At 60.8% G+C, this 57,671-nt stretch carries 49 protein-coding genes (1 of these 49 running past the window's edge); 30 read left to right on the top strand and 19 right to left on the bottom strand.

Going from position 1 to position 57,671, the window contains the following annotated elements; all coding sequences use genetic code 11:
* From Q1V60_RS06220 to Q1V60_RS06195, 6 genes are all read left to right on the top strand, one after another.
* Nucleotides 1-570: the 3' portion of an acetyltransferase gene (locus Q1V60_RS06220; protein WP_300628436.1), read on the top strand. It extends 48 nt beyond the left edge of the window; 570 of the gene's 618 nt are visible here — the last part of the coding sequence; the start codon falls outside the window, past its left edge; its stop codon occupies nt 568-570.
* Between the two features lie 107 nt (nt 571-677).
* The gene (locus Q1V60_RS06215) at nt 678-1,856 is read left to right on the top strand and encodes a DegT/DnrJ/EryC1/StrS aminotransferase family protein (RefSeq protein ID WP_300628434.1); all 1,179 of its coding nucleotides are present in this window, start codon (nt 678-680) and stop codon (nt 1,854-1,856) included.
* Between the two features lie 172 nt (nt 1,857-2,028).
* A complete protein-coding gene (locus tag Q1V60_RS06210) occupies nt 2,029-4,023 on the top strand; it encodes a nucleoside-diphosphate sugar epimerase/dehydratase (protein WP_300628452.1) in 1,995 nt (664 codons plus the stop codon).
* A gap of 111 nt (nt 4,024-4,134) precedes the next feature.
* Nucleotides 4,135-4,467 (top strand): ComEA family DNA-binding protein, encoded by a 333-nt coding sequence (locus Q1V60_RS06205; RefSeq protein WP_300628433.1) that lies wholly within the window; start codon nt 4,135-4,137, stop codon nt 4,465-4,467.
* A gap of 143 nt (nt 4,468-4,610) precedes the next feature.
* Nucleotides 4,611-5,255, top strand: a complete 645-nt coding sequence (locus Q1V60_RS06200) for a GntR family transcriptional regulator (RefSeq protein WP_300628451.1) — start codon at nt 4,611-4,613, stop codon at nt 5,253-5,255.
* A gap of 14 nt (nt 5,256-5,269) precedes the next feature.
* On the top strand, nt 5,270-6,118 hold the full coding sequence (locus tag Q1V60_RS06195; protein ID WP_300628431.1) for a DUF1989 domain-containing protein: 849 nt from the start codon (nt 5,270-5,272) through the stop codon (nt 6,116-6,118).
* 56 nt (nt 6,119-6,174) lie between these two features.
* Here the strand turns inward: Q1V60_RS06195 and Q1V60_RS06190 are convergent, their stop codons facing one another.
* The 3 genes from Q1V60_RS06190 to Q1V60_RS06180 all read right to left on the bottom strand — a co-directional run bounded on the left by Q1V60_RS06190 (nt 6,175) and on the right by Q1V60_RS06180 (nt 8,565).
* Complete coding sequence (locus Q1V60_RS06190) at nt 6,175-6,342, bottom strand: DUF2897 family protein (protein ID WP_003172675.1); 168 nt, start codon at nt 6,340-6,342, stop codon at nt 6,175-6,177.
* Nucleotides 6,343-6,453: 111 nt separating this feature from the next.
* A complete protein-coding gene (gene eat / locus Q1V60_RS06185) occupies nt 6,454-7,818 on the bottom strand; it encodes an ethanolamine permease (RefSeq protein ID WP_300628429.1) in 1,365 nt (454 codons plus the stop codon).
* 393 nt (nt 7,819-8,211) lie between these two features.
* On the bottom strand, nt 8,212-8,565 hold the full coding sequence (locus Q1V60_RS06180; protein WP_300628427.1) for a hypothetical protein: 354 nt from the start codon (nt 8,563-8,565) through the stop codon (nt 8,212-8,214).
* Nucleotides 8,566-9,047: 482 nt separating this feature from the next.
* Between Q1V60_RS06180 and Q1V60_RS06175 the strand changes: the two genes are divergently transcribed.
* Nucleotides 9,048-13,916 carry an NAD-glutamate dehydrogenase gene (locus tag Q1V60_RS06175; protein WP_300628424.1) on the top strand — a complete coding sequence of 1,623 codons (4,869 nt, stop codon included), beginning with the start codon at nt 9,048-9,050 and terminating at the stop codon, nt 13,914-13,916.
* Nucleotides 13,917-14,123: 207 nt separating this feature from the next.
* Here the strand turns inward: Q1V60_RS06175 and Q1V60_RS06170 are convergent, their stop codons facing one another.
* The 5 genes from Q1V60_RS06170 to Q1V60_RS06150 form a co-directional block, all read right to left on the bottom strand.
* Nucleotides 14,124-14,810 carry a GntR family transcriptional regulator gene (locus Q1V60_RS06170; protein WP_300628422.1) on the bottom strand — a complete coding sequence of 229 codons (687 nt, stop codon included), beginning with the start codon at nt 14,808-14,810 and terminating at the stop codon, nt 14,124-14,126.
* A gap of 17 nt (nt 14,811-14,827) precedes the next feature.
* Nucleotides 14,828-15,529 carry a FadR/GntR family transcriptional regulator gene (locus tag Q1V60_RS06165; RefSeq protein ID WP_300628419.1) on the bottom strand — a complete coding sequence of 234 codons (702 nt, stop codon included), beginning with the start codon at nt 15,527-15,529 and terminating at the stop codon, nt 14,828-14,830.
* A 278-nt stretch (nt 15,530-15,807) separates the two neighbouring features.
* Nucleotides 15,808-17,142, bottom strand: coding sequence for a DEAD/DEAH box helicase (locus tag Q1V60_RS06160; RefSeq protein ID WP_300628417.1), 1,335 nt, complete (start codon nt 17,140-17,142; stop codon nt 15,808-15,810).
* A 49-nt stretch (nt 17,143-17,191) separates the two neighbouring features.
* Complete coding sequence (gene yedA, locus Q1V60_RS06155) at nt 17,192-18,088, bottom strand: drug/metabolite exporter YedA (RefSeq protein ID WP_300628414.1); 897 nt, start codon at nt 18,086-18,088, stop codon at nt 17,192-17,194.
* A 150-nt stretch (nt 18,089-18,238) separates the two neighbouring features.
* Entirely contained in the window at nt 18,239-18,796 is a 558-nt protein-coding gene (locus Q1V60_RS06150; protein ID WP_300628412.1) for a hypothetical protein, read from the bottom strand.
* Nucleotides 18,797-19,285: 489 nt separating this feature from the next.
* Between Q1V60_RS06150 and Q1V60_RS06145 the strand changes: the two genes are divergently transcribed.
* A complete protein-coding gene (locus Q1V60_RS06145) occupies nt 19,286-19,594 on the top strand; it encodes a DUF3077 domain-containing protein (RefSeq protein WP_300628410.1) in 309 nt (102 codons plus the stop codon).
* A 327-nt stretch (nt 19,595-19,921) separates the two neighbouring features.
* On the opposite strand, the gene Q1V60_RS06140 is transcribed toward Q1V60_RS06145, so the two are convergent.
* The 3 genes from Q1V60_RS06140 to Q1V60_RS06130 all read right to left on the bottom strand — a co-directional run bounded on the left by Q1V60_RS06140 (nt 19,922) and on the right by Q1V60_RS06130 (nt 21,902).
* Nucleotides 19,922-20,533 (bottom strand): 3'-5' exonuclease, encoded by a 612-nt coding sequence (locus Q1V60_RS06140; protein WP_300628407.1) that lies wholly within the window; start codon nt 20,531-20,533, stop codon nt 19,922-19,924.
* 39 nt (nt 20,534-20,572) lie between these two features.
* On the bottom strand, nt 20,573-21,049 hold the full coding sequence (locus Q1V60_RS06135) for an NYN domain-containing protein (protein WP_300628406.1): 477 nt from the start codon (nt 21,047-21,049) through the stop codon (nt 20,573-20,575).
* A gap of 118 nt (nt 21,050-21,167) precedes the next feature.
* Nucleotides 21,168-21,902, bottom strand: a complete 735-nt coding sequence (locus tag Q1V60_RS06130) for a DUF2076 domain-containing protein (protein ID WP_300628403.1) — start codon at nt 21,900-21,902, stop codon at nt 21,168-21,170.
* A 179-nt stretch (nt 21,903-22,081) separates the two neighbouring features.
* On the opposite strand from Q1V60_RS06130, the gene Q1V60_RS06125 reads away from it, so the two are divergent.
* The 9 genes from Q1V60_RS06125 (at nt 22,082) to Q1V60_RS06085 (ending at nt 34,028) form a co-directional block, all read left to right on the top strand.
* Nucleotides 22,082-22,741 carry a YciC family protein gene (locus Q1V60_RS06125; RefSeq protein WP_300628401.1) on the top strand — a complete coding sequence of 220 codons (660 nt, stop codon included), beginning with the start codon at nt 22,082-22,084 and terminating at the stop codon, nt 22,739-22,741.
* A 41-nt stretch (nt 22,742-22,782) separates the two neighbouring features.
* Nucleotides 22,783-23,871, top strand: a complete 1,089-nt coding sequence (locus Q1V60_RS06120) for an endonuclease/exonuclease/phosphatase family protein (protein ID WP_300628398.1) — start codon at nt 22,783-22,785, stop codon at nt 23,869-23,871.
* Nucleotides 23,872-24,002: 131 nt separating this feature from the next.
* On the top strand, nt 24,003-24,767 hold the full coding sequence (locus tag Q1V60_RS06115; protein WP_300628396.1) for an aldolase/citrate lyase family protein: 765 nt from the start codon (nt 24,003-24,005) through the stop codon (nt 24,765-24,767).
* Between the two features lie 22 nt (nt 24,768-24,789).
* Entirely contained in the window at nt 24,790-26,895 is a 2,106-nt protein-coding gene (locus tag Q1V60_RS06110; RefSeq protein WP_300628394.1) for a TonB-dependent siderophore receptor, read from the top strand.
* A 75-nt stretch (nt 26,896-26,970) separates the two neighbouring features.
* A complete protein-coding gene (locus Q1V60_RS06105) occupies nt 26,971-28,170 on the top strand; it encodes a siderophore biosynthesis protein PvsA (protein ID WP_300628393.1) in 1,200 nt (399 codons plus the stop codon).
* Nucleotides 28,167-29,948: an IucA/IucC family protein gene (locus Q1V60_RS06100; protein WP_300628391.1), complete on the top strand. Its 1,782-nt coding sequence runs from the start codon at nt 28,167-28,169 to the stop codon at nt 29,946-29,948. The genes Q1V60_RS06105 and Q1V60_RS06100 overlap by 4 nt, the downstream gene beginning before the upstream one ends.
* Complete coding sequence (locus Q1V60_RS06095) at nt 29,933-31,075, top strand: MFS transporter (RefSeq protein ID WP_300628389.1); 1,143 nt, start codon at nt 29,933-29,935, stop codon at nt 31,073-31,075. The genes Q1V60_RS06100 and Q1V60_RS06095 overlap by 16 nt, the downstream gene beginning before the upstream one ends.
* Nucleotides 31,072-32,847 carry an IucA/IucC family protein gene (locus tag Q1V60_RS06090; protein WP_300628388.1) on the top strand — a complete coding sequence of 592 codons (1,776 nt, stop codon included), beginning with the start codon at nt 31,072-31,074 and terminating at the stop codon, nt 32,845-32,847. The genes Q1V60_RS06095 and Q1V60_RS06090 overlap by 4 nt, the downstream gene beginning before the upstream one ends.
* Entirely contained in the window at nt 32,844-34,028 is a 1,185-nt protein-coding gene (locus Q1V60_RS06085) for a type III PLP-dependent enzyme (RefSeq protein WP_300628385.1), read from the top strand. The genes Q1V60_RS06090 and Q1V60_RS06085 overlap by 4 nt, the downstream gene beginning before the upstream one ends.
* Nucleotides 34,029-34,076: 48 nt before the next feature.
* On the opposite strand, the gene hrpB is transcribed toward Q1V60_RS06085, so the two are convergent.
* On the bottom strand, nt 34,077-36,584 hold the full coding sequence (gene hrpB / locus Q1V60_RS06080; RefSeq protein ID WP_300628383.1) for an ATP-dependent helicase HrpB: 2,508 nt from the start codon (nt 36,582-36,584) through the stop codon (nt 34,077-34,079).
* A 53-nt stretch (nt 36,585-36,637) separates the two neighbouring features.
* On the bottom strand, nt 36,638-37,288 hold the full coding sequence (locus tag Q1V60_RS06075) for a hypothetical protein (protein ID WP_300628381.1): 651 nt from the start codon (nt 37,286-37,288) through the stop codon (nt 36,638-36,640).
* A 287-nt stretch (nt 37,289-37,575) separates the two neighbouring features.
* On the opposite strand from Q1V60_RS06075, the gene Q1V60_RS06070 reads away from it, so the two are divergent.
* Nucleotides 37,576-37,995, top strand: coding sequence for a polyribonucleotide nucleotidyltransferase (locus Q1V60_RS06070; RefSeq protein ID WP_300628379.1), 420 nt, complete (start codon nt 37,576-37,578; stop codon nt 37,993-37,995).
* A gap of 9 nt (nt 37,996-38,004) precedes the next feature.
* A complete protein-coding gene (locus tag Q1V60_RS06065; protein ID WP_300628378.1) occupies nt 38,005-38,898 on the top strand; it encodes a cation diffusion facilitator family transporter in 894 nt (297 codons plus the stop codon).
* Here the strand turns inward: Q1V60_RS06065 and Q1V60_RS06060 are convergent.
* Nucleotides 38,895-39,905: a DUF6515 family protein gene (locus Q1V60_RS06060; protein ID WP_300628376.1), complete on the bottom strand. Its 1,011-nt coding sequence runs from the start codon at nt 39,903-39,905 to the stop codon at nt 38,895-38,897. The two genes, Q1V60_RS06065 and Q1V60_RS06060, sit on opposite strands and share 4 nt — an antisense overlap.
* Before the next feature lie 418 nt (nt 39,906-40,323).
* Between Q1V60_RS06060 and Q1V60_RS06055 the strand changes: the two genes are divergently transcribed.
* Together Q1V60_RS06055 and Q1V60_RS06050 are read left to right on the top strand one after the other, a co-directional pair.
* A complete protein-coding gene (locus Q1V60_RS06055) occupies nt 40,324-40,803 on the top strand; it encodes an Lrp/AsnC family transcriptional regulator (protein WP_003194418.1) in 480 nt (159 codons plus the stop codon).
* Between the two features lie 207 nt (nt 40,804-41,010).
* On the top strand, nt 41,011-41,220 hold the full coding sequence (locus Q1V60_RS06050; protein ID WP_025858220.1) for a DUF2788 domain-containing protein: 210 nt from the start codon (nt 41,011-41,013) through the stop codon (nt 41,218-41,220).
* Here Q1V60_RS06050 and Q1V60_RS06045 read toward each other — a convergent pair.
* The 4 genes from Q1V60_RS06045 to Q1V60_RS06030 all read right to left on the bottom strand — a co-directional run bounded on the left by Q1V60_RS06045 (nt 41,215) and on the right by Q1V60_RS06030 (nt 47,735).
* A complete protein-coding gene (locus Q1V60_RS06045; RefSeq protein WP_300628373.1) occupies nt 41,215-41,850 on the bottom strand; it encodes a pseudouridine synthase in 636 nt (211 codons plus the stop codon). The genes Q1V60_RS06050 and Q1V60_RS06045 overlap by 6 nt on opposite strands.
* 71 nt (nt 41,851-41,921) lie before the next feature.
* A complete protein-coding gene (gene amn / locus Q1V60_RS06040) occupies nt 41,922-43,394 on the bottom strand; it encodes an AMP nucleosidase (protein WP_300628370.1) in 1,473 nt (490 codons plus the stop codon).
* 98 nt (nt 43,395-43,492) lie between these two features.
* Nucleotides 43,493-45,148: an acyl-CoA dehydrogenase family protein gene (locus tag Q1V60_RS06035; RefSeq protein WP_300628368.1), complete on the bottom strand. Its 1,656-nt coding sequence runs from the start codon at nt 45,146-45,148 to the stop codon at nt 43,493-43,495.
* Nucleotides 45,149-45,341: 193 nt separating this feature from the next.
* Nucleotides 45,342-47,735, bottom strand: coding sequence for a 7TM diverse intracellular signaling domain-containing protein (locus Q1V60_RS06030; protein WP_300628366.1), 2,394 nt, complete (start codon nt 47,733-47,735; stop codon nt 45,342-45,344).
* Nucleotides 47,736-48,012: 277 nt separating this feature from the next.
* Between Q1V60_RS06030 and Q1V60_RS06025 the strand changes: the two genes are divergently transcribed.
* The 4 genes from Q1V60_RS06025 (at nt 48,013) to Q1V60_RS06010 (ending at nt 51,535) form a co-directional block, all read left to right on the top strand.
* Complete coding sequence (locus Q1V60_RS06025; RefSeq protein WP_300628364.1) at nt 48,013-48,810, top strand: hydroxymethylpyrimidine/phosphomethylpyrimidine kinase; 798 nt, start codon at nt 48,013-48,015, stop codon at nt 48,808-48,810.
* 19 nt (nt 48,811-48,829) lie between these two features.
* Nucleotides 48,830-49,459, top strand: coding sequence for a thiamine phosphate synthase (gene thiE, locus Q1V60_RS06020; protein WP_300628363.1), 630 nt, complete (start codon nt 48,830-48,832; stop codon nt 49,457-49,459).
* Between the two features lie 11 nt (nt 49,460-49,470).
* A complete protein-coding gene (gene hemL / locus Q1V60_RS06015) occupies nt 49,471-50,754 on the top strand; it encodes a glutamate-1-semialdehyde 2,1-aminomutase (protein WP_300628362.1) in 1,284 nt (427 codons plus the stop codon).
* 226 nt (nt 50,755-50,980) lie between these two features.
* Complete coding sequence (locus Q1V60_RS06010; RefSeq protein WP_057724919.1) at nt 50,981-51,535, top strand: tetratricopeptide repeat protein; 555 nt, start codon at nt 50,981-50,983, stop codon at nt 51,533-51,535.
* Nucleotides 51,536-51,681: 146 nt separating this feature from the next.
* On the opposite strand, the gene Q1V60_RS06005 is transcribed toward Q1V60_RS06010, so the two are convergent.
* Nucleotides 51,682-52,008 (bottom strand): DUF1820 family protein, encoded by a 327-nt coding sequence (locus Q1V60_RS06005; RefSeq protein WP_300628359.1) that lies wholly within the window; start codon nt 52,006-52,008, stop codon nt 51,682-51,684.
* A 130-nt stretch (nt 52,009-52,138) separates the two neighbouring features.
* On the opposite strand from Q1V60_RS06005, the gene miaB reads away from it, so the two are divergent.
* From miaB to lnt, 5 genes are all read left to right on the top strand, one after another.
* A complete protein-coding gene (miaB, locus tag Q1V60_RS06000; protein WP_300628357.1) occupies nt 52,139-53,467 on the top strand; it encodes a tRNA (N6-isopentenyl adenosine(37)-C2)-methylthiotransferase MiaB in 1,329 nt (442 codons plus the stop codon).
* Between the two features lie 226 nt (nt 53,468-53,693).
* Nucleotides 53,694-54,698: a PhoH family protein gene (locus tag Q1V60_RS05995; RefSeq protein ID WP_300628355.1), complete on the top strand. Its 1,005-nt coding sequence runs from the start codon at nt 53,694-53,696 to the stop codon at nt 54,696-54,698.
* A complete protein-coding gene (gene ybeY / locus Q1V60_RS05990) occupies nt 54,691-55,149 on the top strand; it encodes an rRNA maturation RNase YbeY (protein WP_300628353.1) in 459 nt (152 codons plus the stop codon). Before Q1V60_RS05995 ends, ybeY begins: the two co-directional genes overlap by 8 nt.
* A 41-nt stretch (nt 55,150-55,190) precedes the next feature.
* Nucleotides 55,191-56,030 carry an HlyC/CorC family transporter gene (locus tag Q1V60_RS05985; protein WP_300628350.1) on the top strand — a complete coding sequence of 280 codons (840 nt, stop codon included), beginning with the start codon at nt 55,191-55,193 and terminating at the stop codon, nt 56,028-56,030.
* Nucleotides 56,031-56,038: 8 nt separating this feature from the next.
* Nucleotides 56,039-57,562, top strand: coding sequence for an apolipoprotein N-acyltransferase (gene lnt, locus Q1V60_RS05980; protein WP_300628349.1), 1,524 nt, complete (start codon nt 56,039-56,041; stop codon nt 57,560-57,562).
* Nucleotides 57,563-57,671 lie beyond the last annotated feature (109 nt).

Raw genomic sequence — 57,671 nt, 5'->3', positions numbered from 1 at the left:
GCTGATACGGCAGAGTGTTGTGGCTGGGACGTCGTAGAGTTTTTTGAAGACAACTGGTCAGGACGTGAGACGAACGGTGATTGGCGTATCGTAGGCGATGCCTCAATTTTGCTGAGACATGCTGGGGATTATGAAGGTGTCGTAGTTGCCGTCGGCAACAATACGGTGCGTCATGCAAAGCTGATGGAGCTTGCGAGGGAAGGGGCCCGGTTGGTTTCGCTGATCCACCCACAGGCAACTATCAGTCGTCATGCTGCGATAGGGGTGGGATCGGTGGCTTTTGCAGGTGTAGTGGTGAATGCCGGTGCGCAAATCGGTTTAGGTGCGATTCTTAATACTGGGTGTAGTATTGATCACGACTGCGTGCTTGGGGAAGCCGTCCATATCAGCCCGGGGGCAAGACTGGCAGGCACTGTACAGGTCGGTAACATGAGCTGGATCGGCATAGGCGCCTGCGTCAGGCAGTCCATACGGATTGGCACTCATGTGACGGTGGGTGCTGGTGCGGCGGTAGTCAGCGATGTTGCGGACTCGCAGACTGTCATTGGCGTACCCGCTAGGCCACGATAGGCAAGCATTTTCAGTGTGTTGAACTCAGTTGTTATAGCTATTGCGGCAGACGAACGGACGCTTACTGCGCTCCTTACTTTCTCATCGAAATTAACGGGTACTGTGTTGTGCTGAATTCACCCTTTTCTCCCTGGCCCTCTTTTACTATTGAAGAAGCCGACGCGGTACGCGATGCCATCCTTTCCAATAAGGTGAACTATTGGACTGGCAAAGAATGCCGCGAATTTGAAAAAGAGTTTGCCGCTTGGTCAGGTACTGAATATGCCGTTGCGTTGGCAAACGGCACTGTGGCGCTTGATCTGGCATTGCTGGCATTGGGCATTGGTACGGGCGACGAGGTTATCGTCACGTCGCGCACGTTCCTCGCTTCGGTATCCAGTATTGTTAACGCTGGTGCCGTCCCGGTATTCGCTGATGTTGATCGCGACTCGCAAAACTTCACCGCCGACACCATTTCCGCTGTCGTCACCCCACGTACCCGGGCAATTATCTGCGTTCACTTGGCCGGTTGGTCGTGTGACATGGATCCGATCATGGCTTTGGCTGAAGCGCATGACCTGAAAGTGATCGAGGATTGTGCCCAGGCGCACGGCGCCGTTTACAAAGGTCGCCCAGTAGGGTCTATCGGCCACATCGGCGCATGGTCGTTCTGTCAGGATAAGATCATGACCACCGGCGGTGAGGGTGGCATGGTCACAACCAATGATCGGTCCCTATGGCTGAAAATGTGGGCTTTCAAGGATCATGGTAAAAGCTGGGAGGCGGTGTACGAGCGCGAGCATCCGCCAGGATTCCGCTGGGTACACGAGGGGTTTGGTACCAACTGGCGTATGCTTGAGGTGCAGGGTGCTATTGGTCGCATTCAATTGCGCCGGATGCCTGCATGGCAAGCCAGCCGTTTGGCTAACGCGCACCGCATTTGGGACTGTGCCAAGGGTTTGAAAGGAATTCGAGTTCCGGCCATTCCTGAAGATACAGTGCATGCAGCGTACAAATGCTACGTATTCGTCGAACCTGCGCAGTTAAAGCCAGAGTGGAGCCGTGATCGTCTTCTGTCCGAGATCAACGCGCGTGGTGTGCCGTGCTACTCGGGTTCATGTTCCGAGGTGTACTTGGAAAAGGCATTCGACAACACAGGATGGCGTCCTGCAAATAGACTCCCTATCGCTAAAGAACTGGGCGAAAACAGCCTCATGTTTCTCGTGCATCCGACGCTTGAAGCTTCCGAGATTGATAAAACCTGTGCTGTGCTCAAGGAAGTTATGGGTTTGGCAGCTGTGGACTGAGTCTGTATGCGGTATTGAGCGGGCCGGTACTGGCCCGCTTTTACAGTTTGAGAAGCGGCGACGCTCATGGAGCGTCCAGATCAAGTGGCGACATCATCAACGGGTGCGTTGGTTCAGGTCGTGACACTGATAACGTAAGTTGCAGGAGCAGTACAAGGTGGTTGAAGGGGTTATGGAGAAATTGAGAGCTTTATTACTGGGTTTACCGCGTCGTCAGAAGCGCCTGATACAAGTGTCTACAGACGTAGTGCTGGTGTGGCTTGCGCTGTGGATGGCTTTTGTGGTGCGCTTGGGCATTGACGAGATGGTCAACCCCGTTATCCAACACCCATGGTTGTTTTTGACTGCTCCAGTGGTCGCTATCCCTCTTTTCATTCGTTTCGGAATGTACCGTGCCGTCATGCGTTATTTCGGGAACGATGCGCTTGTAGCCATTATCAAAGCGGTGAGCCTTTCGTCGCTGATTCTCGGCGTTGTCGTTTATTGGTATAGCAACCATCAAAACGTGGTTCCACGATCTATTATCTTCAACTACTGGTGGCTCAGCCTCATCATGGTGGGCGGCCTGCGACTGGCTATGCGCCAGTACTTTCTGGGTGACTGGTTCGCTGCATCGCAGCACGTGCCTTTCACGAGTCGTGATGACGGCCTGCCACGAGTAGCCATCTACGGCGCAGGTGCTGCGGGCAACCAGTTGGTTGCAGCCTTGCGCATGGGCAGAGTGATGCGTCCTGTCGCTTTTATTGATGATGACATCAGCATCACTGATCGTGTTATCTCGGGCTTGCAAGTCTACAAACCCAAACACATCCAGCGCATGATCGACGCCACCGGCGCTCAAGAAATTCTGCTTGCAATACCATCCTCTAATCGCGGTCGTCGCCGTGAAATCCTTGGTTTCCTCGAGGGTTTTCCGCTCCACGTACGCAGCGTTCCGGGTTTCATGGACCTGGCCAGTGGCCGCGTCAAGGTCGACGATATTCAGGAGGTCGATATCGCCGACTTGCTGGGCCGGGACACTGTACCTGCTCAGGCCGAACTTCTGGAGCACTGCATCAAGGGGCAAAATGTTCTGGTGACTGGCGCGGGTGGTTCCATCGGCTCTGAGCTGTGCCGTCAGATTCTCGCGTTACGTCCGACGACGCTGCTGTTGTTCGAGCACAGTGAATTCAATCTGTACAGCATCCTTTCGGAGCTTGAGCAACGCATTGTTCGTGAGTCGCTGCCAGTTAAGTTATTGCCGATCCTCGGATCGGTGCGTAACCAGTCAAAACTAGTAGATGTCATGAAAACGTGGCGCGTAGACACTGTCTACCATGCCGCAGCTTATAAGCATGTGCCAATGGTTGAGCACAACATCGCCGAAGGCGTACTGAACAATGTGATCGGTACGCTCAATACCGCCCAAGCCGCGCTTCAGGTCGGGGTGTCCAACTTTGTTTTGATCTCCACCGACAAAGCGGTACGCCCGACTAATGTCATGGGCAGTACCAAGCGTTTGGCCGAATTGACCTTACAGGCGCTCAGCCGTGAACCGGCTCCCGTACTATTCGGTGATAAGTCGAATGTCTCACGAGTCAACAAAACCCGTTTTACGATGGTTCGATTTGGCAATGTGCTGGGTTCCTCCGGCTCAGTAATTCCGTTATTCCACAAGCAGATTAAGTCGGGTGGCCCGCTAACGGTCACCCACCCCAGGATCACACGTTACTTCATGACGATTCCTGAAGCGGCCCAGTTGGTAATCCAGGCAGGTTCTATGGGGCTTGGGGGGGATGTGTTCGTGCTGGATATGGGAGAGCCGGTGAAGATTGTCGAGCTGGCCGAAAAAATGATCCACCTGTCCGGTCTGAGTGTGCGCTCTGAGAAGAATCCCCATGGCGATATTGCTATTGAGTTCTCCGGCCTGCGTCCTGGGGAAAAGTTATATGAAGAATTGCTGATTGGTGACAACGTCGTTGCGACCCAACACCCGATGATCATGAGTGCCAACGAAGATCACCTGTCATGGGAAACACTCAAAGAAAAGCTGACTGAGTTGCTTGCTGCCGTGGACGAGGACGATTACACACGTGTCCGTCAACTGCTTCGCGACACAGTCAGTGGCTATTCCCCCGACGGTGAAATTGTCGACTGGATCTACCAGCAACGTCGCCTGGAACCGTGAGTTAACACCCTGTTACTCATCCATTTTTGACACCCTCCACCCATCGTCTAACGTAGAAAAGCAGCTTCGGAAAAGCTGCTTTTCTCTTACCGATGTCATGGAGCGTCACTAATGCAAAACCTCTACATTTCATCCCTAATATTCGCTTTCCTCACCAGCCTCTCTGTCGCCACCACCGCAGCGCCTACCATCAAGCCGGAGGCCCAGCCCTCCATCTCGGCCCAAATGACCAGCACCGAGCAATCCACCAAGGTCAACCTCAACGCCGCCGACGCCGAAACCCTGCGCCGCGATCTGTTCGGTATTGGTGCTTCCAAGGCGAAAGCAATCGTCGCGTATCGAGAAAGTAACGGTCCGTTCACGGCGGTGGATGAGTTACTGGAAGTGAAAGGCATCGGCAAGGCACTGTTGGAGAAGAACCGCGACAGGTTGGTTATTAATTGAGGATGTAAAAATAGCCCAGAAGGCCGGTCATTGACCGGCCTTTCCTTTATCGCAGGCTTGTTCCTTTTACACGCTCAGGCGCCATTGGCATGAAACGTGATTACATCCAAGCTCAATGATTGTTCAACAATCCTGCGGTAGTGATGACGCTCAGCATGTCTTTAGCCGATCAAATCGCCCTTGAACTACGCGCCGATATCATCGGCGGGCGACTCTTGCCTGGTATGCCGCTGATTGAGGTGGATCTGGTCAAGGGCTACAACGCCTCGCGCAACACAATTCGTGAAGCGTTGCATCGCTTGGGCCAGGAGGGGCTTACTCGCCATATACGCAATAAGGGCGTGATCGTTCGGCGATTGGAGCGCGAAGAAGTTCGCGATTTGTTTGTAGTGCGTCGCACCTTGGAGGTGCAGGCGATTGCCCAGAGCGGCCCGCTGTCGGACGCTCAATCCGGGCGCATGCAAAGCGCCATTGAGGCCACCACCCTGGCTCGGGAACGTGAAGACTGGCGTGCGGTTGCCACTCACAGCCTGGTGTTCCACCAGCATATTGTCGCGTTGATGAGCAGCCCGTTGTTCGATGAGTTTTTCGCCCAGGTCATTGCCCAGTTACGCCTGGTGTTCTGCGCCGCGCCGGATGAGCAGCGGTTCCAATCGCCCTGGCTGGAGCGCGATCATGAGATTTATGCGCTGCTGGACAGCAACCAAACCCAGGCAGCCGGCGAGGCGATGAGCCTGTACCTGGATGATTCGGAACGTCTTTCCCTTGCTTTGTTTGATCACCCTTGATGGAGGATTGCCCCATGTATAAAGACTATCCGGCCGCTTACCAAGTCAGCAAAGGTTCGGCGTTGCAGGTGGATACGGCGTTCTATGAGCGTATCCGCGATCGCCAGGATCAGCGCACATTGATCGAACAGTTCGAGGTACCGATTCGTACGGGGAGGGCGTGGAAAGTACGGGCCGGGCATGTGTTCCGTGTGACCACGCCGGTGGGACCACAGGTGGGGGACTTCAACGTGTGGAACGCCAATGATCCTCGCGAGCGTTTGTGGGCTGCGCGCACGAGACAACTGCAAGGTGCACATGTCAGCACCCATGACCGGTTGTGGTCGAACCTGCCCTTTCTAAGACCCTTGGTGACCATCACCGACGACAGCCTCGCCAGCTACGGCATCGATGAACACGGCGGACGCCTGCACGATTTGCTCGGCACACGCTGCGATCCCTATGTGAATCGGATGCTGACTGGAGAGGATTTCCATCATCACTGCCACTCGAACCTGACCCGTGCGGTATTGCCCCATGGGCTGACGGAATTCGACGTGCATGACGTGTTGAATATTTTCCAGTGCACGGGCCTCAATCACGATGACATGTACTTTATGAAAGCTTGTCCGGCGCAGGAGGGCGATTACCTGGAGTTCTTTGCCGAGATTGATTTGCTGTGTGCGCTGTCGACGTGCCCGGGTGGGGATTTGTCGCTGCCTATGTGGGGGCCGGATGCGCAGGACCCGTTGACGGTGTGTCGTCCGTTGGGGGTTGAGATCTACAGGCTGGAGGATGAGTTGCTGGGTGGCTGGAGCCAGCCGGAGCGTGCAGCCTATAAGGGGCAACATGGGTTGCATATTGCCAAGGCGGAATGGGAGTAGGGGGCTGCTTCGCAGCCCAGCGGGAGCGAGCTCCCTCGCCACGGATTACAAGGGACTTACCTGTCTTGCGCATCCTTGGCATCCGCCTGCGCATTGCGTTCGGCCACGCGTTTGCGTTGTTCGTCGGTGAGTTCCACTTTGTTGGCGCTGTCGCGCAGCATCATCAACCCACCGACGATCGACCCGATCGCGACTACCATAATCAACCACGCATACCACGGCATAAGGCTCTCCTTGAGGCAGATCGCCGGGGGAGAATTTTCCCACGGTAATAACTGCTTTGAGTTACGGGCGTTCTGAGTAGTTCATTGTAGGCCCGTTCTGCCTCGCAAACCCTATAGCCCGGTCAACATCGCATCCGCCGGGGCATCGGCGCGGTCCTGGGCGGTCAGTTGGAAGTAGATGAAACCCACGGCCATGAAGCCCAAAAAGATCAGTCCGATCAGCGTGTTGAACCAGGCCATCGCCACCAGGCACACCACTGCCAATACCAGCGCGATGCCCGGCACGACAGGGTAGCCCGGCGCGCGGAAGGTGCGTTCCAGCAACGGCTCGGTTTTGCGCAGTTTGAACAGGCTGAGCATGCTCATGATGTACATCACAATAGCGCCGAACACGGCCATGGTGATCATCGCCGCGGTCAGGGTCATGCCGCCCAGGTTGATCAGGCCGTCGCTGTAGATCGAGGCGATGCCGACTACGCCACCGGCGAGGATTGCGCGGTGGGGTGTCCGAAAACGCGACAGCTTGGCGAGGAAAGTGGGCAAGTAGCCGGCGCGTGCCAGGGCGAAGAATTGGCGCGAGTAGCCGAGGATGATGCCGTGGAAACTCGCCACCAGGCCGAACAGGCCGATCCAGACGAGCATGTGCAACCAGCCGGAGCTTTCGCCCACCACGGTTTTCATCGCCTGGGGCAGCGGGTCGTTGATGTTTGACAGGGTGCGCCAGTCGCCCACACCACCCGCGAAGAACATCACTCCCATGGCCAGTATCACCAGGGTAAGGATGCCGCTGATGTAGGCTTTTGGAATGGTGCGCTTCGGATCTTTCGCTTCTTCGGCCGCCATGGCCGCGCCTTCGATGGCGAGGAAGAACCAGATGGCGAAAGGGATCGCTGCGAACATCCCGGCAATCGCCGGGGCGCCGAAGGTGTTGGAGCCGGCCCAGCCGTTCAGGGCGAAGTTACTGAAGCTGAATGCCGGAGCAACGACGCCCATGAACACCAGCAGTTCAGCGACGGCGAGTACGCACACCACCAGTTCGAAGGTGGCGGCGAGTTTCACGCCGAGGATGTTGAGGCCCATGAACACGATGTAGGCACCGACGGCGGCGTGTTTTGGGTCCAGCGCGGGGAACTGCACATTGAGGTAGGCACCGATGGCCAAAGCGATGGCGGGCGGCGCGAAGACGAATTCGATCAGGGTCGCCAGGCCGGCAATCAAGCCGCCTTTTTCGCCGAAGGCGCGGCGGCTGTAGGCAAATGGGCCGCCGGCGTGGGGAATTGCGGTGGTCAGCTCTGTGAAGCTGAAAATAAAGCAGGTGTACATCGCGGCGACCATCAAGGAGGTCACCAGGAAACCCAGCGTGCCGGCCACGCCCCAGCCATAGCTCCACCCGAAGTACTCGCCGGATATCACCAGCCCGACAGCAATACCCCATAGATGGAGGGTGCCCAAGGTGGGTTTGAGTTGTGTGTTCATTGTGCGGAGTTCCCTGAACGGTTGGAATGACTCAGGGTGTTGCAGTGGCTATGCCAGGCTACGCAAACCTGTCGCAAAGCGGCGCCTATGTCGCGTGCGAGACGGTTTAGCGTTTGAATGCGGCCAGGCGCGCACCAGATAAGGGCGGTATTGCCTGGACTGACGCCATCGGGGGCAAGCCCTAATGCCGGTCAGTTAAGCGCTAAAGCAGAAAACCTGCGACCTGTGGCGAGGGAGCTTGCTCCCGTTGGGGCGCGAAGCGGCCCCAAAAATGGGACTGCTACGCAGTCCAGCGGGAGCAAGCTCCCTCGCCACAGGGACCGGTTCTGTCTTAACTGACTGGCTTTAGGGCATGCCCGCGCTCACATTTGATGAGGCATCGGGCATTCGGGTTCAGGCCGTAACGAAAGTGCCGGTGCCTTTGAGGATGTTCTGCAAAGTCTCTTGCAGTTCGGCCCAGTCCGCGGCAGCAGTGGCGTGGGTGATCTCCAACTGATCGTTGCCCCCCAGCGCATCGGCGTCACCGGCAGCCAGTTCAATCAGCAGGGTTGTAGCACTCAGGGTGACTTTCAAACCATCCAGGGTCGACGGCTCATAATCCCAAGTCAACTCCACCTCGTCTTCATCCGGGTAACGGCTCAGCATGAACATTTCGCCGTTTTTGCCGTGACAGCAGAGCATGGCCATGTTGTCTTCTTCGTCGTCGCACGGGGTGGCCATCAGGGCGTCGGTTTTCAGCTGCAGCATGGGAAATCCTGTGTGGAGGAGGGCGTTGCGCCGGGGAATTGTGCCATTGCGGCGAATTTTATGCTGCATGGTGTGTCAGACCCAGGGCATGACCTGGCGAGCGGTATCAGTCATTTCCGGTACTCGCGGGGGTGAAAATAGCGAATTTTTTACCCGGAAAAACTCGGTTGCCCAAGTTGCAACCCAGCGCCTGCTTACCGATGACCGAATATGTCGCAGCACCGCAAGCACCCGGCTTCGTACACTCGTTAAGCTGCGCAACGGATGTGCCCCGCGCCAGGCGCCTGACCTGCCCGTCGTACCGTCACCCGGCAAGGTGTGCATCTTGTGGAAGTTGTATGTGACCTGACTGTCTTGTCCAGCTTCACCCACCTGTCGCCCTGATTCGTTTATCGTGACCCACGAACAGAGCCGACGGTCTCCCCGCAAGGGGACAACACGCGACGCTTCCATCAATAACAAGCCCAAGCGGAGTACCACAGATGGCGTTCTTCACCGCAGCCAGCAAGGCCGACTTCCAGCACCAACTGCAAGCGGCACTGGCGCAGCACATCAGTGAACAGGCACTGCCACAAGTGGCGCTGTTCGCTGAGCAATTCTTCGGCATTATTTCCCTGGATGAACTGACCCAGCGTCGCCTTTCCGACCTGGCTGGTTGCACCCTGTCTGCCTGGCGCCTGCTTGAGCGCTTCGATCACACCCAACCGCAAGTGCGGGTCTACAACCCCGATTATGAACGCCATGGCTGGCAGTCGACGCACACCGCGGTCGAAGTGCTGCACCATGACCTGCCATTTCTGGTGGACTCGGTACGTACCGAGCTCAACCGCCGTGGCTACAGCATTCACACCCTGCAAACCACCGTGCTCAGTGTGCGCCGTGGCGGCAAGGGCGAATTGCTGGAAGTGCTGCCCAAGGGCACCCAGGGCGAAGGCATTCTGCAAGAATCGCTGATGTACCTGGAAATCGACCGCTGCGCCAACGCCGCCGAATTGAATGTGCTGAGCAAAGAGCTTGAGCAGGTGCTGGGCGAAGTGCGCGTGGCCGTGGCTGATTTCGAACCGATGAAAGCCAAGGTCCAGGACCTGCTGGCCGGTATCGACGCCAGCGCTTTCGTGATCGATGGCGAAGAAAAAGCCGAGATCAAGAACTTCCTCGAATGGCTGGTGGGCAACCATTTCACCTTCCTGGGCTACGAAGAGTTTGTGGTACGTGACGAGGCGGACGGCGGTCATATCGAATATGACGCCGGCTCCTTCCTCGGTCTGACCAAGCTGCTGCGCCCCGGCCTCACCGCTGAAGACCTGCGCATTGAAGACTACGCCGTCGCCTACCTGCGCGAACCGACCATGCTGTCGTTCGCCAAGGCTGCGCACCCAAGCCGTGTACACCGCCCGGCTTATCCGGACTATGTGTCGATCCGTGAGATCAGCGCCGACGGCAAGGTCATCAAGGAACACCGCTTCATGGGCCTGTACACCTCCTCGGTGTACGGCGAGAGCGTGCGGGTGATTCCTTACATTCGCCGCAAGGTCGCGGAAATCGAGCGCCGCTCGGGCTTCCAGGCCAAGGCGCACCTGGGCAAGGAACTTGCCCAGGTGGTTGAAGTATTGCCGCGTGACGACCTGTTCCAAACCCCGGTCGATGAGCTGTTCAGCACGGTGATGTCGATCGTGCAGATTCAGGAACGCAACAAGATCCGCGTATTCCTGCGCAAAGACCCGTATGGCCGTTTCTGCTACTGCCTGGCCTACGTACCGCGTGACATCTATTCCACCGAAGTGCGCCAGAAGATCCAGCAAGTGCTGATGGATCGCCTGAAAGCCTCGGACTGCGAGTTCTGGACGTTCTTCTCCGAATCCGTGCTGGCCCGTGTGCAACTGATTCTGCGGGTCGACCCGAAGAACCGCCTGGACATCGACCCGCTGCAACTGGAAAAAGAAGTGGTTCAGGCCTGCCGCAGCTGGCAGGACGACTACGCCAGCCTGGTGGTGGAAAGCTTCGGCGAAGCCCACGGCACCAACGTGCTGGCGGATTTCCCGAAAGGTTTCCCGGCCGGCTACCGCGAGCGTTTCGCCGCGCATTCGGCCGTGGTCGACATGCAGCACCTCAACAGCCTCACCGAAGCCAACCCGCTGGTGATGAGTTTCTACCAGCCCCTCGGCCAGGTTTCCGGCCAGCGTGAGCTGCACTGCAAGCTCTATCACGCCGACACCCCGCTGGCGCTGTCCGACGTGCTGCCGATCCTGGAAAACCTCGGCCTGCGCGTGTTGGGCGAGTTCCCGTACCGCCTGCGCCACGCCAATGGCCGTGAGTTCTGGATCCATGATTTTGCGTTCATCGCCGCCGAAGGCGTGAACCTGGATATCTCGCAGCTCAACGACACGCTGCAGGACGCGTTCGTGCATATTGTTCACGGCGATGCCGAAAACGACGCGTTCAACCGCCTGGTACTCACCGCCGGCCTGCCGTGGCGTGACGTGGCGCTGCTGCGCGCTTACGCCCGTTACCTCAAGCAGATCCGCCTGGGCTTCGACCTCGGCTATATCGCCAGCACCCTGAACAACCACACCGACATCGCCCGCGAGTTGACCCGGTTGTTCAAGACCCGCTTCTACCTGGCGCGCAAGCTCACCGCCGATGACCTGGAAGACAAGCAGCAGCGTCTGGAACAGGCGATCCTCAGCGCCCTGGACGACGTTCAGGTGCTCAACGAAGACCGCATCCTGCGTCGCTACCTGGACCTGATCAAAGCGACCCTGCGCACCAACTTCTACCAGACCGACGCCAACGGCCAGAACAAGTCGTACTTCAGCTTCAAGTTCAACCCGCACGCAATTCCCGAGTTGCCCAAGCCGGTGCCGAAGTTTGAAATCTTCGTCTACTCGCCACGCGTCGAAGGCGTGCACCTGCGCTTTGGCAACGTGGCCCGTGGTGGCCTGCGCTGGTCCGACCGTGAAGAAGACTTCCGTACCGAAGTGCTCGGCCTGGTAAAAGCCCAGCAAGTGAAGAACTCGGTGATCGTGCCGGTGGGCGCCAAAGGCGGCTTCCTGCCGCGTCGCCTGCCATTGGGCGGCAGCCGTGACGAGATCGCGGCCGAGGGCATCGCCTGCTACCGCATCTTCATGTCCGGCCTGTTGGACATTACCGACAACCTGAAAGACGGCGCCCTGGTACCGCCGGTCAACGTTGTGCGCCATGACGACGATGACCCATACCTGGTGGTGGCCGCGGACAAGGGCACTGCGACCTTCTCCGACATCGCCAACGGTATCGCCATCGACTACGGTTTCTGGCTGGGCGATGCGTTCGCCTCCGGGGGTTCCGCCGGTTACGACCACAAGAAAATGGGCATCACCGCCAAGGGCGCGTGGGTCGGCGTGCAGCGTCACTTCCGTGAGCGCGGCATCAACGTGCAGGAAGACAGCATCACCGTGGTGGGCGTCGGCGACATGGCCGGTGACGTGTTCGGTAACGGCTTGCTCATGTCCGAGACGCTGCAACTGGTCGCGGCCTTCAACCACCTGCACATTTTCATCGACCCTAACCCGAACCCGGCTACCAGCTTCGTCGAGCGCAAGCGTTTGTTCGAGCTGCCGCGTTCGGCCTGGACCGATTACGACACCAGCATCATGTCCGAAGGCGGCGGTATCTTCTCGCGCAGCGCGAAGAGCATTGCCATCTCGCCGCAGATGAAAGAACGCTTCGACATCCAGGCCGACAAGCTGACCCCGACCGAACTGCTCAACGCCTTGCTCAAGGCGCCGGTGGACCTGTTGTGGAACGGCGGTATCGGTACCTACGTCAAAGCCAGCACCGAGAGCCATGCGGATGTGGGCGACAAGGCCAACGACGCACTGCGCGTCAACGGCAACGAGTTGCGCTGCAAGGTGGTGGGCGAGGGCGGTAACCTGGGCATGACCCAGCTGGGTCGTGTGGAGTTCGGCCTCAATGGCGGCGGTTCCAATACCGACTTCATTGACAACGCCGGTGGCGTGGACTGCTCCGACCACGAAGTGAACATCAAGATCCTGCTCAACGAAGTGGTGCAGGCCGGTGACATGACCGACAAGCAACGCAACCAGTTGCTGGCGAGCATGACCGACGAAGTCGGCAACCTGGTGTTGGGCAACAACTACAAGCAGACCCAGGCCCTGTCCCTGGCCGCGCGCAAGGCTTACGAGCGTGTCGCCGAGTACAAGCGCCTGATGAGCGACCTGGAAGCCCGTGGCAAGCTGGACCGCGCCATCGAGTACCTGCCGACCGAGGAGCAGCTTGTCGAGCGCGCCGCCAATGGCAAGGGCCTGACGCGTCCTGAGCTGTCGGTGTTGATCTCCTACAGCAAGATCGACCTCAAGGAAGCGCTGCTCAAGTCCCAGGTTCCGGATGACGAGTACCTGACCCGTGACATGGAGACCGCGTTCCCGCCGAGCCTGGTGGCCAAGTTCTCCGAGGCCATGCGTCGTCACCGCCTCAAGCGCGAGATCGTCAGCACCCAGATCGCCAACGACCTGGTCAACCACATGGGCATCACCTTCGTTCAACGACTCAAAGAGTCGACCGGCATGAGCCCGGCGAACGTGGCCGGCGCCTATGTGATCGTGCGCGACATCTTCCACCTCCCGCACTGGTTCCGTCAGATCGAAGCCCTGGATCATCAGGTCTGCGCCGACGTACAACTGGAGCTGATGGACGAGCTGATGCGCCTGGGCCGTCGCGCCACGCGCTGGTTCCTGCGCAGCCGTCGCAACGAGCAGGACGCCGGGCGTGACACCGCGCACTTCGGTCCGCACCTGGCCGCGCTGGGCCTCAAGCTCGACGAACTGTTGGAAGGCCCTACGCGTGAAGGCTGGCAGAACCGTTACCAGGCTTACACCCAGGCCGGCGTACCGGAGTTGTTGGCACGCATGGTTGCAGGCACTACCCACCTGTACACCCTGCTGCCGATCATCGAAGCCGCCGACGTGACCGGGCATGACGCCGCCGAAGTGGCCAAGGCCTACTTCGCCGTCGGCAGCGCCCTTGACCTGCCGTGGTACCTGCAGCAGATCAGCGACCTGCCGGTTGCCAACAACTGGCAGGCTCAGGCCCGCGAAGCGTTCCGCGACGACGTGGACTGGCAACAACGGGCGATCACCATTTCGGTATTGCAAATGGCCGAAGCGCCACAAGACATGGAAGCCCGCGTGGCCCTGTGGCTTGAGCAGCACCAGGACATGGCTGATCGCTGGCGCGCAATGATGGTGGACATCCGTGCTGCGGTCGGCACGGACTACGCCATGTATGCGGTGGCCAACCGTGAGTTGCTGGACCTGGCGTTGAGTGGTCAGCCGGTGTTGCAGGCGGTTTGATCTAGCGGCACAAACGAAAGCCCCCGTCTCGTGAGAGGCGGGGGCTTTTTGCTGGAACATTCTTTATCAAACACTGAAGGATCATTGTGGGAGCGGGCTCGCTCGCGAATACGGTGAATCAGTGAATCAATAACTGAATGACTGACTGACACAGCGCATTCGCGAGCAAGCCCGCTCCCACATTTTTTGATCTGCGTTCGCCTGGGGTCAGTGGTGTTTGAGCAGTTTGCTTTCCAGGTGATCCAGATGTTGGGTCATCAGCGCCACGGCGGTGGTTGAGTCGCGTTGTTCAAGCGCATCCACGATCGCTACATGCTCCTGCCACGCGCAATACGTGCAGGCCTTTGCTTCAAATTGGGCGATGATCAGCGACGTCAACGGCACCAGGCTGTTGAGAAACTGCGCCAGCGGTGCGTTCCCCGCCATTACCGCCAATTGCAGGTGAAACTCCCCCGATAACCGAATCGCCGGCCCACGCTGGTCGCCTTCGATACAGTCGCGCTCGCGGTCAATCAACTCGCGCAGCTGGCGTATCTGCGCGGGTGTGGCGTGGGCGCACGCCAGTTGCACCACGGTCATTTCCGTCATGCGCCGTGCTTCAAGAATCTGCCGCGTTTGCTGCCTGTCCGGGGCCGCTACCTGGGCTCTCTGGTTGGGGCGCAGGATGATCACTTGCTGGTGGGACAGCTTGGCCAACACACGGCGGATCACGCTGCGGCTCACGCCAAAGACGTCGCCCAGGCCTTCTTCGGTGAAGCGGCTGGAAGGCGCAATGCGCTGTTCCAGGATGGCGTCGAACAGGCGAGGGTAGATGTCATCCACCGAGGGTTTTTTGCCCGCCACCAGGCGCAGTGCGGGGAGGGTGGGGTCGCGTTGCAGCGCGTGAGCGTTCATGGCCGGTCTCCAAAATATCAACTGCCCAGATGGTCGTCGGGGATGTTCAAGCGAATGCCCATGCGCAAGCCTTCCTGAAGGATGTGTCGACGCATTTCGGCACTGGCCAGGGCGCTGTTCTTGTTGCGGATGGCACGCACCACCGCCTCGTTCTCCCGCAGGCGCTCGGCCAGGTGTTCGGGGGAATTGCGCAGCACCTGGGCGCTTTGCTTGAGGGCATTGCTGGTTTGTTGCACCACGTTCTGGAAGATCGGGTTGGAGGTCAGTGCGAACAGCTCTTCGTGGAAGGCGATGTAGGCGTTCATGCCGGCTTCGCTGTCGTCGGCATCGAGCGCTTCACGCATGTCCATCAGGGTCAGGCGCAGTTGGCCGATTTCTTTGCTGCTGATGGACTGGGCCACCAAACCGACGATGAAGGGTTCAAGGGTGTAGCGCAGTTGCAGGATGTCTTCCAGGCTGGCATCCGCCACGGTTTCGCTCGACTGCGGCTCGCTGACGCTGGTTTCCAGCACCACCACGCCTTTGCCGGGCATGGAGCGCACCAGGCCGAGGGTTTCCAGCACGATCACCGCTTCGCGCAGACTCGGGCGGCTGATGCCCATCTGTTCGGCCAGTTCACGCTGGCCGGGCAGCATTTCACCACGCCGCCACTGGCCACGCGCCAGGGCTGCGCGCAGTTTCTCTACGACTGAATTGACGACGGTTGAGGTGCTGATCACGTCGATGTCTCCTTGATGTTGCGAATACGGCGGTAAGTCCTATGACGAACCCATGTGGAAGGGGGCAAGCCCTAATGCCAGTCAGTTAAGGAGGAGCGCTTTACCGTCGCGAGGGAGCTTGCTCCCGCTGGACTGCGCAGCAGTCCCATTTTCTGGGGTCGCTTCGCGGCCCAGCGGGAGCAAGCTCCCTCGCCACAGGCCGACGGTTGCCTGTTCTAGCGCTTAACTGACTGGCATTGTGGCTTGCCTGGGAAAGCGCCATCAGCCGCGTCGCAAAATCACTTCTTCTTACGCGGCCCCGTGTTGAAAACCGGCACCTTGCGCACTGGTTTGATCGAGGGCTCCGCTGGCGCCACTTCGCCGCTGTCCACCCATTTGCCCAGGTTGCGCTTACCACCGCCACCCGAGGTTTTGGGCTTTTTCGGTTTTTTCGGCTTCTTCACTACCTGCCCGCTGGCATCGGTATCCGGCACGCGGTGTTCCGGTTCGAAGTCCGGCTCCATCGTGCGGATCAGGGTCTGGCGGGTCAGCATTTCGATGGCCGAGAGCATGTTCACTTCATCGGCACACACCAGCGAAATCGCCTCGCCGGTGTTGCCCGCACGCCCGGTACGGCCGATACGGTGGATGTAGTCTTCGGCGACGATCGGCAGGTCGAAGTTGACCACCAGCGGCAAGTCTTCGATATCCAGGCCACGGGCCGCCACGTCGGTGGCCACCAGGATCTGCACGTCGCTGGCCTTGAAGCGGTCCAGCGCACGCTGGCGTGTGGCCTGCGGTTTGTCGCCGTGGATGCCGTCGGCGTTAATGCCCAGCCCCTGCAACTTATCCACCAGCGCGTCAACGCCGTTACGGGTTTTGGCAAATACCAGCACCTGCTTCCAGCGGCCCTTGCGCATCAGATGCACGAACAGTTCCGGCTTGCGCTTTTTATCCACCGGCACCACCCACTGTTTCACGGTGTTGGCGGCGACGTTGCGCGGGCTGACTTCGATGCTCAGCGGGTCGTTGAGCATCTGCCCGGCGAGCAGGCGGATGTCATCGGAGAAGGTCGCGGAGAACAGCAGGGTCTGGCGTTTTTTCGGCAGCATGCGGTAGATGTTTGCCAGTTCTTCGGAGAAGCCCAGGTCGAGCATGCGGTCGGCTTCATCCAGCACCAGGGTTTGCAGCTGGTTGAGTTTCAGCGCGTTCTGGCGGAACAGGTCGATCAGGCGGCCAGGCGTGGCGACCAGAATGTCGACGCCCTTGCGCAGCTTCATCATCTGCGGGTTGATGCTCACGCCGCCGTACACCGCATAGGTGGTCAGCGGCAGGTGTTGGGCGTACTCGGCGACGCTGGCGTGAACCTGCTCGGCCAGCTCACGGGTGGGGCACAGGATCAGCGCACGCGCCGAGTTGGCGGCGACTTTCGGCCCTTCCATCGTCAGCAATTGCAGGAGCGGCAAGGCGAAACCTGCGGTCTTGCCGGTGCCGGTCTGGGCGGCGGCCATCAGGTCGCGACCGGCCAGCACCGCCGGAATGGCTTGCGCCTGCACCGGCGTCGGGGTCTGGTAGCCAAGCGTCTCAAGGGCGCGCAGCAAGGGTTCGATCAGGCCAAGGGTGGCGAAAGTCATGTAGTTACCGTAGGAAAAATTCAGCGCAAGGTCGCAATTGCGCCGCAGTTTACCTTATTTCCGGCTTCGGCTTACGCCACTGCGGCAGGCTGATCAGCAACACCGCGCTGATGATCACCAGCATCGCCAGCGCCTCTTCCAGGCCAATGCTCTCACCGACGAACACAATCCCCAGCAACACCGCCACCGCCGGGTTCACATAGGCATAACTGGTCGCCGCCGCCGGGCGCACGTTTTTGAGCAGGTACATGTAGGCGTTAAACGCGATGATCGAACCGAATACAGTGAGATAGGCCAGCGCCAGCCAGCCCTCCAGCGGTGGCATCGCCTGCAGACGCTCACCCGACAGCGTGCTGACGATCAGCAGCGCCACGCCGGCCACCAGCATTTCCGCGGCACTGGCCATGGCGCCCTGGGGCAGCGGCACGTGGCGGCTCCACACCGAACCGAACGCCCAGGAAGCCGCCGCCATCAACAGCAACACCGCGCCCATCGGGCTCGATTGCAGCGTGCTGCCCATGTTGAGCATGGCGATGCCGACAATCCCCAGAATCACCCCGGCCCATTCCAGCCGTGTATTACGCGCGCCCCAGAAAAAACCAAACAACAAGGTAAACAACGGCACGGTCGCCACGGCCAAGGCCGCAACGCCGGACGATACGCCCATGTGCTCCGCCACGCTGACGCCGCCATTGCCAACGGTGAGCAGCAAAATGCCGATCATGCCGGCGGCCTTCCATTGCGCCCAGGACGGCGCCGGCACGCCACGCCACCTCAGGTAGCCATACATCAATGCGCCGGCCGTACAAAATCGAATCCCCGCCAGCAGCAACGGCGGCCAGTACTCCACGCCGATACGAATCACCAGGTAAGTGGAACCCCAGATCACATACAACGCGAAAAAAGCGGCGATCAGTGGTAAGGGAAAGCGACGTGGGCCAGGCATTGGGCGGCTCTATGGCAGGAGATGGGAGGCTTATTCTAAAAACGAAGGTGGATAAACATAAGTTACAAAACCTGTTTAAAGCGCCCATACACTTCATAAAGGCAAGCCCGAGGCCCACAGGGATCGCGTATTGCCTGAGCGCTGGTCAGATCACCCTCCACGTTTCGTCTCATAAGCACACTTACCAATACTGACTAAATCAAAAATTGCCAGCCCGGCAACAACGAAGGGGCTGCCTCGTCCGATAATGCCGAACACCCGCACCGTGCCAAACGTTGCTTTCGCCCTTCCGGCCATCGTGGGTTGCCTGATGAAGGTACGAGGAAAGAAGCGCATTCCAATGAGGCTCGCCAGGTTCTTGGTTTTGCTGGAGCCGACGTGAACCCATGCGCCCACGGCAATTTTGCTAATCGGTATGCCTGCCGCGCCCGTGGCTGCCGTGAGGCCGTAGTGTTGCTGTGTACATTTCCAGAGTTCATCAAACGTCGTGTCGGGCACGGCGGGGTCAGCGTGGAGGGGCTTGAGTAACTGGTAATGGGGGCCATGACTCCAACCTGGCGTACTCGGCAACACCATGACTGCCGGGCAGTTCGTCATCGCATTCCCCACATGAAACGCCATGCTTGAACTTGAACCCAGTTCAATGCCATTTGATTCAAGCTCGAACTTGCTTTGAATGATCGCCGTTTGAAGATCGCTTTCCTGCATGACTCTATCCCTGTGCGTGAATGACAGACGGGATGGTAGGTCGCAGTACGACGCGATGGATGAACGCAGGGGAAAACCAGAAAGGTCCTAGGCTATAACCGGAATTGGCCTACCGCCCCTTCAAAACTCACGTGAAAGCGACCTCAAACCGCCGGAATTTCAGTGGCCAGCAAGACCGATCCCTTTCATTTGCGGGACGTTTCCGAGAGAATCCCACGGCCTTGTTTCCGTCGGATCAGCTCGCTAGTCTCGCTCCGTCATCGAATGTTCGATGACCGGACGTGCAAGTCCGACGACGGTAATACGCCACAACCTTTGACTCTCGATGCCAGTTTTTCTATCAGGCGTTGATTCGTTATGGCAGCTGTACGCGGGAGATCTTCGGATCTACCGGACTCCGTCTCGGTCTTGCACACCTGCGTACTGCTGCCACCCTAATTCGTGTGCAAGCGAACGGTTGCAGCTTCTACCTGACGGAGAGGTTTCACCATGGTCAAAGTCACCCCCGATCCACCCAAATCCAAAGCCGACTTCCTCAGCGAAGACGCCCTGCTCCACCGTCGAGTCATCGACTACTACCTCAAGGCATCCGCCCCGGATGCGCCGATTTTTATTCTCAATGACAACCTGAGCTTCGAAGACGCCCTGGCCCACGCGGCGGATTTGTTGCATTGCGCCGTGGAGACGGCCCACGAATCGGGCGAGGCGATGAAAGCGCCGCAGCGGGCGGTGATGCATTTGGTGGAGATGGCGAAAGGAGTGGTGGATCAGGCGCTGGCGTGTGTACAGCCTCGATAGCCGCCGCATAACCCATGTGGGAGCCGGGCTTGCCGTAATGCCAGTCAGTTAAGACAGAACCGGTCCCTGTGGCGAGGGAGCTTGCTCCCGCTGGACTGCGTAGCAGTCCCATTTTTGGGGCCGCTTCGCGCCCCAACGGGAGCAAGCTACCTCGCCACAGGTCGCAGGTTTTTCTGCTTTAGCGCTTAACTGACCGGCATTAGGGCTTGCCGCCTCCCACATCTATTTGGATCTCTGGTGTTCTTGGGGGTGTGGCTGATTTGGTTCTCTGGTGTTCTTGAGGGTGTGGCTGATTTGGATCTCTGGTGTTCTTGAGGGTGTGGCTGGTTAGAACCCGCGATGTTTCTTCAAATGCTCATTGATCTTCGCCGCCGGCACTTTCTGCAAGGTGCACAGCAAATCGTGGGACAGTTCGCGCAAGCCATGGGTCTGGCGCAGTTCCTGGGCCAGATGCGCCGTCAGGTTGGCAGCCATCTCCGCATCCGCCAGCGCCCGGTGGGCCTTGCCGGTGTGGGGCAGTTGGGCGTAGCTGTTGAGGGTGCCGAGCTTGTGATTCGGCGCCGCCGGCATGAGGCGGCGGGCCAGCAGCAGCGAGCAGGCGAATTTTTGCAGGCGGGTGCGGCGGATCAGGCCCAGCTCGTAGTCCCAGAACTTCTGGTCGAACGCGGCGTTGTGCGCCATCAGCGGCGTAGTGCCGACGAATTCGTTGACCTCGTTCATCACCCGCTCGGCCGGTGGCGCGTTGCGCAGCATGGCGTTGCTGATGCCGGTGAGTTGCTCGATAAAGCCCGGCACGCGTACGCCGGCATTCATCAGGCTCTGGTAGCGGTCGACGATTTGCCCGCGCTCAAGAATGACCACGCCAATTTCCGTGGCCCGGCATTGGCTGCTCGGGGTAATGCCGGTGGTTTCAAAGTCGATGACCGCTATACGTTCCAAACCTGTTCCAACTCCGTCTAACAATGTATTGAGCCGTGCTTATTTAAGCAGCAACGCGCCTTCGATCGGCACGTAGCGGCTGGCGGCGCGTATCAGTGAGTTGGCCGTCAGCCCCGGCACGCCGTAGGCCACGGCCTGCACGCCATGCTTGTGGATGATGCGGTCGAGCAGCATGTCGAAATCGCCATCACCGGAGGCCAGCACCACTTCGTCGACGTTAGCGGCGGCGTCCATGATGTCGATGGTGATGCCGACGTCCCAGTCGCCCTTGGCCGAGCCGTCACTGCGCTGGATGTAAGGCTTGAGTTTCACGGTAAAACCGAGGTTGCGCAGGATCTGCTGGAACTGCTGCTGTTTGCTGTCGCCACGGTCGATGGCGTAGGCGTACGCCTCGACGATCTGCCCACGGGCGCTGATATCGGCCCACAGCGCGGCGTAGTTGAAGTGGCAGCCATACGCCTGGCGAACGGTGTAATAGAGGTTTTGCACATCGGCGAACACTGCAATTTTCTTCACCGCACTTCCTCAATGACAGCCAGGCGCCAGCGCCCGGAAAGGGCGCCAGTATGCCAGCCATGCGAAGGTTTCCGGGAAAAATCAGACCGGAGCGCCGCAGCGCTCCGGGCCGGGCGTGTCAGACGAAGGAATCGTCGTCGCCAAAGGCGGAGGAATCGTCGGAATAATCGCTGTCGGCGACGCTGTCCGCGCTGTTGCTGCCCCAGCTGTCATTACCCGCGAACTTCTGGTCATCGTTGCCCCAGCCACCTTGATCACTGGCAGGCGCCGGTTGCTCGATGATCTCTTCCACCACCTGCGGCTGCTGGTTGTGGTGGAACAGGCTGCTGATGCCTTCGGCGAGCAACACGCCCCCGGCCACGCCGGCCGCCGTTTTCATTGCGCCGCCCAGGAACCCGCTGCCCGCGGGCGCAACGGCGGCCGGTTGTTGCGGCGGTTGATAATTCTGCTGCGGTGCCGGCGGGTTAAACGCTGGCCGCGCCGGCTCACGCCAACCGCCGCCCGAACTGCCCGGCGCGGGCTGCGCATCACGCGAACCGCCGCCAAAGATGTTCGACAGAAACCCACCGCCGCTCGCCGGTGCCGCTGGCGCGGACGCAGACTTGGCGCGCTGCAATTCTTCCTGCAATTGCTGGATCTGCTGCGCCTGCTGCTTGTTCTGCGCATCGAGGCTTTGCAGCGCGTGTTCCTGCACCAGTATCGACTGGGTCATGTAGTAGCCGGCGGCCGGTTGGCGAGTCATGTGTTCCTTGATCCGCGCTTCGGCCTGGGCGTCGCGGGGGGCTGAGTCCGTTTCGGCTTGCTGCAACCGTGAAAACAGTCCATCGATCAGGGTTTGTTCTTCGCTGTTCATGGCGACCTCGTTAGATTGCCGGTAAAAATCAGGGTCCCGCCTGAGGTCAGGCAAGGTACGACCTAGTTATGGGGCTGTTACCAATTGTTTCAATGGTCTTTACTCAAGGTTTACGTTTGCTTGCCCCTGCCAGCTATCGGTTAAAGTGTGCCCCTGCTTTTCAGCCTGTGATGACTCTGATGAATCCGTTAGATGTGCTGCGCGACTCCTTTCGCTTTACCCTGCGCAACCTGGGCGCCATCGTCCAGCTGTGCCTGCCGCTGGTGATCCTCGAAGCCCTGCTGCAACAGGTGCTCGACCACACGCTGGGCCCGGATGCCTTCAGCGGTTACAGCGTGGTGGTGGGGTTACTGGTGTATCCGCTGTACACCGGCGCCCTGATCCTGTTCCTCGACGCCCGCACCCGGGGCGAATCGCCCAGCACCCGGGATGTGTGGGCCATGGCCTTGGCGATGTGGCCGCGCTTCGCCCTGCTGACGGCCATGAGCACATTGCTGATATTGCTGGGGCTGTCGCTGTATTTTCTGCCGGGCCTGTGGCTGATGGTGGTGCTGGCGTTTGCCGAGTACCTGTTGGTATTGCGCGGTATGTCGGCGCTTGAAGCGATGAAGGAAAGCCTGCGCCTGACCCGTGGGCACTTCTGGCGAATCCTGGTATGCCTGCTGTGCGTGATGACCCCGCTGTGGCTGCTCAAGGGCGCCAGCGTGGCGGCGTATCCCGACCCCGCGCCGCTGCTGGGGCTGTTGATGGACAGCGCGCACAGCTTCCTGCAACTGTTTACCAGTGTGGTGCTGTTCCGTTTATTCATGTTGATCGGTGGCGACGCCGACGCGCGGTGATATGCTCCGTGCCACTTCTGAAATGCACATAAGCCGAGCCGATGACCCGTTTATTGCGCATCACCTTGTTGAGCCTGCTGCTGATTGCCGGCCTGCTGACAGCCCTGGTCTACAGCCTGACCTGGCGCCCGGCCGACAAGCAGACCTTGCCCGTCAGTTGCGTGGCGCCGCGTGCGCCGACTCTGCTGCCGGGCCAGGCGCTCAAGGTGATGACCTGGAACGTGCAGTACCTGGCCGGCAAGAACTACGTGTTCTGGTACGACACCCCCGACGGCAGCGGCCCGGACGAGCGTCCCACGGTTGAAGACATGGCCTTCAGCCTTGACGAAGTGGCGCGGGTGATCCGCGACGAACAGCCCGACATCCTACTGTTGCAGGAAATCGACGAAGGCGCCAAACCCTCCCATTATCAGGACCAGCTCGCCCTGTTGCAGGAGCGGCTGGTCGACCTCTACCCCTGCAGCACCCAGGCGTTCGACTGGAAAGCCGACTTTGTGCCCAACCTGTCTATCTTCGGCAGCGTCGGGCGCAAGCTGGCCACCCTCAGCCGCTACCAGATCGAACACGCCGAGCGCCTGCAATTGCCGACCGCGGATGCCAATGTCATCAGCCGCCAGTTCCAGCCCAAGCCCGCCTTGTTGCTGACTTACCTGCCGCTCAGTGATGGCGGGCAATTGGCGGTGCTCAATACGCGCCTGGAAGGCGGCACGCCTGGGCGCAGTGCGGTGCAGGAACAGGTGAAAGCCACCGTGAAGTTGCTGGATAAGCTGGAAGGCCGTGGCACGCCCTGGTTGATTGGTGGCGATTTCAATTTGCTGCCGCTGGGCCAATTCCTGCGCCTGGATGCGCAAAAACGCGGCCAGTATTCGCCGGACAGCGAGCTGCATTTGTTGTGGGACAAATACCCGATGATCCCGAGCAACAGCGAATCCAGCGGGATCGACCGCGAAAAATGGCTGACGCACTTCCCCAATGATCCAAGCCTTGAAGCGCCGGACCGTACGCTCGATTACCTGTTCTACAGCCCGCGGATCAAGCGGGTGGAGGCCAAGGTGCGGCAGGAGGATACGTTGCGTATTTCCAACCATTTGCCGGTGATTGCGCGCTTTTTATTGCCGGCCGCGCAATAACGAGGCATTAGGCCAGTAACAGGGGTTTTAGTGGGCCCATCACGAATATCACGCGCCTGCGATTAAACATGTTTACATATGATTGGGAATGATTACTATTAGCGCACTTCCACTCTGAAGGATATGCGTCAGTGATACGGATCTCACCGGTGTTTACCCGCTTACAAACAGGCGACAACGTCTACGGCCTGCTCAATTCTTTACCTTCGCCCCTGCTTTGCGAAATGATTGCGTTTGCCGGCTACGACTTTGTGATTCTTGATCTTGAGCACTTGCTGCGCTCTGAAGAAGACATCATGCATTGTGTTCGCGCGTGTGAGGCCGCAGGGATTTCGCCTTGGCTGCGCATACCTGAAGTGGACGAAAAACTGATCGGTCGGGCGCTGGATGCCGGCATCGAAGCCATTGTCCTTTCCCGCACCGAAAGTGCTGCGCAAGTTCAGCGCGCCATTGAAGCGGCGTACTTTCCCCCGTTGGGGAAACGCGGAATAACCGGTGGGCGCATTACCGGTTTCGGTCGCCTGCCGTTACCCGAATACATCGAACTGGCCAATCGTCAAACCCCTATTATTCCCATGATTGAAAGTCGCGCCGGGGTCGCCGCCCTCGGCGAGATTCTGCAGCTGCCGGGCGTCGGCATGATCATGGAAGGCGCTCTGGATCTGGCGCTGGATCTCGACCTGGGCCCAGACCCGCTCAACCCCCAGGTCTGGCAAACGCTGCAATCCATGGCTGATGCCTGCCTCAGCGCCGCAGTACCCTTCTGCGCAAACCCCCGCACTGCTGAACAGAACACGCTATGGCGCGCCCGCGGGGTTCGATGCTTTCTGGCCGGTGAAGATCGGGGCTTGCTGCATAACGCCTTGAAAACCCGATTGCACTCTCTCCAACATTAAAAATGAGCCGGCGTATACCTACATGAAAACAAAAAATTCTCTGCACTTTTCACTGAGTCTTATCACTCTGGGCATCTGTCACGGTGCCATGGCCGCCGATCAACCCGTCGATTTATCCACCCAACCTGCCAATAGCCTGGAACTGGCTCCCGTGATGATTAAGGGTGATGTGCTCGGGACCGCCAGTGATCAGGAGGTGCGGACCTATGCCGGCAGCCGCAGTGTTATCGACTCCAGCGAGCTGAAAAAAGCCAGCGTGCGCGGTGTGGATGACGCGCTGCAACGTGTACCGGGCGTCAAGATCTTTGACGAAACCGGCACCGGCGCCTTGCCACAGATATCGGTACGCGGGCTGTACGAGAGTCGTAGCGGCCGGATTCAAGCGTTGTCGGACGGCATTCCACTGGCGCTGGCGCCGTATGGTCAGACCGGTCTGTCGCTGTTTCCAGTGACCATGGCCACTGTCGACCGTATTGATATCGTGCGTGGGGGCGCAGCGGTGCAGTACGGCCCGAACAACGTTGGTGGGGTAATCAACTTCATCAGCAAGCCGATCCCGCGCGAGTGGGAAACCACGCTGCAGGAGAAATTGACGTTCAACGCCGGCGGACGCCAGTTGTGGGACACCTATGTGGGCACTGGCGGCTACCTGACCGACAATTTCGGCCTGCAACTGGACGTCAATACCCTGAGCGGCGAATCAGGGCGCGAGCACTCCGAGACCGATGTGCAGAACTACCGTCTGCGCGGCCAGTGGAACATCGACGACGATCGCGACCTGAGCTTCGGCATCCAGCGCTACAAGGCCGATATGAGCCTGGCCGGAGCACTCAGCGTAAAGGATTACAAGGATGACCCCCGGCAATCGACGCGTCCGCTGGACCGCTTCGAGGGCGACACCAATCGCGTGTGGGGCACCTACACCCAGCGCCTGGGCGCCTTGGGGCCGTTCGACTCGGTAGAATACAGCTGGACCAACTTCGCCCACGACAGCAACCGCAACTTCGTGGTCGGCCTGCCGTTCACTCCGGACGGTACGGCGGTAACCAAACAGGACGGCCCCCGTGACTTCAAAGTCTGGGGGACGGAGCCGCGCATCAGTGCCACCATCGATGGCGACACAGTCGGCCAGACCTGGTTGCTGGGCGCCCGGTATGTCAGCGAAGACATCGACTATAAGGTCAACCGCGAGCGCATCTCTACCGGCGTGACGACGCCGTTCCGGGACTGGAAGTTCAATGACGACGCCCGCGCGTTTTACCTCAGCAACGCCATCAGTCTGCTCGATCATCGCCTGACCATCACTCCCGGCGTGCGCTACGAAAACGCCCGTATGGAATACGCAGACGGCGTCACCGGGTTCTCGCGCGAGAACAAATCCGAAGAGTGGCTGCCGGGCCTGACGGTGGCTTACCAGGCGACCGACGCCTGGCTTGTCTACGCCAACGCCCAGAAGTCCCTGCGCCCACCGCAAGTCACGCAGATCGTCAAGGAAGGCGATGTCGGTGCCGAACTGGCGTGGAACTACGAGACCGGTGTGCGCTATACGCCCTGGGACGGCATGCGCGTCGACTTCAACCTGTACCGCATCGATTTCGATGACCAAATCAGCTACAACGCCACGACTGACCGCTTCGATAACCTTGGCAGCACACGTCACCAGGGTTTCGAGAGCGAGATTTTCTGGACGCCGCAAGCTCTGCCGGATCTGGACCTGCACGCCAGCTATGCGTACCTCGATGCCAAGCAACGCAACGGCACCTTCAAGGACAACGAAGTGCCGTTCTCCTCGCGCAATCAGTTCACGGTTGACGGTCGTTACCGTTTTGCCGAGCACTGGACCTACAACGTTGACGGCCTGTATGTGAGCAGCGCCTACACCGATGCCGCCAACTCCAGTGCTGAAGATGCCACCGCCAGCGTGGGCAAACTGCCTGCTTATTGGGTCTGGAACACCGCCATCGAGCGTGAATTCAAGCTGGCAGACCACAGCGTGCTGACCGCATCCGCGGGCCTCAACAACCTGTTCAACCGCGAGTATTACTTCCGCGGAATCGACACCAGCCCTTGGGGTCGTCAACCCGCGCCAGAGCGCTCGCTCACCGTAGGCGTCAACTACCGTTTCTAAACCGCGCACTTGCGCACTCGTAAACCAGTTGCCCAATCCTCCGGGACGGGCAACTGTTGCCCCCAGGAAACTGCCATGGAACGCCCATTCGTCATTCTTGCCCACGTCGCCCACCCAGCCATTCTCGAAGGTTTCCTGCCGGCCGCGCACACACGCGGCTTGCCGATCGTGGTGATCACCGACCACGCCCAGGAACACCGACGTCTGCTCGCGACCTCGCACATTTCGCCGGATGAACTGCACGTCATCGAATCTGACGTATTCAACCCGCTGGCGGTGGTCGAGACACTCAACAGCCTGGGTTTGCGCCCCGCCGCAGTGTTCTCCAACAGTGATCACCTGCAGACCTCGACAGCCATTGTGGCCGAGATATTCGAATGCCCCGGCAAGGACTGGCGTCTGTGCTACGCGGCAAAGAACAAGGCGGCCATGCGCGAGCGCATGCAACGTCTTGGTTTGCCCGGCCCATGGTTCCAAGTGATTACATCGAACTCCAAACTGCCGACCGATGCGCCATGGCCGGTGGTCGCCAAGCCGCGTGAAGGCGTCGCCAGCCTGGACGTCAGGCTGTGTCAAAACGCCGCCGATCTGGCGGCTTACTGCGAACAGTTCTGGCAGCAGCAACCGGACCGGGCGTTGTTGCTGGAGGCGTACATGGAGGGGCCTTTATTCACCCTTGAGACACTCGGCGACGGGCACAGCCTGCAAGCCATCGGCGGCTTCGACGTCACCCTTTCAGCACCGCCGCATTTCGTGGAACTCGCCGCACGCTGGAATGGGCAGCTCAGCCGCGCGCAGCGCGCCGACGCGTTGGCCCAAGTGGCCGCCTTCGGGGTCAATTTCGGGGTGTGCCACAGCGAGTTCATTCTGACCGCCCAAGGCCCGGTACTGGTTGAGATCAACTACCGAAGCATCGGTGATGGTCGCGAGTTCCTGCTGGATCGACTGCTGCCACAGGGGTGGTTCGACCGCATCATCGCTTTGCATCTGGGAGAAACGCTGGTCGACACGCAACCCGCGCAAGCCGAAGCCACCGTTCATTACCTCGTGGCCCATTGCTCAGGGCGGCTGAAACAGGCCAGTGCCAGCTTCAATGTCGAACGTGAAGGCCATTGGTGCGATTACCGCGCATTTCACAACACCGGCGACACCGTGACCATCAGCCACTCCAACAAGGACTATATCGGCGTATTGAGATTGATCGCGCCGGATGAGCTGAGCCTTCAAGCGCAACTTGATTCGTCTCTGAACGACCTGAAATGGGTGATGGCATGAGCCTGTCTCCCGACGCCGCGGATCAGGCGTTCATTACTCGACGCATCATCGACTGCTGCCTGCGCGAGGACATCCGAGGGATCGTCAGCACAGGACAGATCTGTCGGTTGCCGCAAGCGCTGAGTCAACACTTGCAGCATCAGCCCGACGCAAGCTGGTTGCGAATCACCCATTTGGGCGCCGACGAACTATGGTTGCCAGTGGTCAAGGCGTATCCGTTGCAGGACTGGATCGGTCAAGGCGACGCCTGGATCAAAGTTTCGCCGCAAGGCCACGCCGAGGTTCAGCGTGGTTACGGCCCCCTGCTGAGCCACCTGAGCCACGGCCTGGACGAAGAAAGTCTGACGCTGTTCGCGGCGTACCTGAAAGAGGCGGATTGCGCGACCGAACACCGGACCCTGTGCAATCAGGCGCAGCGCCAGCATGGCCCTGCGCTGAGCGATGTGACGAGCCTGGCAGACTGGTCGCAGAGGCTGCTGAAGATCGATCAACTGGCGAGCTACCTGGATCACCCGTTCTATCCAACGGCGCGGGCCAAAAGCGGTTTCGATGCCGTCGCGCTCAAAGGATACGCGCCGGAGTTCGCGCCGCGCTTCGAACTTAACTGGCTGGCGATTCCCAACACCGCCCTGACCCTCACTAGCCCGCAGCCGCCGCATTGGCCGAGCTTCGAGGAAGTCGGCTTAGCCGCGAATTTGCAAAACAGCCATTCATTACTGCCCGTGCACCCGCTGACGTGGGACGCACTGGATCAATACGACCTGCCCGAAGGCACGCTCAAGGCTCCACGTTTGGCCATGCAGGTCGAGCCTACGCTGTCCGTGCGCACGGTGGCCTGCATTGATCACCCTCAATGGCACATCAAACTGCCGTTGTTGGTCAGCACGCTCGGGGCGCGCAACCTGCGCCTGATCAAACCCAGCACCCTGTACGACGGTCATTGGTTCCAGACCACTCTGCAGGCCTTGTCCGAGCGCGATCCGGCACTGGCGTCACGCTACCTGCACGTCGACGAAAAACACGGCGGTCATGCCGCTGAAAGTCGTCACCTGGCCTATATCGTGCGCCGTTACCCGACGGGTCTTGAGAACACCACGCTCGTACCTGTCGCCGCATTGGCCAGCCCGCTTGCCGATGGACGCCTTTTCCTCGAACAACTGGCAGAGCGCTTCTACGCGGGTTCGTTGCAACACTGGCTGGAGGATTACCTCGACCTGTTGCTGCAGGTCCATCTGCGGCTGTGGCTGCGGTACGGCATCGCGCTGGAGGCCAACCAACAGAACGCCGTCTTGATGTTCGAACGCGGGCAGCCATTGCGCCTGCTGATGAAGGACAACGATGCCGCTCGCCTGTGGCCTCAGCGCTTCGCCCAAGCGTGCCCGGATCTCGCTGAAAGCCCGGCCGCCCTGCAGGACGCGCGCATTCGCGTCGACAGCAGCCAACCGTTGGCCGAGATGTTTTGCACCATCACCTTGCAGCTCAATATTGTCGCGATTCTGGACGCGATAGCGACCGCCGGCCTGGCCTCGCGATCCGACCTGTACGGCACGCTGCGTCAACGCCTGATGACTTGCCTGCAACAATTCGAAGCGCAGGGCATCGACTGCCACGACGCGCGCCAATGGCTGCTCGACAGCCCGAAACTGCCGGTGAAATACCTGCTCAGCGCCGGCAGCCTGTTCAGCAAGGCGCATTCCGGCGCCAGCGACATCAATAAGTTCTATGGCTACAGCGCGGCGAACTTCCTGCTGGAGGACGCTCAATGCAACGACGTCTGATCACCAGTGTGCTGCTGGGGCATTACCTGTCGGCCTTCACGGCGCTGGGTATTCCGTTGTACCTGCCGCGCATCCTCAACGACCTTGCACCTGACACACCCGGCTGGGCCATCGGTGTGCTGTTCGTATTGCCGACACTGTGCACTGCACTGGCAGCGCCGATCTGGGGACGCTGGGCCGATCGCAACGGTTGTCGCTTGTCGTTACTGCGCGCGCATGCCGGACTGTTCGCGGGTTTTCTGCTGGCAGGCTTCAGCCCTAACCTGATGGTGTTCGTCCTGGCGTTGATCATCCAGGGCACCTTCGGCGGCGCAATGGCGGCGTCCAACGCCTACTTATCGACCCAGTTCAAGGGCGGCGACTTGTCCCGCGCCCTGAACTGGACACAGTATTCGGCGCGCCTGGCGATGATCAGCGGCCCGATCCTGTTGGGGCTGCTCACCGCGCAAGGCATGGGATTGAGCCTGTATCGCTATCTCGCCTGGTTACCGCTGCTGGCCTTCGTGCTCATCCTGCCGCTGCCCAAGGACGCCCCCAAGCATGCCTTGGACAGCAAAAAAGCAGAGCCATTGGGCGATCTGCCGGGAGACATGCCGCGGCTACTGGCGGTGCAGTTTCTGTTCAGCTTCGCGATGGTCGTCACCTTTCCCTACTTCATGCCCTTCGGCGAGCAACTGGGAATTGGCAGTGATGCCATGATCGGCGTGCTCTACAGCCTGCCGCACCTGGTGTACCTGCTGGCCCTGCCCTGGGTTCAGAAACATCAGGGCAATCTGCTGTTGCCAGGGCTGGCGCTGCTGGCAATCAGTAACGCGCTGCAATTCTGGAGCGTACAGGCCGAGCCGCTGTTCATTCTGCGCCTGCTCAGCGGAACCGGCATGCTGCTCAGTTTTGTCGGGCTGCACCGATGCCTGAGCCAGCGCAGCCGAAAAGGCAGCGCCGGTCGCCTGTTCGGCTGGTTCGACTCCAGCGGCAAATGGGCCGGTACCGCCGCGGGTGTCGCAGCCGCGCTGGTCAGTCAGGCCTTCGGCGTTGCATCCCCGTTTCTCGTTGCGTGCCTGGCGGCCATGGCGGCCATGGTACTCGCGCGCCCTCTATTGACGACCTCCCGGGAGATTCCGGCATGACGCTCGCTACCTCTACCGTATCGTTGAACACCGTATCCCAACATGACCATGCCCTTGATGGCGAAGCCCAACGGCATGCCATCGAATGCCTGCTCAATTGCTATTTGCGCGAATATGCATTGCCCCGCAACGAAGTGAACCTGAACGATCAAGCACAGGATCTGCCGATGAGCCTGCGCCAGGCCAATGGCCGTTGCATCAGCCTGCGCCTTCCCGATGGCCGTCTGGTCGTACGCATCGATCGCGCCAGTCTGCTGGGCCGCTGCCACTACGTCAGCGCTCCCTATTTCAAGGGCAACAATCAAAGCTGGCGGCCGTTGGACGCTCACGAGCTGGCGCGTCTGCTCTGTACCCCGTTGAGTGGAGCCGACCGCGTCGGCGAGATGCTGCGACAGATCGGCAACAGCCTGCAGATCACCCGCACCTTTCTGCGGCATTTACGCCCGGCCAACCAGGCAGCCGATAGCCTGCTGACGTCCGAGCAACATCAACTGTGGGGCCATGCCCTGCACCCGACACCTAAAAGTCGCGAGGGCATCTCCCATGACGACTTGCTGGCGTGCTCGCCGGAAGTCGGTGCGCGCTTTCAGTTGCACTGGTTCAAGGTCGATCCGACGCTGATTCGCCACCAGGGTAAAGATCCGCGCAGCACGCTGCACCAACTGTCGGGGCGCGAGGACGCCTATCCGTGCCACCCCTGGGAAGTCAGCCGCGTGCTCGCCGACCCGCTGGTGCAACGGGCACAACAACAGGGTTTGATCACCTACCTCGGCCCCCTGGGTGAGGCCATGTACCCGACGTCGTCGGTGCGCACGCTCTACCACCCGCAGCTCGCCTACTTCATGAAGTTCTCGATGCACGTGCGCCTGACCAACTGCGTGCGCAAAAACGCCTGGTATGAACTGGACAGCGCCGTCGCCCTGACTCGCCTGCTCGGTCCGATCATGAGCGAGCTGGCGACGCAACAACCGGGCTTCCTGTTGATGCCCGAACCCTGCGCCACCAGCCTGGACCTCAGCGCCTTGGGTACGTTGGAGGAGGCGCGGGAAGTCACGGAGTGTTTCGGTATCGTTTACCGAGAAAACCTTCCCGCCGCCGAACGCGAGCGTTATCAGCCGCAAGTGGCAATGGCGCTGTTTACCTGGGATCAACACAGCCGCAGTGTCTGCCACCCACAGGTACAGCGCTACGCCGACAACACCGGCTTGACCATTGAGCAAGCCACGCTGAACTGGCTGGATGCCTATGCCAGCCAGATGCTCGGCGGTGTGCTGTATTGCCTGTTCCGTCAGGGCGTGGCGTTGGAGCCGCACTTGCAGAACACGGTCATCGGTTTTGCTGAAAACGGCTTGCCCAGCCACGTCTGGATTCGCGATCTGGAAGGTACCAAGCTGGTCCCTGAAATCTGGCCCGCTGAACGCCTGAGTGCGCTGGATGAACGTACCCGCAGCTCGGTGTACTACAGCGCGCAAAAGGCCTGGCAACGTGTGGGCTACTGCGCACTGGTGAACAATCTCGGCGAAGCGATCTTCCATCTGGCCAACGGCAGCGGCGCCCTGGAACAGCAGTTGTGGGAGCGAGTCGGCGAGCTGCTGCACGCGCAATCCACGCGCCTGGGCCATCCGAAAGAACTGCGTGAGTTGTGCGCCGGCGCGCCCTTCCCTAGCAAGGAAAACTTCATGACGCGCCTGATGATGCGTGCCGACCGCGAGGCCGGGTACACCTTGTTGCCCAGCCCGCTGGGGATGATTGAAAAGAGGAAATACGCATGAGCCTTCCTGCCTCCGTCGCCCGACGTATCGAGCAGCTCAAGACTGAACACGACGCGCCATTGTGCGCCTACCTCTACGACCTGCCTGCCCTTGAACGGCACGTCAAGGCAATGCGTGAGTCACTGCCGGAAAACTGCGAACTGTTCTACGCCGCCAAGGCCAACCCCGAAGCCCCAGTACTGAAAACCCTGGCGCCATGGGTGGACGGTTTCGAGGCTGCCTCCGGCGGCGAGCTGACGTGGCTGCATGAACAGTGCCCCGACCAGCCGCTGATCTTTGGTGGCCCCGGCAAACTCGACCGCGAACTGGAGATCGCCCTGCAGTACCGGATTTCGGCGTTTCACGTGGAGAGCGTGAACGAACTGCGCAGCCTGGCGCGCATCGCCCGCGAACGGGGCGTGCAGGCGCCGGTGATGCTGCGGCTGAATCTGAAGCTGGCCCAGGCACCGCAGAGTCGCTTGGTCATGGGCGGTAAACCCACGCCGTTCGGCCTGGATGAAGAGGGTCTGGCAAGCGCCCTGCAATTGCTGCGCGAAGAACCTTCCCTGGCGCTCAAGGGGCTGCATTTTCATCTGTTGTCGCACCAGTTGGATGTCGACGCGCACCTTGAGCTGATTCGCAGCTACTTCCTGACCTTCCGCCAATTGTGCGCCGATCACGCGCTGCAACTGCCGCTACTGAACGTCGGCGGAGGGATGGGCATCAACTATCAGGACGCGACCAAGTCATTCGACTGGCCACGGTTCTGTGAGGGCCTGCAGGGGTTGATCACTGAGTACGACATGGGCGCCACCCGCATACGTTTCGAGATCGGACGCTTCATCAGCGCTGCCTGCGGGTACTACGTCATGCAAGTGCTGGACATCAAAAGCAGTCACGGTGAATTTTTTGCCATAGGCCGTGGTGGTACCCATCACTTTCGCACGCCGGCGGCTCAAGGCCACGACCATCCGTTCACGGTACTGCGAGGCACTCAGCCGGCACAAATCAGCGATCAGTCCGTGACGCTGGTGGGCCAGTTGTGTACCCCCAAAGACGTCCTTGCCAGACAACAACCCGTGGCACAGCTGGCGATTGGCGACCTGCTGGTATTCACGCTCGCGGGCGCTTATGCCTGGAACATCTCGCACCAGAACTTCCTGATGCACGAACCCCCCTTAAAGGTTTTTATCGAGGGCTGATTTCACGCACCGCTCATGGGGGCCGAGGTCCAGGGATGTCCGCGTAGATTATTTACGCGGTTTAATTCGGGCGGTCGCCTCGGCCACCAGCGGATCATCCGGCCAATAATGTTTCGGATACCGCCCCTTCAAGTCCTTCTTCACCTCGGCATAGGTACTGCGCCAGAAGTTCGCCAGGTCCTGCGTGACCTGCACCGGCCGCCGCGCAGGCGACAACAGGTGCAGCTTCACCACCTGGCGCCCGCCGGCAATGCGTGGCGTATCCGCCAGCCCGAACAGTTCCTGCAAACGCACCGCCAAGATCGGCGGTTGTTCGCTGTAGTCCAGGCGCACCGACGAGCCCGAGGGCACTTTCACATGCTGCGGCGCCAGTTCGTCCAGTCGCTGGGGCAGTGGCCAGGGCAGCAGGTTGCGCAGGTAGCTGGAAATATCCAGGCTGGCGAAATGGCTCAGGCGCGAGACTTTGCCCAGGTAGGGCATCAGCCAGTGTTCCAGGCCGGCGAGCAAAGCGCTGTCGCTGACGTCGGGCCATTCGCTGGTGGTGCCGGTATCGAGGTTGCGCAGCAGCATGACGCGGGCCTGCCATTGGCGCAGTTCGGGCGTCCACGGCAGCAGTTCCAGGCCTTTGCGGCGCACCAGGTTGACCAGCGCCTGGCTGCGTGCGCTTTCGTCGAGGCCGCTCAGCGGTTCGCGGCTGAGAACGAGTTCACCCACCTTGCGCTGGCGCTCGGCGCGCAGCACGCCTTCGCGTTCGTCCCAGTCCAACTGGTCGACATTGCGTACTTGTTCGGCGAGCACCGTGTCGAACAGCGCCGGGTCAAACTCCGCCGCCAGGTAGATGCGCTCTTCGCGCTGGCCCTGGCGGCTGCCCAGGTCGGCGATCACCAGCCAAGGTTGTTTCATCAAACTGTCGGCTTCGGCAAACAGCGCGGCGCGGCCATTGGCCAAACGGTATTCGGCGCCACCGGGGCGACGCTGTTGGGCGACGCGGTCCGGATAGGCGAGCGCCAGCAACGCGCCGAGCCAGCGTGGGTGATCGGGGTCGGCCACCGGTTGCGCGGCCTGGCCTCTCAAATAGCCACGATATTGTCGGGCCAGTTGCTTGGCGCGCTGCACGCCGCCTTGGGTGCCGCGCGCACGCTCGTCACCGGACAGCAGCGCCAGGCGGCTGTGCACGTCGGCGCCGCCGCCGCGCAGGATATCGCGCTCACCCAACAAGGCGGCGACATCACAGGCCGTGGCCGCAAGCCCCAGGTCCTGCCCGCGTAACAGCAAGTGGGCGATACGCGGGTGGGCCGGCAACTCGGCCATCTTCTGGCCATGGGCGGTGAGTTTTTCGTCATTCAAGGCGCCCAGGCGCACCAATAAATCCTGGGCCTGGGCGTAGGCGGCGGTTGGCGGCCTGTCCAACCACACCAGTTGCGCGGGCGTGACGCCCCAGCGCGCCAGCTGCAAAGCCAGGCCGGCGAGGTCGGCGGCGAGAATTTCCGCGCTGCCATAGGCGGCCAGGCCTTCATGCTGGTCTTCGGACCACAGGCGATAACACACCCCCGGCTCAAGGCGCCCTGCCCGGCCGGCACGCTGGGTGGCGCTGGCGCGGGAGATGCGCTGGGTGTCGAGGCGAGTCATGCCGCTGCCGGGGTCGAAGCGCGGCACCCGCGCCAGCCCGGCGTCGATCACCACGCGCACGCCGTTGATGGTCAGGCTGGTTTCGGCAATATTGGTGGCCAGCACCACTTTGCGTTTACCGGCGGGCGCGGGGTCGATGGCGGCGCGCTGGGCATTGAGGTCGAGCTCGCCGTGCAGCGGGCACAGCAGCACATGGGGTTGATCACCCAAGGCGTCGGACAGTTGTTGATGGACCCGGCGAATCTCCGCCTGCCCCGGCAGGAACACCAGCACGCTGCCGGTCTCGTCATGCAGGGCCTCAAGGATGGTCTGCACCACACGCGGCTCGATAAATTCCCCGGCCTGGTACGGCCGCCCCCAGCGCATCTGCACCGGGAACATGCGCCCTTCGCTGCGCAGGATCGGCGCGTTGTCCAGCAAACCGGAGAGGCGCTCGCCTTCCAGGGTGGCGGACATCAGCAGGATTTTCAGCGGCTGCTCATCACGAAACAGATCGCGACCGTTGAGGCTCAGGGCCAGCGCCAGGTCGGCGTCGAGGCTGCGCTCGTGAAATTCGTCGAATATCAACAGGCCCACGCCGTCCAGCGCCGGGTCGTCCTGCAGGCGGCGGGTGAGGATGCCTTCGGTGACCACTTCGATGCGGGTTGTGGGGCCGACCTTGCTGTCGAGGCGGATGCGATAGCCAACCGTTTCACCGACCTTCTCACCCAACTCGCTGGCCAGGCGCTCGGCAGCGGCGCGCGCGGCCAGGCGTCGGGGTTCGAGCATCAGGATGGTCTGCCCGGCGAGCCAGGGTTCATTCAACAAGGCCAGCGGCACGCGGGTGGTTTTACCGGCGCCGGGCGGCGCTTCCAGCACGGCTTCATGGCGAATCGCCAAGGCGTCACGCAGGGCGGGTAAAACATCATCGATGGGCAACGAATTCATAAAGTTCTCTGACAAGCTGCGCAGTTAAGAGGAGCAGGCGTTCCGGCGACTACCTAATGCATGGGTCGTCCGTACCAACACATAACCATCGAGTTGACGTCCTGATTCTCGTCGGTGCTCTCTTCAGGTGTGTGTTTCAGGCACACAACGACCACGCTGACAGCAAACGCGAGTGTCAGAAGGCTTATAACAATATCCATGCCGACACCTGAACGGAACGAGTTAAAGAACACTCGCGGCGAAGCCCAATGGAGGAGGAATATAAAAAACGGAAACATACCAGCCCCTTGCCACAGGACATCGTCGACGGGAAATCCAAGGAGACCACAGGCGGCAAGAAAACCAAGCAAGTAGGCGTAATAAGTCACCATCAGGCTGATCATGAATTTCGTCGGGGCCAGGGCCATGATCACCAGCCAGTGATCCTTTGCTGCATATGAAACGGGCCCGATAAGACGAGTGAGGCCGATGATCAAGCATGTCACTACCGTTAATACCGCGATTGAAATAGGTGCCAACCCTTCACCATAGGCCGTCCTCAGCAGCTCACCCACTGCTGGCTTCAGACAAGTGCCCCAGTAAATCAACGCCATGGAAAACACAAAATACAGCAGGAATAAACTTGAGTATTCGACGAAGAAGGCTTTCAGATCCTGATAAAAGGTCCGGTCATAATGTGTGGTTGCCTGCTGCTCTTGAGTCATCATTCATCCTTGTTTTTTCGTAGACTGCCCGGCGTTGCCGTCTGCAAACAGAAAAGCTTGAACACCTGTTGGCGCCCAAGGCGGCGGCGAGTATAACGGCGAACTTGCGGATGCTGACGCACGTCTCAAAAACACTCAGTGTTTGGAGTGTGAATGCCGTCGAGTGTGGGCCCCGGCTTGAACTGCGATGGCGGCGGTTCAAGGAATACAGCGGCTCCCACATTGGGGCATCGGCGTCTGGCACATCTGGCTTATAGTCACCCTTAAATATGTTCAGGAGACTTTTCATGCGTATCGCTTCCCGTGTCATCGGCGGCGTCTTGGCCGTCACCCTGCTGAGCCAGCTCACCGCCTGCGGTTCGATTTTCTACCCGGATCGCCGCGGCCAGATCGACGGCAAGATCGACCCGGCCATTGCCGTGCTCGATGCCGTCGGCTTGCTGTTCTACGTGATCCCCGGCCTGATCGCGTTCGGCGTCGACTTCGCCACGGGCGCGATCTACTTCGAACCGGGCAAGACCGCCCAGGTCGCGCCGGAAAAACTGCACGAAGCCATCGGCGCTGACGGCAAGGTCGACAACGCCAAGCTGCAAAGCATCATCCAGAAGGAAACCGGCCGCACCTTGCCGCTGGACGACCCACGCCTGATCCAGTTCAAGGGCAGCGTGCAACAACTGGCGTCCCTGGGCCTGCAACCCGCCGCCTGAGGACCGCTCATGACCAGCAGCCCCGAACACGCCAGGCTCCTGCGCCTGGCTACCCGCGCTTCGGTAGGCGTGGCCTGTGTGCTGATCATCACCAAGGCCATCGCCTGGTGGTTCAGCGGCTCGGTGGCCATGCTCGCCGGGTTGACCGACTCGCTGCTCGACGGCGTGACCTCGTTGCTCAATCTGCTGGCGGTGCACTACGCACTGCGCCCCGCCGATGACGATCACCGTTACGGTCACGGCAAAGCGGAATCGCTGTCGGGCATGGCCCAGGCGCTGTTTATCGGCGGCAGTGCGGTGCTGATCGCATTCCAGGCCTACCAACGCTTGCAGCACCCGGAACCGGTGGGCGCGCCCTGGCTGAGCATTGGCGTGATCGTGTTGTCCCTGATGCTGACCGTGGCGTTGTTGATGCTGCAACACCGGGTGATCCGCGAAACCGGCTCCAACGCGGTGCGCGCCGACTCGCTGCATTACCGCTCCGACCTGATGCTCAACGGCAGCATCCTGGTGGCGTTGGTGCTCGCAGGTTTTGGCTTGCATCAGGTCGACGCCTGGTTCGGCCTGGGGATCGCCGCGTACATCTTATGGAGCGCAATCCAGATCGCCCGGGAAAGCTTTGCCGTGCTGATGGACGAAGAACTGCCTGTGGATATCAGCCAGCACATGCTGGACCTGGCCCGTGGCGTACCGGGGGTGCTGGGTGCCCATGACTTGCGCACGCGGGTTTCCGGCAACCACTGGTTCGTGCAGTTGCATCTGGAGTTGCCGGGGGAGCTGACGTTGTCGGTGGCCCACGGCATCAGCGACCAGGCCGCCGATGCCATTCATCAGGCCTACCCGAAGGCCGAGGTGCTGGTGCACGCCGACCCGCAGGAAGTGGTCAGCGGCGCCAAGGCCTAATACTGGACCTGGTAGCCGCGAGTGCTCAGGCAGTTGCCCTGGGCCTGGCGATAGGTCTGCACTACCGCCGGGTCGGGGGCGTAGGTGACGGTCCGAGGATCGAAACCACTTTGCTGCACGGCCCAGCGATAACAGTCGTAACCGTCCTGTTGCACCTGGGCCGGTGACTGGCCGTTGGCGGGATACGCCACCACGTCATACCCATTGCCCTGGGGCGCGGGTTGCGGTGCCGGCACGGCCGTCGGCGGTTGCACCACCACATACTGCTGCGTGCTGTTTTCGTAGGCGTAATAGGCACCGCCAGCAAGAAAGAACAGCGTGCTGCCCACCCACACTTCCCGTGCGTAATCCGGCAGTTCATGCACGCGGATGCCGTATGGCGGCGTTACCACCACATAGCGCGGGCCTTGCGGGCGATACCAGTAACCGCCGGAGAAGAAGTAATCCTGGCCACGGTAGGGCACGCGGTAATTACGCTCGGGGAACCGATCGATGACATAGCCCGGACGATAGTGCGGGCCTGAGCCCCAACCGTTGCCGTGCCCATCGGGACGGCCAGGCCAGCGGTTGTCGCCGGGGTGACCAGTGTAGCCGGGCCGTGAACCGGGACCGCCCGCTTCCCAATGGCGGTTGTCGTCGTTACGTCGCGGGATATCGCGGTAATAGCCCTGGCGCGGTTCCTGGGTCTGGCGCACGGTATCGGGCCGCCCCTGGATCGGCAGGTTATTGGACGGCTGCGGTTGCGGCCGTTCCTGTTCATTCGCTTGCGGGCGCCCTTGCCATTGGCCACCCCCCCTCTGGCCGCCGTGCTCAACCTGCGGACTCTGCGGGCGCGGCTGATTATTCTCCGGGCGCCTGCCCTCTTCCGGCCCCCGCTCATGCTGACCGCCACCGCCCTGCGGGCGCTGCCCCTGGCCAGGTGAGTTATCGCGTTCGTCGGCCACCGCCTGGGCGCCGACGCTGGCCACCAGCAAACCAACACCTGCCATACGCCAGATGCGCTTCATGCTTTTCCTCACTGCGGGTTAGGGCGTGTTCATGAGACTGGAAAAGCCTCGGCCGGTTCTGAGACAGGTTATCAGTCACAAGAACTATTTTCTTGAGCGCAAAAGAAAAGGGGTGACCCGTCGGCCACCCCTTGAGAATTTCGTCCTGGCTCAACGCTTTTGACGTTGGCTCACCTCACGCCGTCTTGTGGACAGTGTGCAGCCTGGAGGCCGGCTCAACCCTGCTGGGGCGGCGGCCGCAGCGGGCCGGATTGGGCTCGCTGCAAGTGGACTGTTGTCCAGGCGGTGATTCTGTTGATAACGATACAGGGCCGCGTCCGACGGATGATTGCGAAGATTGCGTCAATAAACAGTGCTTGCGCAATTTTTAACCCTTCATGGATAATTCACCGCAATAGTTACGACAAAGGCCAACCCAATGAGCAAGCTTGACCGATACGACTTGAGTATTTTGGCGGAATTACAGCGTGACGCACGGATCTCCAACCAGGAGCTGGCCGAGCGTATCGGCCTGTCGCCTTCGCCCTGCTCGCGCCGGGTCAAGCAATTGGAAGACGACGGCTACATCGCGCGCCAGGTCGCGCTGCTCGATCGCAAGATGCTGGGCCTGAGCCTGACGGCCTACGTGCTGATCGGCATGGACCGCCATACCCCGGAACGTTTCGAGAATTTCGAAGCCGCCATCCGCACGTTGCCCCAGGTGCTGGAATGCAGCCTGGTGACCGGGATGGATGCCGACTATCAGTTGAAAGTGGTGGTGCCGGACATGGACCACTACCAGAAACTGCTGCTGGGGCACCTGACCCGGATTGAAGGCGTGACCAGCGTGCGCTCAAGCTTCGTGCTCAATCAGGTGCTCAACAGCACCGAACTGCCGTTGACCCACTTGCGTACCTGACTTCAAAAAACACTGTAAATCCCCTGTGGAGCGGGGCTTGCTCGCGAATACGGATTGTCGGTCGATGACTGTGTGGCTGACACACCGCTTTCGCGAGCAAGCCCGCTTCCACAGTTGGACCTCACTTCGATCCAGGTCAATATTACGTCGGCAGCGCTGCCTTATACTGCCCGCCTGCCTTTGTCGGAAAAATACCCCATGAACAACATCGACCCCGCCCTGTTCGAAGAATGGATGATGACCGGCCTCGTCACCCTGCTGATCATTTTCATGGGCTTTATCGTCTGGGACCTGGCGAAAAAATCCAAAGCCGGGCGCTTTGGCTCGTTCATTCTGTTTTTCGTGCTCGGCCTGGGCGTGGCCGCGTTCATCATCAAGAGCGTAGTGATCGGCCTGATCGAGTCCGGCGCTTTATAAACGCGCCGGCACCGCCTTCCACTGGCCCTGGTCGAGGCCTTCGATAGACCAGTCGCCAATACGCACGCGCACCAGGCGCAACGTCGGCAACCCCACCGCTGCGGTCATGCGCCGTACCTGGCGGTTACGCCCTTCACGAATCACCAGTTCCAGCCAATGGGCGGGCACGCTTTTGCGAAAGCGCACGGGCGGGTTGCGTGGCCATAACTCAGGCTCGTCCAACTGCCGGGCCTCGGCGGGCAAGGTCATGCCGTCGTTAAGCTCCACACCGTCGCGCAGACGTTGCAGTTGCGCTTGCGTAGGTTCGCCTTCGACCTGCACCCAATAGGTTTTCGCCAGCTTGTGCCTGGGGTCGGCAATGCGCGCCTGCAATTGGCCGTCGTTGGTCAGCAGCAACAGGCCTTCGCTGTCACGGTCCAGGCGGCCTGCCGGGTAAATACCGGGGATATCGATAAAATCCTTGAGGGTCGCGCGCCCGCCTTCGTCGCTGAACTGGGTCAGCACATCGAAAGGCTTGTTGAACAGGATCAGCTTCGGCTCGGCCGGTGGCGCCTTGGCGACACGACGCGGGCCTGCATGCGGGGGTTTCACGCCAGGGCGACGCGAATCGGGACGGGTGGGACGGGACATGGCGAAGGAACATCTAACGGTCAGGGCCGACAATGCTAGTGGCCTGACCGCTAAATGACCATCCCAACCGCTTAGCGGAACGGCGGCTCGTCAAAGCTGCGCAGTTTTCGCGAGTGCAGCGCGTTGAGTTCGGTACGCAGCAGGTCGACGGCTTCGATGCCGATCTTCAAGTGCTGGCTGACCGCCCGCTCGTAGAAAGCGTTGGCCGAACCCGGCAACTTGATCTCACTGTGCAGCGGTTTGTCCGACACACACAACAACGTGCCGTACGGTACGCGCAAACGGTAACCCTGGGCGGCGATGGTGCCGCTTTCCATGTCCACCGCCACGGCGCGGGACAGGTTGATCAGTGGCCGCTCCTGAGCCCAGCGCAGCTCCCAGTTGCGGTCGTCGTAGGTCAGCACGGTGCCGGTGCGCAGGCGTTTTTTCAGCTCTTCGCCTTTTTCGCCGGTCACTTTGGCCGCCGCTTGCTGGAGCGCCAGCTGCACTTCGGCCAGGGCCGGGATCGGGATGTTCGGCGGTACTACGCGGTCGAGAATCCCATCGCGACGCATATAGGCGTGGGCCAGTACGTAGTCGCCGATGGTCTGGGATTGGCGCAGGCCACCGCAGTGCCCGATCATCAGCCAGCAATGCGGGCGCAGCACGGCCAGGTGGTCGGTGATGTTCTTGGCGTTGGAGGGGCCGACGCCGATATTCACCAGGGTCACGCCGTGGCCGTCAGTGGCCTGCAGGTGATAGGCCGGCATCTGGTAGCGGTGCCAGACCACGCCTGCGGCAATCGCCGACGCTTCGCCGTGGTCCATGCTCTTGTCGATCACCACGTTGCCGGGCAGCACCATGCGGATAAAGCGCGGGTCGCTGCGCAGTTGCTCAAGGCCATGCAGGATGAACTGGTCAACGTAGCGATGGTAGTTGGTCAGCAGAATCCACGGCTGCACATGGCGCCAGTCGCTGCCGGTGTAATGCACCAGGCGGCGCAGGGAAAAGTCCACACGGGCCGCGTCGAACAGGGCCAGGGGCAGCGGGTCGGTGTTTTCCCAGTCATAGAGGCCGTCGGCGATGCCATCGGTGGCGGCGGACAAGTCGGTGCTGGGGAACACGCGGGCCAGGGTGGCGGCGGTTACGCCGGAACCGGCCAGTTCATCGCCCTGCTCCACCACGTACGGGTACGGAATATTCTGCTGGCTGACGCCCACCTCCACCGTCACGGTGAAGTCATGCATCAGCGGCACCAGTTGTTCCAGCAGGTACTTACGAAAAGCCGCCGGATGGGTGACGGTAACGCTGTAGGTCCCCGGCAGTTGCACCTTGGCGTACGCCCGGGTGGTCTGTGGGACTTCGCCGTGGCAGTGGTAAGTCAGGCGCAGTTCCGGGTAGCGGAACAGCGCGCGTTGTGCGGCGTCGGGTTCGACGCGATCCTTGAGGTATTGCTTGAGGGCTTGATTGAGCGCGCCAGTCGCGCGCTCGTGCAGGGCCGCCAGCCGGTCCACGGCTTCTTCAGCGGATTGAACGACAATAAAAGCTTCGGTCACGGTAAGCATCCTGTGTTCTGGACTTGCAGGCCTTTATCTTGCCTGTATCGCGGCCTCACTGAAACAGCAGGATTGGAATGCTGTAAATAATCACCATTTGCCCATGCTCAGTCAGAGGGGTTGGGGGTCGAGCGGGCGACAAGCGCTTGCACATCCACCCCACGCGGCAAGGCGCCATACACGCGCCCCGACGATTCCCCCAACCGGCTGGCAATAAACCCGTCACTGACCGCTGCATTGCCGGCTTCCAGCAACAGCTTGGCCTGCAACGCCAGGGCAATATCCTCGGTCAGTTGACGGGCGCGGTACTGGATATCTTGCGTGTCCATAAACGCCGACTTCAACCGCTCGACGTGACGCGCCAGTTGCGGGTCGCCATGCCCGTCGCCCAGTTCGACAAACAACGCCTCCAGCACTCCGGGCTCTTTCGACAATGCCCGCAGCACGTCCAGGCATTGCACGTTGCCGGAACCTTCCCACGTCGAGTTCACCGGCGCCTCGCGGTACAGACGCGGCAGGATGCTGTCTTCGACGTACCCTGCGCCGCCCATGCATTCAGCGGCTTCGTTGATCATGGCCGGCGCCCGTTTGCAGATCCAATACTTGCCCACCGCCGTCACCAGCCGGGCGAATTTGGCTTCCTGTTCATTCTCCAGGTGGTCCAGCGCCTGGCCCATGCGCAGGCTCAAGGCCAGGGCCGCTTCGCTTTCCAGGGCCAGGTCGGCGAGCACGTTCTGCATCAGCGGTTGTTCGCTCAGCACGCGACCGCCGACCGAGCGATGGGCGCAGTGATGGCTCGCCTGGGTCAACGCCTGACGCATCAGCGCGCTGGAACCGACCATGCAATCGAAGCGGGTCATGGCAACCATCTCAATGATGGTCGGCACGCCGCGGCCCTCTTCACCGATCATCCAGGCCAGGGCGCCACGGAACTCCACTTCGCTGGAGGCATTGGAGCAGTTGCCGAGTTTGTTCTTCAGACGCTGGATGTAGAACTCGTTGCGCGTGTCATCCGGGCGATGCCGGGGCAGCAGGAAACAGGTCAGGCCCTTGTCGGTCTGGGCCAGGGTGAGGAACCCGTCGCACATCGGCGCCGAGCAGAACCATTTGTGGCCCACCAGTTCGTAGGCCTGCCCCGGGCCGCCCGCGCCCACAGGGTAGGCGCGTGTAGTGTTGGCGCGCACGTCGGTGCCGCCCTGTTTTTCGGTCATGGCCATGCCGATTGTGGCACCGCCTTTGTGGGCGATGCCGACGTTGCGCGGGTCGTATTGGGTAGCGAGGATCTTCGGCAGCCAGAGGTCCGCCAGGTCTGGCTGCAACTGCAGGGCCGGAACGCAGGCGAAGGTCATGGTCAGCGGGCAACCGGTACCGGCTTCGGCCTGGCTGTGCAAGTAAGTCATGGCGGCGCGGGCCACATGGGCGCCGGATTGCGGGTGTGTCCACGGCAGTGACGGCAGGCCATGCTCGACGGCGGTACGCATCAGTTCATGGTAGGCGGGGTGAAACTCCACCAGGTCGATGCGATGACCATAACGGTCATGGCTGCTGAACACCGGCTTGTTCTGGTTGGCCAGGAACCCGGCCTCCATCAACGGCCCGCCGGCCAGCGCACCATAGGCATCGATACGCGACTCGGCCCAGCCGGCGCCAAAGCGACGCGCCCACTCTTGCAGGGGCAGGTCGATGCGGTACAGGTTGGTACCGTCCAGGGACGGGGGCTGGTTGGTGACGTCGTGGGTTTCGGCAAAACGGTGCAGGTTCATGACGGGCCTCCTGAAAAAAGGCCACGTCGATGTCAGGCTGCCTGTAGGAGCGAGCTTGCTCGCGAAGAACGTAAACAATAACGCGCATTCTGAATATACGCGCTGCTCTCAGGTTCTTCGCGAGCAAGCTCGCGCCTACAAAAGGCACCGATCGATTGAGGCCGGTTATTTCAGTTAAGCACCTACCTCACGCTTAAAAAAGTGGCATACGCGCCGAATGCTCGGCACTTTCGCCCTCTTGCGGGCATAGTACGAGACGCACCAGCGCGGCCTGCAAGGCCTCGAAACGTACCGGTTTGGCCAGGTGATCGCTCAAGCCGATGCCATGACAACGCTCACGGTCTGTGACATTGAGCGCCGCGCTCAGGCCGATCACCGGTAACTCACCGCAGCCCGGCAAGGCTCGAATCTGGCAGCACAACGAGAAACCGCCCTCAGGCACATCCAGCACCACCGCATCGAACCTGCTCTCGTGCAGCGTCGCCAGTGCGGCCGGGCCGCCTTCCACGGCTTTGACCCGGTAACCGAGTTTGAGCAGCATGCCCCGCACCGCCAGTTGCGCCACGCTGTTGTCGTCCACCAAGAGCACCGTGCAATCCTGCGGCGCGCGTTGGGCAGGCAGCGCCTCCCCGGCCGGCTCCGGCGGCATCGGTTTGACGTCCACTTCCAACTGGAAGCGACTGCCCTTGCGTGGCTCTGAATGATGGGTGAGGCGCCCGCCCAACAGTTCGATCAATTGCCGGCAAATCGCCAGGCCGATGCCCAGCCCGCCATATTCGCGGGTCATCGAGCCGTCGAGCTGGAAGAAGCGCTGGTACAGCGTAGCCTCGTCGAGAAAGGCGAAGCCGATACCGGTGTCGGTCACGATAAAACTCAGGTGCAAGCTGCCATCGGCTTGGGGAAAGCCCACCACGCGCAGGCGCACCGCACCGTCGTGGGTGAATTTGAAAGCGTTGTCCAGCAGGCAATCCAGGCACAGGATCAGCTTGTCGGCGTCGCCGAACACGCGGTCCGGCACGGCATCCGCGACGTCGATGGAAAACGCCAGGCCCTTGGCCTGGGCGCTGGCGGTGAACTGTTGACGCAAGGTTTCAAGCGCGCCGCGCAGGCCGAACACCTGCGGCCGGGCAACCAGGCGACCGGCCTGCAACTCGGTCAGGGTGAGAATGCCGTTGACCATGCGCATCATGTCTCGCGCCGAACCGGCGGCGGTCTGCTGGTACTGCGCCAAGTCATCGTCCAGGGACACGGTTTGCATCAGTTCAAGGGAGCCGATCACGCCGTTCATCGGCGTGCGCAGTTCATGGGTCAAGGTGGCGAGGAATTCATCCTTGAGCCGATTGCTGCGGGCCAATTGCTGGTTGAGCACTTCAAGCTTCTGGCTGGCATCGAACAGGATCTGCGCCTGCTGCTCGCGCATGCCATTGATACGGTCGGCCAGGGCCAGGGACAGCAGCGCAACTTCGATGGCCGAGCCGATCTGGCTGGCATACATCGTAAGGAATACGTTGGGCAAGTAACCCAGCACCATCAGCGTATTGACCACCCCTCCGAGCAAAAACGCCGACCAGGCGATGATGAAATAGCGCGCCATGCGCTGGCCGCAATACCAGGCTTTGATGGCTGCCACAAAGATGGTCACGGTAAATACCAACGCCAGAGCGGTGGCCAGGCGCAGAGCCACCGCGTAGCTGGTCAACAGCGCCAGCGCCATGACCAGCCCGCCGCAGGCCGCCAGCGCCAGCAGGATGCGGTCGAGCCAGCGGCTGTGTTGCGCGGTGTGCAGGAAACTGCGCGCGAACAGGCTGCCGAACAATGCGGCCGAGCCAATCAGAAACGGCACCGCCGCGTTCGCCCACCACGGGTTGTTCGGCCAGAAATATTCCACGGCCACGCCGTTGACCGACAGTTGGTACAGGCCGAACGAGGCGATGTAGAGGATGTAATAGAGGTAGCTGATGTCGCGCACGCTCAAATAAATGAACAGGTTGTAAATCAGCATGCCCAGCAACACGCCGTAGATAGCGCCAAGCACATACAAGCGCAACGGCTGTTCTTCCATATAGGCGGTGCCCGCCCAGAGGGTCAGCGGCGCCTGGATCGAGCCTTGGCTTTGCAGGCGCAAGTAGACCGTCTGCCGCTGGTCGGGCACGAAGTTGAGCTTGAACAGGTAGTTGCTCTGGCGCACCTCGCGGCTGGAAAACGGTAATGCGCTACCGGTGCGGGTGGTGAGTCGATAATTGCCGGCGCCGTCGTCCTGGTACAGATCCAGGCGATTGAGCGGCGGGTAAGCCAGTTCCAGAAACCAGCTGCGCGGGGAGCGAGGGTCAACGGCGGTGTAATGCAGGTCGACCTTCAGCCAGAACACCGAGCGCGAATAACCGGCGTTGAGGGTGGGTTTGTCATGGGGTTTGAAGTGGTCGGCGTAGGCAGGAGAACTGACATCGGCGATGGTGAGGGCACCGGTTGGGTCTTCGAGCACTTGCATGACCCGGCCCAGTGGCAGGCTTCGGGTGCTCTGATTGAACTCGACGGCACCGGCCAGCAACGGCAGCCCGCACAATAATAAAATCAGCAAATAGCGCATAGAGCCCCAGCGTGGCCTGTCCGGTTATGGCAAAAAGCTCCTCCATTCCTTTTGAGAAGACGTACACCGGAGATACATGAAGTTGTTTGGATCCACTCTAGCATAGCCGGTAAAGGCCATTAGACACCATTGGGACTATTTTTTTGACGGCCCTGGGACGCGGCTTTCAGCGCATTTTCAGAGGTTTTTCAGCCACCGCAAAAGCGTCTCCCCAGAGCAACATTCACCTATCGCCGGACGGCCACGCAAAAAGCGTTTGGTGGTAAGCTCGCGCACCATGAATATCTACAGCTCTCGCCCCGTTGTTCTTTGTCTCTCCGGCCATGATCCCAGTGGTGGCGCCGGCTTGCAGGCAGATATCGAAGCCCTGCTCGCCCAGGGCTGCCATGCCGCGACGGCCGTCACTGCGCTGACCGTGCAGAACACGGTCAATGTCAGTGATTTCCGCGTGCTCGACCGCGAGTGGGTGCTGGCCCAGGCCAATGCCGTGCTCAGCGACTCCGAAGTCGCGGCGGTCAAGCTGGGCATGCTGGGTTCTACCGCGATGGTCGACACCGTGGTCGAACTGCTGCAGGCGCACCCGCACCTGCAGGTGGTGTGCGACCCGGTGCTGCGCGCCGGCGGCGGTGGCAGCCTGGGCAAGGATGAAGTCGGCTTTGCGATGCGCGAGCGGCTGTTGCCCCTGGCGCTGATCGCCACGCCCAACCTGCCCGAAGCCCGCATTCTTGCCGAACTGCCCGAAGGCAGCGCCGACGAATGCGCCGAGAAGCTGTTGCCCTACATCAAGCACCTGTTGATCACCGGTGGCCACGGCGACGAACGCGAGGTGCACAACCGCCTGTACAGCCGCGATGGCAGCCGTCATACCTACACGTGCCAGCGTCTGCCCGGCAGCTATCACGGTTCGGGTTGCACGCTGGCCAGTGCATTGGCGGGACGACTCGCCCAGGGCGAAGGGTTGGTGAGCGCCGTGCAGTCGGCGCTCAACTACACCTGGCGCACCCTGCGTGATGCCGAACAACTCGGTCAGGGCCAGTTCGTGCCTCGCCGTCTGCCGCTGGATTTCTGCTCTTAAATACCGAGAGGCCTGCCCGATGAAACTACGTGGCCTTTATGCCATTACCGACAGCCAACTGTTGGCCGGCAAATTCCTCGCCTATGTCGAAGCGGCGCTGGATGGCGGCGTGACGTTGTTGCAGTACCGCGACAAAAGCTGCGACGAAGCGCGCCGCCTGCGTGAAGCGGAGAAACTGCGGGAGCTGTGCTCGCGCTACAAGACCCACTTGATCATCAATGACGACGCCGAGCTGGCCGCACGCCTGGGCGTCGGCGTGCACCTGGGTCAGACCGACGGCCCGCTGACGCCGGCCCGGGCATTGCTCGGCTCCAGGGCGATCATCGGCGCCACCTGCCACAGCCAGATCGAACTGGCCGAACAGGCCGCGAAGGAAGGTGCCAGTTACGTCGCTTTCGGCCGTTTCTTCAATTCCACGACCAAACCCGGCGCCCCCGCCGCCAGCGTTGAAATGCTGGCCGAGGCACGCAAGCGCCTGCACCTGCCGATCTGCGTGATCGGCGGCGTCACCCTGGAAAACGCCGAACCGCTGGTGGCCCACGGGGCCGACCTGCTCGCCGTAGTGCACGGCCTGTTCGGTGCCGACAGTACCCAGGAAGTCACGCGCCGCGCCCGTGCGTTCAACGACCTTCTTAAATCTTCAGTTTAGAGAGCCCGATCATGTCCCGTTCCGAAACCCTGTTTGCCGATGCCCAGAAACACATCCCCGGCGGTGTGAACTCCCCCGTGCGTGCGTTCAAGAGCGTGGGCGGCACGCCGTTGTTCTTCAAGCATGCCGAAGGCGCCTATGTCACCGACGAAGATGACAAGCGCTACGTCGACTACGTCGGCTCCTGGGGCCCGATGATCCTCGGCCACAGCCACCCGGACGTGCTGGACGCCGTACGCCAGCAACTGCAGCACGGTTTGTCCTACGGTGCGCCGACCGCGATGGAAACCGAGATGGCCGACCTGGTTTGCTCGATTGTGCCGTCGATGGAAATGGTGCGCATGGTCAGCTCCGGCACCGAAGCCACCATGAGCGCGATCCGTCTGGCCCGTGGGTTTACCGGTCGCGACAGCATCATCAAATTCGAAGGTTGCTACCACGGCCATTCAGACAGCCTGCTGGTAAAGGCCGGTTCCGGCGCGCTGACTCAGGGCGTACCGAGTTCGGCCGGGGTACCGGCGGCGTTCGCCAAACACACCCTGACCCTGCCGTTCAACGACATCGCCGCCGTCGAGCAGATGCTCGCTGAAGTCGGCCAGGAAGTGGCCTGCATCATTGTCGAGCCGGTCGCCGGCAACATGAATTGCGTACCACCGGCGCCAGGCTTCCTCGAAGGCCTGCGCGAGCAGTGCGACAAACACGGCGTGGTGCTAATTTTCGATGAAGTGATGACCGGGTTCCGTGTCGCCCTCGGCGGCGCCCAGGCTCACTACGGCGTTACGCCGGACCTGAGCACCTTCGGCAAGATCATCGGCGGCGGCATGCCGGTGGGCTGCTTCGGCGGCAAGCGCGACATCATGCAGCACATCGCCCCGTTGGGCCCGGTCTACCAGGCCGGCACGCTGTCCGGTAATCCGTTGGCCATGGCCGCCGGCCTGACCACCCTGCGCCTGATCAGCCGCCCGGGCTTCCACGCCGAGCTGAGCGACTACACCACCCGCCTGCTGGACGGCCTGCAAGTGCGTGCCGACGCCGCCGGTATCCCGTTCGTCACCACCCAGGCCGGCGGCATGTTTGGCCTGTACTTCAGCGGCGCCGACGATATCGTCACCTTTGACGACGTCATGGGCAGCGATGCCGACTTGTTCAAGCGCTTCTTCCACTTGATGCTCGAAGGCGGCGTGTACCTGGCGCCAAGTGCATTTGAAGCCGGCTTCACGTCGATCGCCCATGGCGAAGCCGAGCTGAAACTGACCCTGGACGCTGCCGAACGCGCCTTCGCCGCCCTGAAATAAGTGATGGCAATAATCTGACGTTGCCCGTGTCGGCGTCAGATTTGCTACTTTGCTTACAGAAATTTCTCGGTTTTTTCGAGAATTGCCCTGCAATCCGGCAGATAACTTGCCCAAGCAGCAGAAAAACGAGTAAAGACTTTGTAAGCAGAGGCCTGCTTATTTCATAATGCGCGCTTAAAGGACTCCCCGAGGGTCCGCTCGCCCCGTCAGAGGTAAGTCGATTCCCATGAAACGCACCGGCCGCACCCTGGTTCTGGGCTGCCTGTTGCTCCTTCAGCCGCTGCTGGCACATGCACAAGCAGGCGGCAACTCGTTGTTAATCCCAGCGATGGGTCGTTGCACCCTCAATACCCAGCCGGACACCCAGGCCGAAGCCCTGAGCGCGTGCCAGAAACAGGCCGATGAGGGGGATGCGCAAGCGCAATACGAGTTGGGCGAGTACTACCACGACAGCAAGAATCCGGCCGTCGACCTCAACAAAGCGTTGAGCTACTTCGAAAAAGCGTCGCTCCAGGGCCACGCCCAGGCGCAATTCCAGCTGGGCAACATGTTCTTTCGCGGCGAAGGCGTGCCGGCCAATAACGTTCAGGCGTACATCGTGCTGAAAATGGCGGCGGTCAATGGCGCAGAAGACGCACTGGACACTGCCGACGAAGTGGCCGAACACATGCAGCGCGATGAACTGGAAGTGGCGACTCAGGTGCTGGGTCAGATTTTCCGCAATTACCTGCAGGAATTGCAGAGTGCCGATGGGCGTTCGCCCTTTTCACCGCTTCCCTGATCCAACCTTTGTGGAGAGGGAGCTTGCTGCCGCTGGGCTGCGGAGCAGTGCCAAACCATTCACCGACTTCTACCTGACACAGCGCAAGATTGCATTGGGGCCGCTTCGCGTCCCAGCGGGAGCAAGCTCCCTCGCCACAAAAGCCCCTATTTATCAGGCATCGGCATCGGAAACGGCATGACATTGCTCACGCCCCGCGCCTCGCTGATCTTTGGCGAGCCCAGGCGCTCGACTTCATCAATGCGCACAATCGAATGCATCGGCACAAAGCTGCGCACCACGCCTTCGAATTGCGCCTTGAGTTTTTCCTCGCCTGGGTCGACGACCAATTGAGTACGCTCGCCAAAGACGAACTCTTCCACCTCCAGGAAGCCCCACAGATCACTTTGATAGATCTGCTTGGCGTACATTTCGAACACCTGGCCCTGGTTGAGGAAAATCACCTTGTAGATTGGAGCTTCACGTTTGGTCATGGCGGGCGAGCAACACATCGCGGATATAAAGAGGGCGCGAACTATAGCATGGCACCCGATGCACAACGCTAGGAACCAATGGGCATGCCCCCTATAATGCGCGGTTCTTTACCACCAGTTGACGATTCCCATGGCCAAGAAGCTTTACATCGAAACCCACGGTTGCCAGATGAACGAGTACGACAGCTCGCGCATGGTCGATCTGCTGGGCGAACACCAGGCCCTGGAAGTCACCGCCCGCGCCGAAGATGCCGACGTGATCCTGCTCAATACCTGCTCGATCCGCGAGCGGGCCCAGGACCGTGTGTACTCGCAGCTGGGCCGCTGGCGCGAATTGAAGCTGGCCAACCCGGACATGGTGATCGCCGTCGGCGGTTGCGTGGCCAGCCAGGAAGGCGCCGCGATCCGCGACCGTGCGCCCTATGTCGATGTGGTCTTCGGCCCGCAAACCCTGCACCGCCTGCCGGAAATGATCGACGCCGCGCGCCTCACCAAGCTGCCGCAGGTGGACGTGTCGTTCCCCGAGATCGAAAAATTCGACCATTTGCCCGAGCCGCGCATCGACGGGCCAAGCGCCTATGTGTCGGTGATGGAAGGCTGCAGCAAGTACTGCACGTTCTGTGTAGTGCCCTACACCCGTGGCGAAGAAGTCAGCCGGCCGTTTGACGATGTGCTGTCGGAAATCATTCACCTGGCCGAAAACGGCGTGCGTGAAGTGACCCTGCTGGGCCAGAACGTCAACGGTTACCGTGGCCAGACCCACGATGGGCGCCTGGCCGACCTGGCGGAGCTGATCCGCGTGGTCGCCGCCGTCGACGGCATCGAGCGCATCCGTTACACCACGTCGCACCCGCTGGAGTTTTCCGACAGCCTGATCCAGGCGCACGCCGATGTGCCCGAGCTGGTCAAACACCTGCATTTGCCGGTGCAATCGGGCTCGGACCGCATTCTGTCGGCGATGAAACGCAATCACACGGCGCTGGAGTACAAATCCAAGCTGCGCAAATTGCGCGCCGCAGTGCCGGGCATCTGCATCAGCTCGGACTTCATCGTCGGTTTCCCTGGCGAAACCGAGAAGGATTTCCAGCAGACCATGAAGCTGATCGAGGACGTTGGTTTCGACTTTTCCTACTCGTTTGTCTACAGCCAGCGCCCGGGCACCCCGGCAGCCGACTTGCCGGACGACACCCCGGAAGCGTTGAAAAAAGAACGTTTGAATGCGCTGCAACATCGCCTGAACCAGCAGGGTTTCGAGATCAGCCGACAAATGGTCGGTTCGATCCAGCGCATCCTGGTGACCGATTATTCGAAGAAAGACCCCGGCGAACTGCAAGGCCGCACCGAGAACAATCGCATCGTCAACTTCCGTTGCGATAACCCGACCCTGATCGGCCAGTTCGCCGATGTGCACATCGATGCGGCGCAGCCCCACTCGTTGCGGGGGTCATTGATCAACTGATCGGCGATATTTCTGATCAGCAGAGATCAAAACGTGGGAACGGGCTTGCTTGCGAAGGCGGTGCATCAGTCAACATATCGGCTGGCTGACACTACGCCTTCGCAAGCAAGCCCGCTCCCACATTGAAAACCGCGCAACATTCCGATGATGTAAGTGCTTTCGCACACGCGCGGCTGGCGTTATTCTCTAGTCCACCTCAACAGCCAAAGGGCGGCTAAAAGCGACCTTGAACGCACCTACAGTAGAACCCCATCGTTTTATCCTCGAGCCGTTTGAGGCTCGCCGTTTCGCCAACCTGTGCGGACAGTTCGACGAGCACCTGCGCCTGATCGAACAACGCCTGAGCATCGAGATCCGCAACCGCGGCAATCAGTTCGAGCTCATTGGTGAACCCCAACACACCACGTCCGCAGAAAACCTGCTGCGTCGCCTCTACCGCGAAACCAAGGGCAGTGAGCTGTCGCCGGAAACGGTGCACCTGTACCTGCAGGAATCCGCCGTGGAAGACCTGGCCAACAACCCCGTGGCCGAAGCCAGCGTTGCCCTGCGTACCAAAAAAGGCATGATTCGCCCACGCGGCTTGAATCAGCAGAAGTACGTCAAGGAAATCCTCGGCAACGACATCAATTTCGGCATCGGCCCGGCCGGTACCGGCAAGACCTACCTGGCCGTGGCCTGTGCGGTCGATGCCCTGGAGCGCGAACAGGTTCGCCGCATCCTGCTGGTACGCCCGGCAGTCGAGGCGGGCGAAAAGCTCGGTTTCCTGCCCGGCGACCTGGCCCAGAAGATCGACCCGTATCTGCGCCCGCTCTACGACGCGCTCTACGAGATGCTCGGCTTTGAATACGTGGCCAAGCTGATCGAACGCCAGGTGATCGAGATCGCTCCGCTGGCCTACATGCGCGGCCGCACCTTGAACAACAGCTTCATCATTCTCGACGAAAGCCAAAACACCACGGTCGAGCAGATGAAGATGTTCCTCACCCGTATCGGTTTCGGCTCCACGGCCGTGATCACCGGCGACGTCACCCAGGTCGACCTGCCCAAGGGCACCAAGTCGGGGCTGGCGCAGGTGATCGAGGTACTCAAGGACGTACCGGGCATCAGCTTCACGCACTTCATGCCCAAGGACGTGGTCCGCCATCCGTTGGTGCAGCGCATTGTCGAAGCCTATGAGCGCTTCGACCATCGCGATGAAGCACCGGCCAGGGACACGCGCCGCGATGCTTGAGCTTGACCTGCAACTGGCCACCGAAGCCACCGCCCCCAGCGAAGCACAGTTTCGTCAATGGTGCGCCCTGGCCCTGCGACAGCGCACCGCCGATTCGGAACTGACCATTCGTCTGGTGGACGAGCCCGAAGGCCGCGAGCTGAATCACACCTGGCGCCAGAAAGACTACGCGACCAACGTGCTGTCTTTCCCCGCCGACGTGCCCGACGAGTTCCTGGATATCCCGCTGCTGGGGGACCTGGTGATCTGTGTCGCGGTCGTGGAGCGTGAAGCGCAGGAACAAGGCAAGGAACTTGAGGCCCATTGGGCCCATCTAGTCATCCACGGCTGCTTGCATCTCTTGGGTTACGACCATATAGACGATGACGAAGCCGAGGAAATGGAAGCACTGGAACGAACGTTGCTTGCAGAGCTGGGCCATCTGGACCCGTACGCAGACGACGAAGCTTAAAAACACTCAACTGTCACACTAAAGGATTCAGAGTAATCGCTATGAGCGAAGACCGATCGAGCAACGGGCAAAAGTCATGGCTGGGTAAATTGACCCAGGCTTTTGCCCACGAGCCGAAAAACCGCCAGGAGCTCCTGGAGCTGCTGCGCGAGGCCCATCAGAACAAGTTGCTGGACAGCGAAGCGCTGGCCATCGTCGAAGGCGCCATCCAGGTGGCTGACCTGCAAGTACGGGACATCATGGTGCCGCGCTCGCAGATGGTCAGCATCAGGGCGACCCAGACCCCACGTGAATTTCTCCCGGCCGTGATCGACTCGGCGCACTCGCGCTACCCGGTGATCGGCGAGAGCCATGACGACGTGATGGGCGTTCTGTTGGCCAAGGATCTGTTGCCGCTGATCCTCAAGGAGAACGGCGATAGCTTCAACGTCAAGGACCTGCTGCGCCCAGCCACCTTCGTGCCTGAATCCAAGCGCCTGAACGTGCTGCTGCGCGAATTCCGCGCCAACCACAATCACATGGCCATTGTGATCGACGAATACGGTGGCGTGGCTGGCCTTGTGACCATCGAAGACGTGCTGGAACAGATCGTCGGCGACATCGAAGACGAACATGACGTTGAAGAAGACAGCTACATCAAGCCACTGCCCAGCGGTGACTTCCTGATCAAGGCCTTGACGCCCATCGAGAACTTCAATGAGTTCTTCGACAGCGAATTTTCCGATGATGAATTCGACACGGTCGGCGGCCTGGTGATGAGTGCGTTCGGGCACCTGCCCAAGCGTAACGAAACCACCGAGATCGGCGCGTATCGCTTTCGCATCCTGAATGCCGACAGCCGTCGCATCCACTTGATCCGCCTGACACCTATTGCCCGTTAAGGACTGAAATGCGCCGTCTGATCGCACCCGGCTGGCCCGGTAACCTGCTGGCCGTGGTGGCCGGCGCCATTACCACCCTGGCGCTGGCGCCGTTCGACATCTGGCCGCTGGCGCTGGTGGCGGTTGGTCTGTTCTATATCGGCCTGCGCGAGCTGACGCCCCGCCAGGCCCTGGGCCGCGGCTGGTGTTTCGGTTTCGGCCTGTTTGGCGCCGGCACCAGCTGGATCTACTACAGCATCCACCACTTCGGCGGCGCTTCGGTGCTGCTGGCGGGTTTCCTGATGCTGCTGTTCACCGCCGCCATCGCCTGGTTCTTTGCCCTGCCCGCCTGGCTGTGGGCGCGCTGGCTGCGCCGCAATGAAGCGCCATTGGCGGACGCGCTGACTTTCGCGGCCTTGTGGGTTGGCCAGGAAGCCTTTCGTGGCTGGTTCCTCACCGGTTTTCCGTGGCTGTACTCCGGCTACAGTCAACTCGACGGCCCGCTGACCGGCCTCGCGCCGCTGGGCGGGATGTGGCTGATTTCGTTTGCGCTGGCGCTGACCGCCGCCCTGCTGTGCAACCTGCCGCGCCTGCTGGCGAGCAAGCGCAACAGCTTTATCGCGGCCGGCCTCGTGCTGCTTGTTGCGCCGTGGGCCATTGGCCTGGCGCTCAAGCATCATGCCTGGACCTCGCCCTCCGGCCCGCCATTGAGCGTGGCCGCCATCCAGGGCAACGTTGAACAAAGCATGAAGTGGGACCCCGAGCAGCTCAACGCGCAACTGGCGCTGTACCGCGACATGAGTTTGAGCTCCAAGCGCGTCGACCTGCTGGTGTGGCCGGAAACCGCCGTGCCGGTCCTCAAGGAGTCGGTCGAAGGCTATTTGGGCATGATGGGCAAGTTTGCCGCCGACCGTAATACGGCGCTGATCACCGGGGTACCGATTCGCCAGGAAGTGCGGCATGAGAAGCGCTACTTCAACGGCATCACCGTGGTCGGCGAAGGTGACGGCACCTACCTCAAGCAAAAACTGGTGCCGTTCGGTGAGTACGTGCCACTGCAGGATATGTTGCGCGGGCTGATCGCTTTCTTCGACCTGCCGATGTCGGACTTCGCCCGCGGCCCCTCCGACCAGCCCATGCTCCAGGCCAAGGGTTATCGTATTGCGCCGTTTATCTGTTACGAAGTGGTGTACCCGGAGTTCGCCGCCGGCCTGTCGGCCCAGAGCGACCTGCTGCTGACAATCAGCAACGATACGTGGTTCGGCCGCTCGATCGGCCCGCTGCAACACCTGCAGATGGCGCAGATGCGCGCGCTTGAAGCTGGCCGCTGGATGATTCGCGCCACCAACAACGGCGTGACCGGCCTGATCAACCCGTTTGGGCAGATCACCGCACAAATCCCGCAGTTCGAACGCGGCATTCTCTATGGCGAAGTGGTGCCGATGCACAACCTCACGCCGTACCTGCAATGGCGGTCGTGGCCGTTGATTATCGTGTGCCTGCTGCTGTTCGGCTGGGCGCTGCTGGCTGCGCGGATGTCGAAAACGGTCTAGCCGACCCGACTCAAAACCAATGTGGGAGCGGGCGTGCTCGCCCAAGCAGTGTGTCAGCCGCGCGATGGACTTGCTGAATGGCCGCAGTTTGGAGCAAGCCCCCCCCCCC

Source organism: Pseudomonas sp., assembly GCF_030147005.1.
Lineage (GTDB): Bacteria > Pseudomonadota > Gammaproteobacteria > Pseudomonadales > Pseudomonadaceae > Aquipseudomonas.
This window is presented reverse-complemented; position numbering and strand designations above follow the sequence as displayed.

Bases quoted from the DNA above. Each gene is read 5' to 3' on its own strand.
- Q1V60_RS06210 (WP_300628452.1), top strand. From the start codon at position 2,029: ATGGAGAAATTGAGAGCTTTATTACTGGGTTTACCGCGTCGTCAGAAG.
- Q1V60_RS06205 (WP_300628433.1), top strand. From the start codon at position 4,135: ATGCAAAACCTCTACATTTCATCCCTAATATTCGCTTTCCTCACCAGC.
- Q1V60_RS06200 (WP_300628451.1), top strand. From the start codon at position 4,611: ATGACGCTCAGCATGTCTTTAGCCGATCAAATCGCCCTTGAACTACGC.
- Q1V60_RS06195 (WP_300628431.1), top strand. From the start codon at position 5,270: ATGTATAAAGACTATCCGGCCGCTTACCAAGTCAGCAAAGGTTCGGCG.
- Q1V60_RS06190 (WP_003172675.1), bottom strand. From the start codon at position 6,342: ATGCCGTGGTATGCGTGGTTGATTATGGTAGTCGCGATCGGGTCGATC.
- eat (WP_300628429.1), bottom strand. From the start codon at position 7,818: ATGAACACACAACTCAAACCCACCTTGGGCACCCTCCATCTATGGGGT.
- Q1V60_RS06180 (WP_300628427.1), bottom strand. From the start codon at position 8,565: ATGCTGCAGCTGAAAACCGACGCCCTGATGGCCACCCCGTGCGACGAC.
- Q1V60_RS06175 (WP_300628424.1), top strand. From the start codon at position 9,048: ATGGCGTTCTTCACCGCAGCCAGCAAGGCCGACTTCCAGCACCAACTG.
- Q1V60_RS06170 (WP_300628422.1), bottom strand. From the start codon at position 14,810: ATGAACGCTCACGCGCTGCAACGCGACCCCACCCTCCCCGCACTGCGC.
- Q1V60_RS06160 (WP_300628417.1), bottom strand. From the start codon at position 17,142: ATGACTTTCGCCACCCTTGGCCTGATCGAACCCTTGCTGCGCGCCCTT.
- yedA (WP_300628414.1), bottom strand. From the start codon at position 18,088: ATGCCTGGCCCACGTCGCTTTCCCTTACCACTGATCGCCGCTTTTTTC.
- Q1V60_RS06150 (WP_300628412.1), bottom strand. From the start codon at position 18,796: ATGCAGGAAAGCGATCTTCAAACGGCGATCATTCAAAGCAAGTTCGAG.
- Q1V60_RS06145 (WP_300628410.1), top strand. From the start codon at position 19,286: ATGGTCAAAGTCACCCCCGATCCACCCAAATCCAAAGCCGACTTCCTC.
- Q1V60_RS06130 (WP_300628403.1), bottom strand. From the start codon at position 21,902: ATGAACAGCGAAGAACAAACCCTGATCGATGGACTGTTTTCACGGTTG.
- Q1V60_RS06125 (WP_300628401.1), top strand. From the start codon at position 22,082: ATGAATCCGTTAGATGTGCTGCGCGACTCCTTTCGCTTTACCCTGCGC.
- Q1V60_RS06120 (WP_300628398.1), top strand. From the start codon at position 22,783: ATGACCCGTTTATTGCGCATCACCTTGTTGAGCCTGCTGCTGATTGCC.
- Q1V60_RS06110 (WP_300628394.1), top strand. From the start codon at position 24,790: ATGAAAACAAAAAATTCTCTGCACTTTTCACTGAGTCTTATCACTCTG.
- Q1V60_RS06105 (WP_300628393.1), top strand. From the start codon at position 26,971: ATGGAACGCCCATTCGTCATTCTTGCCCACGTCGCCCACCCAGCCATT.
- Q1V60_RS06100 (WP_300628391.1), top strand. From the start codon at position 28,167: ATGAGCCTGTCTCCCGACGCCGCGGATCAGGCGTTCATTACTCGACGC.
- Q1V60_RS06095 (WP_300628389.1), top strand. From the start codon at position 29,933: ATGCAACGACGTCTGATCACCAGTGTGCTGCTGGGGCATTACCTGTCG.
- Q1V60_RS06090 (WP_300628388.1), top strand. From the start codon at position 31,072: ATGACGCTCGCTACCTCTACCGTATCGTTGAACACCGTATCCCAACAT.
- Q1V60_RS06085 (WP_300628385.1), top strand. From the start codon at position 32,844: ATGAGCCTTCCTGCCTCCGTCGCCCGACGTATCGAGCAGCTCAAGACT.
- hrpB (WP_300628383.1), bottom strand. From the start codon at position 36,584: ATGAATTCGTTGCCCATCGATGATGTTTTACCCGCCCTGCGTGACGCC.
- Q1V60_RS06075 (WP_300628381.1), bottom strand. From the start codon at position 37,288: ATGACTCAAGAGCAGCAGGCAACCACACATTATGACCGGACCTTTTAT.
- Q1V60_RS06070 (WP_300628379.1), top strand. From the start codon at position 37,576: ATGCGTATCGCTTCCCGTGTCATCGGCGGCGTCTTGGCCGTCACCCTG.
- Q1V60_RS06065 (WP_300628378.1), top strand. From the start codon at position 38,005: ATGACCAGCAGCCCCGAACACGCCAGGCTCCTGCGCCTGGCTACCCGC.
- Q1V60_RS06060 (WP_300628376.1), bottom strand. From the start codon at position 39,905: ATGAAGCGCATCTGGCGTATGGCAGGTGTTGGTTTGCTGGTGGCCAGC.
- Q1V60_RS06055 (WP_003194418.1), top strand. From the start codon at position 40,324: ATGAGCAAGCTTGACCGATACGACTTGAGTATTTTGGCGGAATTACAG.
- Q1V60_RS06045 (WP_300628373.1), bottom strand. From the start codon at position 41,850: ATGTCCCGTCCCACCCGTCCCGATTCGCGTCGCCCTGGCGTGAAACCC.
- amn (WP_300628370.1), bottom strand. From the start codon at position 43,394: ATGCTTACCGTGACCGAAGCTTTTATTGTCGTTCAATCCGCTGAAGAA.
- Q1V60_RS06035 (WP_300628368.1), bottom strand. From the start codon at position 45,148: ATGAACCTGCACCGTTTTGCCGAAACCCACGACGTCACCAACCAGCCC.
- Q1V60_RS06030 (WP_300628366.1), bottom strand. From the start codon at position 47,735: ATGCGCTATTTGCTGATTTTATTATTGTGCGGGCTGCCGTTGCTGGCC.
- Q1V60_RS06025 (WP_300628364.1), top strand. From the start codon at position 48,013: ATGAATATCTACAGCTCTCGCCCCGTTGTTCTTTGTCTCTCCGGCCAT.
- thiE (WP_300628363.1), top strand. From the start codon at position 48,830: ATGAAACTACGTGGCCTTTATGCCATTACCGACAGCCAACTGTTGGCC.
- hemL (WP_300628362.1), top strand. From the start codon at position 49,471: ATGTCCCGTTCCGAAACCCTGTTTGCCGATGCCCAGAAACACATCCCC.
- Q1V60_RS06010 (WP_057724919.1), top strand. From the start codon at position 50,981: ATGAAACGCACCGGCCGCACCCTGGTTCTGGGCTGCCTGTTGCTCCTT.
- Q1V60_RS06005 (WP_300628359.1), bottom strand. From the start codon at position 52,008: ATGACCAAACGTGAAGCTCCAATCTACAAGGTGATTTTCCTCAACCAG.
- miaB (WP_300628357.1), top strand. From the start codon at position 52,139: ATGGCCAAGAAGCTTTACATCGAAACCCACGGTTGCCAGATGAACGAG.
- ybeY (WP_300628353.1), top strand. From the start codon at position 54,691: ATGCTTGAGCTTGACCTGCAACTGGCCACCGAAGCCACCGCCCCCAGC.
- Q1V60_RS05985 (WP_300628350.1), top strand. From the start codon at position 55,191: ATGAGCGAAGACCGATCGAGCAACGGGCAAAAGTCATGGCTGGGTAAA.
- lnt (WP_300628349.1), top strand. From the start codon at position 56,039: ATGCGCCGTCTGATCGCACCCGGCTGGCCCGGTAACCTGCTGGCCGTG.